Source organism: Cohnella caldifontis, assembly GCF_029360585.1.
GTDB lineage: Bacteria > Bacillota > Bacilli > Paenibacillales > Paenibacillaceae > Cohnella > Cohnella caldifontis.
Genome location: NZ_JAQZSJ010000014.1, coordinates 57,672 through 114,672 on the forward strand (window position 1 = coordinate 57,672; position 57,001 = coordinate 114,672).

55 protein-coding genes and 1 tRNA gene (2 of these 56 only partly in view) are annotated in these 57,001 nt (G+C 59.4%); 12 read left to right on the forward strand and 44 right to left on the reverse strand.

From position 1 onward, the window contains the following. The 6 genes from PTZ19_RS18035 to PTZ19_RS18060 form a co-directional block, all read left to right on the forward strand. Positions 1-193, forward strand: the final stretch of a protein-coding gene (locus PTZ19_RS18035; RefSeq protein WP_276356477.1) for a sugar-binding transcriptional regulator. The gene continues 779 nt to the left of window position 1, outside the view; 193 of the gene's 972 nt are visible here — the last part of the coding sequence; its start codon lies off the left edge, out of view; the stop codon is at positions 191-193. Positions 194-266: 73 nt separating this feature from the next. Continuing rightward, complete coding sequence (locus PTZ19_RS18040) at positions 267-1,193, forward strand: sugar ABC transporter substrate-binding protein (protein ID WP_276356478.1); 927 nt, start codon at positions 267-269, stop codon at positions 1,191-1,193. Positions 1,194-1,293: 100 nt separating this feature from the next. Then, a complete protein-coding gene (locus PTZ19_RS18045) occupies positions 1,294-2,811 on the forward strand; it encodes a sugar ABC transporter ATP-binding protein (protein WP_276356479.1) in 1,518 nt (505 codons plus the stop codon). Continuing rightward, entirely contained in the window at positions 2,804-3,763 is a 960-nt protein-coding gene (locus PTZ19_RS18050; protein WP_276356480.1) for an ABC transporter permease, read from the forward strand. The genes PTZ19_RS18045 and PTZ19_RS18050 overlap by 8 nt, the downstream gene beginning before the upstream one ends. After that, the gene (gene trpA, locus PTZ19_RS18055; protein ID WP_276356481.1) at positions 3,760-4,584 is read left to right on the forward strand and encodes a tryptophan synthase subunit alpha; all 825 of its coding nucleotides are present in this window, start codon (positions 3,760-3,762) and stop codon (positions 4,582-4,584) included. Before PTZ19_RS18050 ends, trpA begins: the two co-directional genes overlap by 4 nt. Then, the gene (locus PTZ19_RS18060; protein WP_276356482.1) at positions 4,581-6,080 is read left to right on the forward strand and encodes a xylulokinase; all 1,500 of its coding nucleotides are present in this window, start codon (positions 4,581-4,583) and stop codon (positions 6,078-6,080) included. Before trpA ends, PTZ19_RS18060 begins: the two co-directional genes overlap by 4 nt. Positions 6,081-6,154: 74 nt before the next feature. Here the strand turns inward: PTZ19_RS18060 and PTZ19_RS18065 are convergent, their stop codons facing one another. From PTZ19_RS18065 to PTZ19_RS18085, 5 genes are all read right to left on the reverse strand, one after another. Beyond that, positions 6,155-7,057 (reverse strand): LysR family transcriptional regulator, encoded by a 903-nt coding sequence (locus tag PTZ19_RS18065; protein WP_276356483.1) that lies wholly within the window; start codon positions 7,055-7,057, stop codon positions 6,155-6,157. Positions 7,058-7,092: 35 nt separating this feature from the next. Beyond that, on the reverse strand, positions 7,093-9,111 hold the full coding sequence (locus tag PTZ19_RS18070) for an ABC transporter ATP-binding protein (RefSeq protein ID WP_276356484.1): 2,019 nt from the start codon (positions 9,109-9,111) through the stop codon (positions 7,093-7,095). Between the two features lie 60 nt (positions 9,112-9,171). Further along, a complete protein-coding gene (locus tag PTZ19_RS18075; protein ID WP_276356485.1) occupies positions 9,172-10,926 on the reverse strand; it encodes an ABC transporter ATP-binding protein in 1,755 nt (584 codons plus the stop codon). Between the two features lie 390 nt (positions 10,927-11,316). Further along, positions 11,317-11,484: a CxxH/CxxC protein gene (locus tag PTZ19_RS18080; protein ID WP_276356486.1), complete on the reverse strand. Its 168-nt coding sequence runs from the start codon at positions 11,482-11,484 to the stop codon at positions 11,317-11,319. A 34-nt stretch (positions 11,485-11,518) separates the two neighbouring features. Beyond that, the gene (locus tag PTZ19_RS18085) at positions 11,519-12,868 is read right to left on the reverse strand and encodes a S1C family serine protease (RefSeq protein ID WP_276356487.1); all 1,350 of its coding nucleotides are present in this window, start codon (positions 12,866-12,868) and stop codon (positions 11,519-11,521) included. A 151-nt stretch (positions 12,869-13,019) separates the two neighbouring features. On the opposite strand from PTZ19_RS18085, the gene PTZ19_RS18090 reads away from it, so the two are divergent. Continuing rightward, positions 13,020-13,220: a hypothetical protein gene (locus tag PTZ19_RS18090; RefSeq protein WP_276356488.1), complete on the forward strand. Its 201-nt coding sequence runs from the start codon at positions 13,020-13,022 to the stop codon at positions 13,218-13,220. On the opposite strand, the gene PTZ19_RS18095 is transcribed toward PTZ19_RS18090, so the two are convergent. The 14 genes from PTZ19_RS18095 to PTZ19_RS18160 all read right to left on the reverse strand — a co-directional run bounded on the left by PTZ19_RS18095 (position 13,198) and on the right by PTZ19_RS18160 (position 31,166). Then, positions 13,198-14,040, reverse strand: coding sequence for an MBL fold metallo-hydrolase (locus PTZ19_RS18095; RefSeq protein WP_276356489.1), 843 nt, complete (start codon positions 14,038-14,040; stop codon positions 13,198-13,200). The two genes, PTZ19_RS18090 and PTZ19_RS18095, sit on opposite strands and share 23 nt — an antisense overlap. 68 nt (positions 14,041-14,108) lie before the next feature. Next, entirely contained in the window at positions 14,109-14,873 is a 765-nt protein-coding gene (gene yycI, locus PTZ19_RS18100) for a two-component system regulatory protein YycI (RefSeq protein WP_276356490.1), read from the reverse strand. 109 nt (positions 14,874-14,982) lie between these two features. Continuing rightward, on the reverse strand, positions 14,983-16,287 hold the full coding sequence (locus tag PTZ19_RS18105) for a YycH family regulatory protein (RefSeq protein WP_276356491.1): 1,305 nt from the start codon (positions 16,285-16,287) through the stop codon (positions 14,983-14,985). Further along, positions 16,284-18,107 (reverse strand): cell wall metabolism sensor histidine kinase WalK, encoded by a 1,824-nt coding sequence (gene walK, locus PTZ19_RS18110; RefSeq protein ID WP_276356492.1) that lies wholly within the window; start codon positions 18,105-18,107, stop codon positions 16,284-16,286. The genes PTZ19_RS18105 and walK overlap by 4 nt, the downstream gene beginning before the upstream one ends. Further along, entirely contained in the window at positions 18,104-18,850 is a 747-nt protein-coding gene (gene yycF, locus PTZ19_RS18115; RefSeq protein ID WP_276356493.1) for a response regulator YycF, read from the reverse strand. Before yycF ends, walK begins: the two co-directional genes overlap by 4 nt. Before the next feature lie 145 nt (positions 18,851-18,995). After that, positions 18,996-20,504, reverse strand: coding sequence for a M23 family metallopeptidase (locus PTZ19_RS18120; protein WP_276356494.1), 1,509 nt, complete (start codon positions 20,502-20,504; stop codon positions 18,996-18,998). A 253-nt stretch (positions 20,505-20,757) separates the two neighbouring features. Further along, the gene (locus PTZ19_RS18125) at positions 20,758-22,317 is read right to left on the reverse strand and encodes a glycine betaine ABC transporter substrate-binding protein (protein WP_276356495.1); all 1,560 of its coding nucleotides are present in this window, start codon (positions 22,315-22,317) and stop codon (positions 20,758-20,760) included. A 12-nt stretch (positions 22,318-22,329) separates the two neighbouring features. Beyond that, positions 22,330-23,439, reverse strand: coding sequence for a betaine/proline/choline family ABC transporter ATP-binding protein (locus PTZ19_RS18130; RefSeq protein WP_276356496.1), 1,110 nt, complete (start codon positions 23,437-23,439; stop codon positions 22,330-22,332). Between the two features lie 193 nt (positions 23,440-23,632). Next, a complete protein-coding gene (locus PTZ19_RS18135; protein WP_276356497.1) occupies positions 23,633-24,346 on the reverse strand; it encodes a hypothetical protein in 714 nt (237 codons plus the stop codon). Positions 24,347-24,883: 537 nt separating this feature from the next. Beyond that, complete coding sequence (locus tag PTZ19_RS18140; protein WP_276356498.1) at positions 24,884-26,167, reverse strand: adenylosuccinate synthase; 1,284 nt, start codon at positions 26,165-26,167, stop codon at positions 24,884-24,886. 256 nt (positions 26,168-26,423) lie between these two features. Further along, complete coding sequence (dnaB, locus tag PTZ19_RS18145; protein ID WP_276356499.1) at positions 26,424-27,779, reverse strand: replicative DNA helicase; 1,356 nt, start codon at positions 27,777-27,779, stop codon at positions 26,424-26,426. Between the two features lie 4 nt (positions 27,780-27,783). Next, on the reverse strand, positions 27,784-28,227 hold the full coding sequence (gene rplI, locus PTZ19_RS18150) for a 50S ribosomal protein L9 (RefSeq protein ID WP_276356500.1): 444 nt from the start codon (positions 28,225-28,227) through the stop codon (positions 27,784-27,786). Beyond that, positions 28,224-30,188: a DHH family phosphoesterase gene (locus tag PTZ19_RS18155; RefSeq protein ID WP_276356501.1), complete on the reverse strand. Its 1,965-nt coding sequence runs from the start codon at positions 30,186-30,188 to the stop codon at positions 28,224-28,226. The genes rplI and PTZ19_RS18155 overlap by 4 nt, the downstream gene beginning before the upstream one ends. Before the next feature lie 69 nt (positions 30,189-30,257). Continuing rightward, positions 30,258-31,166, reverse strand: a complete 909-nt coding sequence (locus PTZ19_RS18160) for a DUF2232 domain-containing protein (protein WP_276356502.1) — start codon at positions 31,164-31,166, stop codon at positions 30,258-30,260. 297 nt (positions 31,167-31,463) lie between these two features. Between PTZ19_RS18160 and PTZ19_RS18165 the strand changes: the two genes are divergently transcribed. Further along, the gene (locus PTZ19_RS18165) at positions 31,464-32,102 is read left to right on the forward strand and encodes an NADPH-dependent F420 reductase (protein ID WP_276356503.1); all 639 of its coding nucleotides are present in this window, start codon (positions 31,464-31,466) and stop codon (positions 32,100-32,102) included. Between the two features lie 10 nt (positions 32,103-32,112). Here PTZ19_RS18165 and PTZ19_RS18170 read toward each other — a convergent pair whose 3' ends face one another. From PTZ19_RS18170 to PTZ19_RS18220, 11 genes are all read right to left on the reverse strand, one after another. Then, complete coding sequence (locus tag PTZ19_RS18170; protein ID WP_276356504.1) at positions 32,113-33,039, reverse strand: LysR family transcriptional regulator; 927 nt, start codon at positions 33,037-33,039, stop codon at positions 32,113-32,115. Between the two features lie 14 nt (positions 33,040-33,053). Beyond that, on the reverse strand, positions 33,054-35,063 hold the full coding sequence (locus PTZ19_RS18175; protein WP_276356505.1) for an amidohydrolase family protein: 2,010 nt from the start codon (positions 35,061-35,063) through the stop codon (positions 33,054-33,056). 48 nt (positions 35,064-35,111) lie between these two features. Next, positions 35,112-35,552 (reverse strand): CBS domain-containing protein, encoded by a 441-nt coding sequence (locus tag PTZ19_RS18180; protein ID WP_276356506.1) that lies wholly within the window; start codon positions 35,550-35,552, stop codon positions 35,112-35,114. Between the two features lie 87 nt (positions 35,553-35,639). Further along, entirely contained in the window at positions 35,640-36,665 is a 1,026-nt protein-coding gene (locus PTZ19_RS18185) for an LCP family protein (protein ID WP_276356507.1), read from the reverse strand. A gap of 166 nt (positions 36,666-36,831) precedes the next feature. Further along, positions 36,832-37,155, reverse strand: a complete 324-nt coding sequence (gene rpsR / locus PTZ19_RS18190; RefSeq protein WP_276356508.1) for a 30S ribosomal protein S18 — start codon at positions 37,153-37,155, stop codon at positions 36,832-36,834. Positions 37,156-37,175: 20 nt separating this feature from the next. Continuing rightward, a complete protein-coding gene (gene ssb / locus PTZ19_RS18195; RefSeq protein WP_276356509.1) occupies positions 37,176-37,664 on the reverse strand; it encodes a single-stranded DNA-binding protein in 489 nt (162 codons plus the stop codon). Between the two features lie 69 nt (positions 37,665-37,733). After that, positions 37,734-38,024 carry a 30S ribosomal protein S6 gene (rpsF, locus tag PTZ19_RS18200; RefSeq protein ID WP_276356510.1) on the reverse strand — a complete coding sequence of 97 codons (291 nt, stop codon included), beginning with the start codon at positions 38,022-38,024 and terminating at the stop codon, positions 37,734-37,736. Between the two features lie 150 nt (positions 38,025-38,174). Further along, on the reverse strand, positions 38,175-39,110 hold the full coding sequence (locus PTZ19_RS18205; protein ID WP_276356511.1) for an aldo/keto reductase: 936 nt from the start codon (positions 39,108-39,110) through the stop codon (positions 38,175-38,177). 25 nt (positions 39,111-39,135) lie between these two features. Further along, positions 39,136-40,080: an ABC transporter permease gene (locus PTZ19_RS18210; RefSeq protein ID WP_422615014.1), complete on the reverse strand. Its 945-nt coding sequence runs from the start codon at positions 40,078-40,080 to the stop codon at positions 39,136-39,138. 70 nt (positions 40,081-40,150) lie between these two features. After that, the gene (locus PTZ19_RS18215) at positions 40,151-41,674 is read right to left on the reverse strand and encodes a sugar ABC transporter ATP-binding protein (protein WP_276356512.1); all 1,524 of its coding nucleotides are present in this window, start codon (positions 41,672-41,674) and stop codon (positions 40,151-40,153) included. Next, entirely contained in the window at positions 41,638-42,807 is a 1,170-nt protein-coding gene (locus PTZ19_RS18220) for a sugar ABC transporter substrate-binding protein (RefSeq protein WP_276356513.1), read from the reverse strand. Before PTZ19_RS18220 ends, PTZ19_RS18215 begins: the two co-directional genes overlap by 37 nt. A gap of 286 nt (positions 42,808-43,093) precedes the next feature. Here PTZ19_RS18220 and PTZ19_RS18225 point away from each other — a divergent pair, with 286 nt between their 5' ends. From PTZ19_RS18225 to PTZ19_RS18235, 3 genes are all read left to right on the forward strand, one after another. Beyond that, the gene (locus tag PTZ19_RS18225; protein ID WP_276356514.1) at positions 43,094-43,483 is read left to right on the forward strand and encodes a VOC family protein; all 390 of its coding nucleotides are present in this window, start codon (positions 43,094-43,096) and stop codon (positions 43,481-43,483) included. 113 nt (positions 43,484-43,596) lie between these two features. Next, positions 43,597-43,779 carry a YjzC family protein gene (locus PTZ19_RS18230; RefSeq protein WP_276356515.1) on the forward strand — a complete coding sequence of 61 codons (183 nt, stop codon included), beginning with the start codon at positions 43,597-43,599 and terminating at the stop codon, positions 43,777-43,779. A 776-nt stretch (positions 43,780-44,555) separates the two neighbouring features. Then, on the forward strand, positions 44,556-44,999 hold the full coding sequence (locus PTZ19_RS18235; RefSeq protein ID WP_276356516.1) for an SRPBCC family protein: 444 nt from the start codon (positions 44,556-44,558) through the stop codon (positions 44,997-44,999). Positions 45,000-45,073: 74 nt separating this feature from the next. Here PTZ19_RS18235 and PTZ19_RS18240 read toward each other — a convergent pair. The 4 genes from PTZ19_RS18240 to PTZ19_RS18255 all read right to left on the reverse strand — a co-directional run bounded on the left by PTZ19_RS18240 (position 45,074) and on the right by PTZ19_RS18255 (position 46,651). Next, a tRNA-Ser gene (locus PTZ19_RS18240) sits at positions 45,074-45,164 on the reverse strand. 65 nt (positions 45,165-45,229) lie between these two features. Next, positions 45,230-45,460: a DUF951 domain-containing protein gene (locus PTZ19_RS18245; RefSeq protein ID WP_276356517.1), complete on the reverse strand. Its 231-nt coding sequence runs from the start codon at positions 45,458-45,460 to the stop codon at positions 45,230-45,232. A gap of 3 nt (positions 45,461-45,463) precedes the next feature. Beyond that, positions 45,464-46,372: a mechanosensitive ion channel family protein gene (locus PTZ19_RS18250; protein ID WP_276356518.1), complete on the reverse strand. Its 909-nt coding sequence runs from the start codon at positions 46,370-46,372 to the stop codon at positions 45,464-45,466. Between the two features lie 30 nt (positions 46,373-46,402). Beyond that, complete coding sequence (locus tag PTZ19_RS18255; RefSeq protein WP_276356519.1) at positions 46,403-46,651, reverse strand: putative Se/S carrier protein; 249 nt, start codon at positions 46,649-46,651, stop codon at positions 46,403-46,405. 106 nt (positions 46,652-46,757) lie between these two features. Here PTZ19_RS18255 and yyaC point away from each other — a divergent pair, with 106 nt between their 5' ends. Next, positions 46,758-47,375: a spore protease YyaC gene (gene yyaC / locus PTZ19_RS18260; protein ID WP_276356520.1), complete on the forward strand. Its 618-nt coding sequence runs from the start codon at positions 46,758-46,760 to the stop codon at positions 47,373-47,375. On the opposite strand, the gene PTZ19_RS18265 is transcribed toward yyaC, so the two are convergent. The 10 genes from PTZ19_RS18265 to PTZ19_RS18310 all read right to left on the reverse strand — a co-directional run. Continuing rightward, positions 47,350-47,841 (reverse strand): DUF4446 family protein, encoded by a 492-nt coding sequence (locus PTZ19_RS18265; protein ID WP_276356521.1) that lies wholly within the window; start codon positions 47,839-47,841, stop codon positions 47,350-47,352. The genes yyaC and PTZ19_RS18265 overlap by 26 nt on opposite strands. A 55-nt stretch (positions 47,842-47,896) precedes the next feature. Then, the gene (locus PTZ19_RS18270) at positions 47,897-49,069 is read right to left on the reverse strand and encodes an aminotransferase class V-fold PLP-dependent enzyme (protein ID WP_276356522.1); all 1,173 of its coding nucleotides are present in this window, start codon (positions 49,067-49,069) and stop codon (positions 47,897-47,899) included. A gap of 104 nt (positions 49,070-49,173) precedes the next feature. Beyond that, positions 49,174-50,022, reverse strand: coding sequence for a ParB/RepB/Spo0J family partition protein (locus PTZ19_RS18275; RefSeq protein WP_276356523.1), 849 nt, complete (start codon positions 50,020-50,022; stop codon positions 49,174-49,176). Further along, positions 50,003-50,776 carry a ParA family protein gene (locus PTZ19_RS18280; protein WP_276356524.1) on the reverse strand — a complete coding sequence of 258 codons (774 nt, stop codon included), beginning with the start codon at positions 50,774-50,776 and terminating at the stop codon, positions 50,003-50,005. Before PTZ19_RS18280 ends, PTZ19_RS18275 begins: the two co-directional genes overlap by 20 nt. A gap of 96 nt (positions 50,777-50,872) precedes the next feature. After that, positions 50,873-51,688, reverse strand: coding sequence for a nucleoid occlusion protein (gene noc, locus PTZ19_RS18285; RefSeq protein ID WP_276356525.1), 816 nt, complete (start codon positions 51,686-51,688; stop codon positions 50,873-50,875). 509 nt (positions 51,689-52,197) lie between these two features. Further along, a complete protein-coding gene (gene rsmG, locus PTZ19_RS18290; protein ID WP_276356526.1) occupies positions 52,198-52,947 on the reverse strand; it encodes a 16S rRNA (guanine(527)-N(7))-methyltransferase RsmG in 750 nt (249 codons plus the stop codon). After that, positions 52,947-54,842 (reverse strand): tRNA uridine-5-carboxymethylaminomethyl(34) synthesis enzyme MnmG, encoded by a 1,896-nt coding sequence (gene mnmG, locus PTZ19_RS18295; protein WP_276356527.1) that lies wholly within the window; start codon positions 54,840-54,842, stop codon positions 52,947-52,949. Before mnmG ends, rsmG begins: the two co-directional genes overlap by 1 nt. A gap of 20 nt (positions 54,843-54,862) precedes the next feature. Then, on the reverse strand, positions 54,863-56,239 hold the full coding sequence (gene mnmE, locus PTZ19_RS18300) for a tRNA uridine-5-carboxymethylaminomethyl(34) synthesis GTPase MnmE (RefSeq protein WP_276356558.1): 1,377 nt from the start codon (positions 56,237-56,239) through the stop codon (positions 54,863-54,865). Positions 56,240-56,330: 91 nt separating this feature from the next. After that, a complete protein-coding gene (gene jag / locus PTZ19_RS18305) occupies positions 56,331-56,948 on the reverse strand; it encodes an RNA-binding cell elongation regulator Jag/EloR (RefSeq protein ID WP_276356528.1) in 618 nt (205 codons plus the stop codon). After that, positions 56,945-57,001, reverse strand: the 3' portion of a protein-coding gene (locus PTZ19_RS18310) for a YidC/Oxa1 family membrane protein insertase (protein WP_422615015.1). The gene runs 837 nt beyond the window's last position; 57 of the gene's 894 nt are visible here — the last part of the coding sequence; the start codon falls outside the window, past its right edge — the gene reads right to left on this strand; the stop codon is at positions 56,945-56,947. The genes jag and PTZ19_RS18310 overlap by 4 nt, the downstream gene beginning before the upstream one ends.

A 57,001-nucleotide genomic window follows, 5' to 3' on the forward strand; every position in this document is an offset into this window, starting at 1 on the left:
GGAGAACCGAATGATCGGACTTGCCATTGACGAGATCAAGGCCATCCCGAACGTCATCGCCGTCGCCGCCGGCGACGATAAAGTCGAAGCGATCGTGTCCGCTTTAAGAGGCAAGTGCATGGACGTGCTCGTCACGGACATGGATACGGCCAAGCATCTGTTGGAATGGCATCGCATTCATCCTGCCCGCTAAGCCGGGCAGGCGTTCCCGCGGCGCGCGGGGGCGCAATCGTTCTCACCATCATCCTAAGGAGGCATTTCCGTTCATGAAAAAAGGATTTTTGGTTTTGACAGCGCTTTTATTGACGATCGCGTTGACCGCATGCGGAGGAAAATCCGGCGGCAAAGACGGTTCCAAGACGATTTCGATCCTGACGCCCTACCTGTCGTCCGTCACGACGAACGAGATGGTCGAGTCGCTCAAGAAGCAAGCGGGGGAGAAGGGGTGGAAAGCGAACGTCGTCGACACGAAAGGCGACGTCGGACAGCTCGCCAGCCGCATGGAAGACGTCATCTCGTCCAAGACCGACGCGATCGTGCTCGTCAGTACGGACCCGAATCAATTGAAAAGCCAAATCCAGCGCGCGAAGGAGAAAAACATCCCCGTATTCGGCGCGGACTCCGGCTACATCGAGGGCATGGTCATGAACGCGACGAGCGACAACAAAGAAATGTCCAAGATGATCTCCGAATATCTCTTCAAGACGATCGGCGACCAAGGCAAGCTCGTCATCCTGACTTACCGTCCGCATCCGGGCGTCCTGGCCCGCACCGTGCAACTGGACGAATTGCTGAAGGACAAGCCGAATATCTCCAAAGTGACGGAGCAGCAAGTCGAAGTGCCGGGCCCGATCGAGAACGCCCGGAAGCAGATGGAGAGCCTGCTGCTGTCCAACAAAGACGAAGGCTCCATCACCGCGGTATGGGCCGGATGGGACGAACCGGCGATCGGGGCGGCGCAAGCGATCGAAGCCGCCGGACGCAAGAACATCGTCGTCACCGGCATCGACGGCAACAGCCAAGCGGTCGACATGATCAAGAAAGGCTCTCCGCTCGTCGCCACCGTGAAGCAGAACTTCGTAGGCATGACCGAGATCGTGGTGAAACAGATGGAACGGGTATTCGCGGGCCAAGCGGCCGAGGCTACCGAGATGTACGCTCCGGCCAGCCTGATTACAAAAGACAACGGGTAATCGGCTTTAAGGCATGGCCCCGGCGGCGGGGCGCCGATACCTGCGCATACCGGCAACAATCGGCGTTCCGCCCAATTCGTAAAGCAAGGAGGGTTACCCATTGACCCTGCTGAAAGTCGAAGGACTGGATAAAGTGTTCGGGCAGCACTACGCGCTTTCCGGCGTCGGCATCGAGATCGAGCCGGGAGAAGTGCACGCGCTCGTCGGAGAGAACGGAGCGGGCAAATCGACGTTTATCAAAATCATGACGGGCGTCTATACGCTGGATGCCGGCACGGTCGAATGGAAAGGCGCGAAGGTCGACATCCCGAGCCCCGCGGCTTCCCGGAAAATCGGCATCAACGTCGTGCATCAGGACCGGCACCTCGTTCCTTCTTTCACCGGGTACGAAAATTTGTTCCTCGGCTTGGATTATCCCGCGAACAAATCGCGGATCGGCGTGAACTGGAAAGCGATGAAGCGGCGCGCGGAACAGCTGAAGAACGATTTCGGCGTCGAGATCGACCTGAACAAAACCGCGGACCGGATGTCCCCGCCCGAGAAAACGATGCTGGAAATATTGCGGGCCATGATGCTCGAATGCCAGCTGCTCATATTGGACGAGCCGACGGCTTCGCTTACCGATCAGGAGGCGGAGCGGCTGTTCGCCCTGATTGGCAGGTTGACCGCCCAAGGCACGGCGATCTTGTACGTGTCCCATCGGATGGATGAAATTTTCCGGCTTTCGGACCGGATTACGGTGTTCCGCAACGGGCAGAAGGTCGCCACTGTCGTGACGGAGACGACGGATAAGGACAGCTTGGTCCGGCTCATGAGCAACGCGGAAGTGAAAAAGTCGCAAAAAAGATCGGGCAAGGCGCAGACGGGGGAACGGGCACTCGAGCTGAACGGCCTGTCGACGAAAGACGGCATGGTCCGGGACGTCAGCCTGAACGTCGGCAAGGGGGAGATCGTCGGCATTTTCGGTTTGGCGGGCGCCGGACGGACGGAGCTGCTTGAGGCGATTTACGGTTTGCGGGAACTCAAGGACGGCAGCATCGCGATTGCGGGGCGCCGGTCGAACGCGCCGACGCCGAACCGCTCGCTCGAGAACGGAGTCGTCCTGATTCCGGAAGAACGCAAGCGCGACGCGCTCATTCTGGGCATGTCGATCCGGGAGAACATGACGCTGCCGGTATTGAAGCGTTTCTCGGGACGGCTGAAGCTTCGTTCCCGTGCCGAACGGGCGGAAGTGGCCGCGTGGATGCAACACATGGATGTAAAAGCGGCGGGATCCGAGCAACCGGTCGGCCAATTGAGCGGGGGCAACCAGCAGAAAGTCGTTTTCGCGAAAGCGCTGCTCTCGAATCCGGTCTTGTTCCTGTGCGACGAACCGACCCAAGCGGTCGACGTCATGACGCGCGAGGAAATCCACCGCCTGCTGAAGACGCAAGCCGATCGGGGCTGCGGGGTGCTGTTCGTATCCTCGGACCTTCAAGAGGTATTGGATATTTCCGATCGCCTGTACGTTCTTCACGACCGCCGTATCGTGGCCGAATTGGACAACGACGGCGTAACCGCCGAGCAGGTGCTCGGCTATTGCTACAGTCACGGAAAAGGAAGTGGACATCATGGTTGAAGCGCGCGCGGGAATACCCTACGTGAAGCTCATCCGCACCTACGGCACGGTCGCCGCGGGGATACTGATCATTTTGGCGTTCTCTCTGCTCAGTCCGGATTCGTTCGCGACGATCGACAACGCGATCAACATCAGCCGCCAAATCTCGTTTCTCGTCATGATCGCGCTCGGCGCCACGCTCGTCATGTCCGTAGGGGAGTTCGACCTGTCGGTCGGCGCCGTCGCCAGCTTCGGCGGCGTCTTCGCCGCCAAAATGGCGGTCGCGGGGTATCCGATCTGGCTGGCTTTTCTCGCTCCGATAGCCGTCGCCTTCGCGATCGGCTTCGTGAACGGCTGGATCGTCACGCGGTTCCGCCTCCTGTCCTTCATCACCACGCTGGCGATGGGCACGATTCTCGGCGGATTGAATTTCCGCCTGACCGGCGGGGCGACCGTGTTCGAGAACATCCCGGACGGCTTCCGTTACTTGGGGCAGACCGAGTGGGCAGGCATTCCGGTCTTGTCTTTCATCATGCTGTTGTTGACGCTGGTTTTCTGGTACGTCATGTCGCACATGGCTTTCGGCCGGAAGCTGTATGCGGTTGGCGGCAACGAGTCCGCATCGCGCGTCGCGGGCGTGAAAGTCGAGAAGAACAAGAACATGGCGTTCGCTTTGTGCGCGGTGCTGGCGGCCTTGACCGGCATCCTGATGGCTTCCCGTCTCGGCTCCGCGCATCCGACGGCCGGGGACGGGCTGTTCCTCTCCGCGTACGCGGCGGCTTTTCTGGGCATGACCTCCTTTAAGGAAGGCGTTCCGAACATCTGGGGGACGTTCGTCGGCGCCGCTATTATCGGCATACTCGCCAACGGACTCACGATCTTGGAAGTGCCGACGTTCATGCAGGACGTCATCACGGGCTGCATCGTGATCGCGGCCGTTATCATGCAGAAGCTCGGGCGAGGGAAAGCATGACGCTGAAAATCTTGCATAACCCCTTTAACGCAGAAACTTATCGCGCAGCCCAAGAGAGAGGGGAAGCATTGCTTATCGGCTATTTGGTCGCGGGAGACCCGACCGCCGAGGAATCCCTTGAAATGATTCAGGCGAGCGTGCAGGCCGGCATCGACATCATCGAGCTCGGCGTTCCGAGCCCCGATCCTTACGTCGACGGCGAAGTCATCAAGCGGGCTCACAAGCGGGCGCTGGACGCGGGCGCCGCCGCTTCGGAGGGGCTGCTCCCGCTCTGGAGGCGAATCCGCCGCGGGGTTTCGAGCCCGATCTGGGCGATGGGCTACAAACGGGAGCTCGTCGAGGAGGCGCTGTACCGGAGCTTGGCGGAAGAGAAGCTGATCGACGCGCTCGTGCTGCCGGACTGCTCCCTGGAAGAACAGATCCGGCTGCAAAACGAGCTTGGACCGGCTGGCATCGACGTCGTCCGATTCATCAACAGCTCGATGGACGAAGAGGCGATCCGCCGGACTTGCGACGGGGCAACGATCATCTACGCCCAGTCCTACTCCGGCACGACGGGCGATCCGCTCGCCCGCGTTCAAGGCTTGGGCAAGTTGTGCGATCGGATCCGCCCCCACTTGCCGGGCGGCTTGATCGTCGCCGGGTTCGGCCTCCGAACGCCGGACCGGGTAGGATCAGCCGTGGACAGCGGCTTCGACGGGGCCGTCGTCGGATCGGTTCTCGTCCGTTGCTGCGAGAACCGGGAGAAGGATTACCTGTACCGGCTGGTTGCCGAAATGAAACTGGAGACGGCGCGATCCGACAAGGAGTTGAACAGATGAAATATATCGCTTCCTTCGATATCGGCACGACGAACGTCAAAGGAATGCTGGTGACTTCGGACGCGGGCATTTTCCTGGAGAAAAACGTCGAGCTGAAGGTTCTGCGCTACGGCGACTTCGTCGAGCAGGAACCCGAGCAATGGTACGACGCGGTGAAGCAGATCGCGGCTTCCTGGTTCAAAGTCGGCATCAAACCAAGCGATATCGGCGTGCTGACGTTCAGCGGCCAAATGCAGGACTGCATTCCCGTCGGGGACGACCTGAGGCCGCTGAGACCCGCGATCCTGTACGCGGACGGGCGGGCGACAGAGCAGTCCGCGCGCCTCATCGCGGAGCTCGGGGAAGACCGGATCCACGAACGGACGGAAAACCATATGGACGGTTCGCTCACGTTCCCCAAAATCCTGTGGCTGAAGGAGCGCGAAGAGGAGACGTTCCGCGCGGCCAAAAGTTTCCTCGTCAGCTCGAAGGACTATGTCGTCGCCCGGCTGACGGGCGCATGCGCGACGGACCCGACATCGGCAGCAACAACCGGCTGCATGGATGCGCGAACCCGCGCATGGGTCAACGCTTGGTTGGACCGCAGCTGCGTGACGGCGGACAAAATGCCGGCGATCGTGCCTTCCGATCAAGTCGTCGGCACGATCCACGCGGAGGGGGCCGCGGAAACGGGCTTCGCGCCGGGCACCCCGGTGCTGTGCGGAATCGGCGACGCCGGAGCCGCCACGCTCGGAGCGGGCGTGTACGAGGACGGCGAGATCTACGCCTACTTGGGCACGACCGGCTGGGTTGCAAGCGCGACGTCCGGTTACATCGACGTGCGCAGCGGAGCGTTCAACTTGGCATACGTTGAAGAAGGCCGGCAGATCGCCATCGCTCCGCTCTCCAACGCGGGCAACGCGCACCAGTGGGCAGTAAGCACGTTCGGAGGCGGCCGGGCGGACTTGTTGTCCTACAAGCAATTCGACCGATCGGTGGAACAGACGGAACGCGGCACCGACGACGTGCTGTTCCTGCCCTATTTGAACGGCGAGCGTTGTCCCGTCCAGGACGCCAACGCCTCGGGATGTTTCATCGGCTTGAAGCCGACGACGACCAAGGAGCGCATGGGAACCGCCGTGCTGGAGGGTGTGGCTTATTCGATGCGCCAACTGCTCGAACTGGTCGCGGGACGACCGTCGGATGCCTCACTCCGCGTCACGCTCATCGGAGGCGGCGCGAAGAGCAAGTCGTGGTGCCGGATATTGGCCGACGCGCTTGGCTGCGAGATCGCCGTTCCGGAAGATTCGCAGTACTTGCCTTCGCTCGGCGCCGCCGCCCTCGGATTCCGGCATGCCGGCTGGAGCGGGGATTTCGCGGCCATTTGCCGGAAGTACAAGGGCCTGGGCACCGTGGAAACGTTCGCGCCGGATGAAGCGTTGCGCGCGTATTACGACCGACAATACGGGAAGTTCAAAAAAATTTATCCGGCGGTCGCTCCTCTGTTCGCGGAATAACTCCGCAAAACGTGAAAAAGCGAAGCCCGCATGGTCGAAACCGCGGGCTTCGCTTTTACTTTGTCGGCTTCCGCCTAATTCCCGATCGCCTGCCGAAGCGCCTCTACGTAGGCGGCCCCCAGCTTGGACAGGGGCACGTGGCGGTGGGAGATCCAGCCGACGCGGATCGACTCCTGGCTTTCCAGCGGCACGGGAATGATCTGGTTGCCGTTCAGATCGGCGCTCAGCACCCCGGTCGAAATCGTATACCCGTTCAGCCCGATCAGCAAATTGAACAGCGTCGCCCGGTCGCTCACCCGGATGCTTTTCGGATGGGACACCGTGCTCAGAATTTCCTCGGAGAAATAAAACGAGTTGTTTTCCCCCTGCTCGAAATACAGATACGGATACTCCTTCAGCTGCTCCAACGTGACCACCGGCAGCTTCGCCAGCGGATTGCGGATGCTGATGAAAATGTGGGGTTTGGCCGTAAACAGGGGGTGAAACTCCAAATGGGCGGCTTTGAGCAGCTTGTTGATCACTTTCTCGTTGAACTCGTTCCGATAGAGGATGCCGATCTCGCTGCGCAAGCTTTTGACGTCCTCGATGATTTCGTGGGTTTTGGTCTCGCGCAGCGTGAGTTCGTATTCGTCCAGCCCGTGCTCCCGCACCAATTGGACGAAGGCGTTCACCGCGAAAGCGTAATGCTGCGTCGAGACCGAAAAATGCTGCGGAGCCGGCTTGGCGTTCAGGTAGCGGTTCTCCAGCAATTCGGCCTGTTCGACCACTTGCCGGGCGTAGCTGAGAAACTCCGAGCCTTCCTTGGTCGGGGCGATCCCTTTGTTGGACCGCTCGAAAATCGTGATGCCCAGCTCCGCCTCGAGCTCCTTGATCGCGTTCGAGAGGCTGGGCTGGGAGATGAACAGGCGTTTGGCCGCCTCGTTCATGGATCCCCGCCCGGCCACTTCGATGGCGTATTTCAACTGCTGCAATGTCAAAGCGAACTCCCCCGCCTCTTCATCCGATCATCCGATTACGCCACGACCTCGGCGCCGCCGAGCTGCATCCGGTACATCGCGTGGTACTTGCCGCCGATCCGCATGAGCTCGTCGTGGTTGCCGCGCTCCACGATCCGGCCGCGATCCAGCACGAGAATTTGGTCCGCCGCGCGGATCGTCGACAGGCGGTGCGCGATGACGAACGTCGTGCGCCCCCGCTTCAAGACGTCCAAAGCTTGCTGGATGATCGCTTCCGTCTCCGTGTCGATGCTGGCCGTCGCTTCGTCCAGAATCAGGATCGCCGGATCGAACGCCAGCGCCCGCGCGAACGAGATCAGCTGCCGCTGGCCGGCGGACAGCGTGCTGCCCTTCTCGATCACCGGCTCGTCGATCCCGCCGGGCAGCTGCATGAACATGTCGTACGCGCCGACGTCCTTCAGCGCCTGTTCGATCTTCTCCCGGGAGATCGACGGATCCCCGAGGCTGACGTTCGAGGCGATCGTACCCGTGAACAGGAACGGATCCTGCAGCACGATGCCCATATGATGGCGAAGCTCTTGCTTCGGGATGTCCCGAATGTCCATTCCGTCCACGAGGATCGTTCCCCGCTCCACGTCGTAGAACCGGAAGAGCAGGTTCAGGATCGAGCTTTTGCCCGAGCCGGTGTGGCCGACGAGCGCCACCGTTTCCCCTTGCCGGGCATGGAACGTGATGTCTTTCAGCACGTCTTCGCCTTCTTTGTAAGCGAAGGTGACTCCCTCGAACCGAACGTCGCCCCGATAGCGCGGCATCGTTTCTTCCGACACGTCGACGCCTTCCTCGTCCAGCAGCTGGAATACCCGCTCCGCCGAGACGCGCGCCGTTTCCAGGTTGGCCAGCTGGTTCACGATCCCGACGACCGGCTGCATCATGCGCCCGATGTAGTCGATGAACGCGTACAGCATTCCGATCGTCATCGCCGCGCCGAACCAATCCTTCGCGAACATCCACAAGGCGATCAGGAAAAAGGCGTTCCGGAACACGTTGACGAGGTTGTGCGACATGATCGAGTTGAGGCGCAGCAGCTTGTTGCGGTAATCCAGGTAATCCTGGTTCAGGTCCTCGAATTCCTTCTCCGTCTGCTTCTCGCGGCGGAACGCCTGGATGATCGTCATGCCTTGGATCGATTCGTTGATGATGGCGTTGATGTCGCTCAGCCGCGAGCGGATCACGTGGTTATACTTGGCCGCGAATTTGCGGTAAATGACGATCCAGTAGTAGAGAAGCGGCACCACCGGCATCGAGATCAGCGCGAGCCGCCAGTCGAGCACGAACAGCGCCCCCAAGATCGCCGCGATGAAAATGACGCCGGAGAAGAAGTTGGCGAGCACGTTCACGTACAGCTCGCGGATCGCTTCCGTATCGTTCGTCACCCGCGAGACGACTTTGCCTGCCGGCAAATTATCGAAATAGCGGACCGGCAGCCGCTGGATGTGCGAGAACACGTCGTTGCGCATCCGGTAGATGATCTTGTTCGCCGACACTTGCAGAATATACCGTTGGCCGAAGGTCAGCGCCGCTCCCGCGAGCAGGAATCCGAAATACGTCACGGCGAGCGACATCAGGCCCCGGAATTCCGGCCGGTAGAACGCGTACACCTCCCCGGCCGTCAGCCGTACGGCCGGATATGCCGCCGCGGCTCCCCGATCCGGCGTCACCGTCAATATCCCATCCCGAACCGCCATTCGGCCTTCTACCGCCACCGGATCATGGATGAAATAATAGCCTCTGCCTACCTGGAGTACGCGCGCCGGAGCTCCCTTGCTCTCCCCGGCCGCGAAATGATCCTCGTTCTTATACCGCTTGCCGTCATACTCGACGCTGAACCGATCCCGGCTCTGCGTCTCGTACCACGTCTTTTGAATCCCCATGATGTGGTCGTCGATCATCCGCTTCGCGTAGATCGGCCCCACCAGCTCCGCGCACACCGCCAGCGCCAGCAGCAAGAGCGCCGCCAGAATCGGCTTTTTGTACAGCAGAGCATATCGAAACAACCGTCTTCCCGTTGTATTCATCGTCTCTCACACCTACATTCCCCATTCGTATTCATCTTTCATCGGACGCCGAAGCCGTTGTTAATTGGCTTCCAGAACTTCCGTCAGCTGCTGGCGGTCGTACTGCTCTTTGTACCAGCCGCCCCGCTCCAGCAGTTGCTCGTGGGTTCCCTCTTCCGAAATTCGTCCTTCATCCATCACGAGAATCCAGTCGGCATGCTGCACCGCCGACAGCCGGTGCGTCGTGATGATCGTCGTTTTGCCGGCTCTCTCCCGCCTCACGCCTTCGAGTATCTCGACTTCGGTCTTGGCGTCCACCGCCGACAGCGCGTCGTCCAGCATCAGGATTTCCGGATCGGCAATGACCGCCCGGGCGATGCTGACCCGCTGCTTCTGGCCGCCCGACAGCGCCACGCCCTTCTCGCCGACCAGCGTCTCCAGCCCGCCCGGCAGGAACGCGACGTCCTTGCGGAACGATGCCAGCTCCAGCGCCCGGTTCAGCCTCTCCTCCGTGAACTCCCGGTCGGCGTTGCCGAACCGGATGTTCTCCCGGATCGTCTTGCTGAACAGCACGGGCTGCTGCGGCACGTAGCCGATCCAGCCGCGGACCTGCTCCAGGGCGAGTTCGCCGAGCGGCTTGCCGCCGATCGTGATCCGACCCTCGCCGAGCGGGTATTCCCGCAGCAGCTGCCGCAGGACCGTCGTCTTGCCGCTGCCGGTCCGGCCCACGATGCCGAGCGTCTGCCCGCGCCGAAGCCGGAACGAGATGTCGACCAAGTTGTCGATCGAAGAGGACGGATACCGGAACGTCACCCGATCGAACGCGATTTCGTCCGGCACCTCCACCTTCTCCGTCCGTTCCGCGTCCGCCACGTCCGGCTTCACGCCGAGCGTCTCGTGGATGCGGTCGAGCGAAGCGTTGCCCCGCTGCAGGATGTTGATTAACTCGCCGATCGCGAACATCGGCCAGATCAGCATCCCGAGATACAGGTTGAAGGAGACCAACTCCCCCAGCGTGATTTCGTTGCGGTACACGAGGACCGCCCCGTACACGAGACCGATCAAGTAACTCAAGCCGACAAGGATTTTGATCGACGGCTCGAACAGCGAATCGATCTTCGCGACCTGCACGTTCTTCTGCAGCACTTCCTCCGTCTTGGCGCGAAAGCGCTCCTTGTCGGCCTTCTCCTGCACGAACGCCCGCACGACGCGCACGCCGGACACGGATTCGAGCACCTGGTCGTTCAGTTCCCCGAAGGAATCCTGGGCCTTCATAAAACGGTTATGAATGATGCCGCCGAAATATTTGAGGACGACCGCGATCACCGGCAGCGGAATCATGGCGGCGAGCGTCAGCTTCCAGCTGATCGTCCCGGCCATCACGATGAGCAGCGTCAGCATGAACATCGTGGAGTCGCACAGCGTCAGGATGCCGAAGCCCGCCGTGACGGAGATGGCGCCGAGGTCGTTCGTCGCCCGCGCCATCAAGTCGCCCGTCCGATTGCGCTCGTAGAACGTCGGCGTCATTTTCAGGAAATGCCGCATCAATTGGGACCGCAGCATCCGCTCCAGCACGAACGATCCCCCGATCAGCTGGTACAGCCAGATCAGCGTGAGCCCGTAGCTCGCCGCCGTGATCAGGAACCAATAGAGCACCACGAGAAGCCATTCGGAGCCGCTGAGCGTCCCCTGCCAGATTCCGTCAATCGTATATTCGATCAACTTTGGAGGGAGGATGTCGACGATGCCGACGATCCCGAGCAGCACGACCGCCACCGTATACCTCTTCCATTCCACCCGGAAAAACCAGCTCAATTTCTTCAAAACGATAAACATGGGAATGACACACCTCGCTTTAAATAAAACCGGAAAATAAAACAAAAGAAGGCCTACCGCTTGCGTGAGCGATACGCCTTCCCGGTTTCGCGGCGCTGACGGCCGCGGAGTTCCCAAGGAACAGAAAAGGCGCATGGCTACGGATACGTAACCACGCGCCTGCACGTCGGCTTCGAACGAATGTTCTTATGCCGCCGTCTTTCCGCGAGGGTTACGTCCTACGATACGGCCGAAGCCGCTGGGCATGATGTGCACGATCATCTCAGTCTGTTGCCGCATTTGGACGCAACCCCCTTTCCGTTCATCAAGTATATGTGTCACTTTACCATCGGGTTTCTTTGGCTGTCAATCATGATTTTGAATTTTTTATGATATTTTTACATGCGAGGCTCAGACGACCAGGATTTCCGCCGCTCCTTCGCACCATTCGCAGCGGGTCGGCGGCGTCCAATCCGTAAACGTCGTCGTCTGCAGGTTGATGAGATCCGGGGCGTCCTCGTATTCGTCCACGAACTTGTCGATCGCCAGTTCCACGTGTTCCCGGCATACGCAGTACATTTCGGCTTTTTCGTCCTTTCCGGCGGCGGCCGGCTTACTCTTCCTGATCCTTCTCCGCCAGCGTGAGCGACAGCTCCGCCTTCTTGCCGTCCCGATAGTAGGTTACCTTAATCGTGTCCCCGATTTTCTTCTTGTTATACAAATATTTGCGCAGATCGAGCGTCCCCTTGATCGGCTGGCCGTCCAGCGCGGTGATGATGTCGTTCAGCTGCAGCCCCGCTTCCTCGGCGGGACCGACGGCTTGCAGCACCAGAGCGCCGTCCTCGACGCCTTTCGGCACGACGGGACCCGCGATCTCTTCGTCCGATCCGCCTTTTTCCGCGTCCTTCGGATCCGTAAAGGCGGCATTGTCCAAATAAACGGACAGGTCGACCGAGTATACGCCCAGGTAAGGCCGAAGCACCTTGCCTTGCTCCATCAGCTGCTTCACGACGGGCATGACCGAATCGATCGGCAGGGCGAAACCGATCCCCTCGACGCCCATGTCCGCGATTTTCATGCTGTTGATGCCGACCACCCGGCCGTTCAGATCGGCCAAGACGCCGCCGCTGTTGCCTTGGTTGATGGCCGCGGTCGTCTGGATGACCTCCTGCTCCCAGTCATAGTTCCCGTCCTGGCTCAAGGAAACCGGCACGATCCGGTGCAGATTGGAGACGATTCCGTTCGAGACGGTGTCGGAGAAACCGAGCGGATTGCCCACGGCGATCACGATTTCGCCGACGCGCAGCTTGCCCGAGTCCCCGATATCCGCGACTTCGTCGATCCCGTCCGCGTCCACCTTGAGCACGGCCAAATCGCTGACCGTGTCTTTCCCGACGATTTCCGCCTCTTTCTTCGTTCCGTCCATCAGAACCGCTTGCACTTCCGCGGCTTCCGCCACGACGTGCGCGTTGGTTATGATGTATGCTTTGCCGCCCTTCTTCTCGAAAATAACCCCCGAGCCGAGGCTGGCGTTCTCCGGAACGCCTTCATCGTATGCGCCTTCGCTGCCTTCGTCGCTGCCGGAAGCTCCGTCATCCCCGCCGCCGTCGCCGTTCCCGCCCTTATCGCCGTTTTGCGGGTCCTGGGCCTGCTTCGTGATATTGATAATGCTGACGACGGTCGGACGGATTTTCGCCGAGGCCGAGATGATCGTTTCGGAAGTTCCCACGAGTGACTGGCTGCTGGCAAGCGCGGGTCTGGCCGTCGTCTCGCCCTCCCGGCCGCCGCCGAAGAGAAGGAACAATCCGCCCACCGCCAAGGCGCTGACGAGCGACGAGACGATGGCGACGCGCAGCGCCGGGGTCAGCATGCCGCCCCGCGAGCCGCTTCTCCCGGACCAGCCGTCCCTGCGGGAGCTCCGCCTGACCTTCGTCGAATAGAAATCGTCGTCGAACAAGCTCATCGTGATTTCACCGTCCCTCTCTTTTCGCCCTTAAATCTCGCAGAAAACCGGAATGTTTTCAAAGGTTGTGACTAAAATACTAATAGATACGCAACCCCGAGGCAAGCCGGAGAACGGATCTCCGACTATGTAAAGAAAGGAAGAAACAAGCATGCAAAACGCTTCGTACGATTGGCATTACCTGGACATGGCTGCGAGAATCGGAGATTTGAAGGACGACCAGTACCGCCAGCTTCTGGCGCTCAGCACGATGATCGAATTGCTGGTGGAGAAGGGCATTCTCACACCGGAGGAAATCCGGGCCAAGTCGCTCCACATGGAAGCGGAGCTCAATCGCCAGCTGTTGCTTTGACCGCCGTCGGCCGGGCCGGGCTGTTCACCAGATCCCATTCCGTCGGCCGGTCCGGATACGTATCGCACAAAGCGAATTCGTGCGGATGATAGAAAAAGCCGTTGTCTTCTAATACGGTATTCACCGTCAGTTTGGCTAAATCCATAAGATTATGATGCTGGCTGAGGTGCGCCAGGTAGACCCTGCGGGTCGAGCCGGACAGCAGGCGGCACAGCGCTTCGCCCGCGGCTTCGTTCGACAGGTGGCCGGTGTCTCCGAGGATGCGCCGCTTGATGTTCCAGGGATACCGTCCCATGCGCAGCATTTCCACGTCGTGGTTCGACTCCAGCACCAGGACGTCTGAACCCATCAGCTTGCCGACGACTTTGTCGCTCATGTAGCCCATGTCGGTCGCGAGGCTCAGCTTGGCGCCGTCCGCCTGGAAGCAGTAGCCGACCGGCTCGGCGGCGTCGTGCGAGATCGCGTACGACTCGATCCGCAAGTCCTTGATCTCCATCGTGCCGTCCGTCTCCAGCACTTTGCGCTGTGCGTCCGGCAGCTCGCCGACGATCTTGGCCATGGCCGCCCACGTTTTCTCGTTGGCGTACACCGGCAGCTCGAATTTCCTCGCGAAAGCGCCCAGCCCCTTGATATGGTCGGAATGCTCGTGCGTGATAAACACCGCGTCGAGCTCTTGCCCCGACAAGCCTCTCTGCTGCATCAATTCTTCTATCTTCTTGCCGCTCAGCCCTACGTCGACCAGCACCCTCGCCGTATCCGTGGATACGACGGTGGCGTTGCCCGTCGAGCCGCTGGCCAGCACCGTAAACCGAAGGCTCATATCGCGGTTTCCTTTCCTTCTCCCAAGTCAAGCGACTTCGTCGCCTTTCTCTATCCCAATCGGTCGCGTCAATTCGACAACGGAGTCAGGGGCGTGTCTCCTTTTCCGGTCGTAACCTCCGCGCTGATGGCATTTACATAGTACACTTCGCCATTTTCCAGCAAAACCCTCCACGAGGGTGCCGAAACTTGCGTTTCCGCGTCCGGAAAGATTTGGCCGTGATACCCCAGGCGAATCTCTTTGATCACCGAACCCGCCGGCAAGTAGTTCTCGATCAGATGGGCCGCCGCCGTCGAGGCCGGCAGCACCTGCTGCTCCTTGGGCACGTCCGAAGAGAGCACTTGCACGACGTCCTGGCGGTACGCCTGGATTTTCTGCTCGCTGTTGTAGAGCTCCAGATGAATGTCGAACATCGGATAGCCGTCCACCATCCGGTTGAGCACGAATACGCCTTCCCGGCTGCCCGGGTCGTCATAAGCGTAGCGGCTCAGCTCGGAAATGATTTTGCCCAGCGCGTCCTCCAGCTCTTTGGGGTTGAACACGATGCGCGCTTCCTGCGGGACGGCCAGCTTGATTCGGTCTTCCGGATCCTTGGAGGGCAGAACCTTCAGCTTGAAGGACAAATCCCGCATGGATGGCGTCTCCGCGGGGATTTTGCCGGCGATCCGTATGCCTTTCTCCTGCATGATCCGGCGCGTCTCGTCGGGCAGGGACGTCCAGTCGACGGCCGTATTCACCTGCGCGCGCCATTCGGTCCACAGCTGGTAGCCGAGCAGCGCGTTGAGCAGCAGAAACGCCAGGATCAATACGCTTTTGGCCCTTCCCCAGTCCATCCCTGTCCCTCCTGTCATCGGGAGATCGACGGAGTCAAGCTCCCGCCATCCGCCGCGGCGTAGGTAAACCTGACTTCCGTTTCTTCCGTTCGTCGCGTTTACCGCCCCTTCAATGCGAAGCGTTGGCCAATATCCGCACGGTTCCGTCCGCCAGCCGCACGGCCCAGACCGGACGCAGCGTGACGGCGTCCTTCCCGAGCTCCGGCCGGTAAGCCGGGAACAGCGATAAGACGGCGGAGCCGTAATCCGTTTGGCTGACCATGGATCGAAGCGCGTCTCCTCCAGGCAACGAGCGGCTGGTCCGGCTCTCCGGCGTATCGCCGAGGATCAGCAGGGAGCGGTCGTAAGACGTCACGGTTCCCTGCTGCAGCCGCAGCTCCATGTAGCCGAACGTCAGGTTTTGCCCCGGTACGATCGGAACCTGCTTGTAATACTGCTGGAACCGGATCGCGCTGTCCGCTTCGCTCGCGGGCGCGCCCGTCTGCGTCAGCCGGAACGGCCCGTTCCAGCCGCCGTGCTGGTTGACGAATTGGACCGCCGCGCTGACGTTGTCGCTGAGGTCCGTCTGCCCCTCCGTCGGGGCCACCGGGTCGGTATACGACATCCAGCCGCCGTTCTCCGCGACTTTCAGCCATCGTTTGCCGTCCGTATAAATCCGGTTGCCGTCCCCCTGCTCCTGGATCGCCCGGGTCACCCCGGGATCGAAGAACAGGTTGCGCTGCATTTGTTCGGTCGTGTACCGGGTGATCGGGACCTTGAGCTCCGTCACCCAGTCGTAAGGCTTCTCCGGCACGTACAGCTGGCCGTTCGCCGTCTGGAAAGGGGTCCAATACTCGCCGAAGCCGACGTTGGTCTGGACGTCGCCGACCGTCAGGTCGGCCCGCTGCGCTTCATAGACGTTCCGTCCGTCCGAGCTGAAGAAGAACGTCCGAACCTCCTGGCTGTCCTTGCGGACGAAAATCCAGATCCGGTCGATCGCGTCGCGGGAAAACAGGAAATCGGCGTCGATCTTGAACACGGACTGCAGCAATTGGAACGGGATCGGGCGGCCGAAGCGCAGCTCCAGCCCTTGGTCCTCCCTCCGGACTTGATCCCAATTAACCGCCTCCGCTGTGCTTTGCTGAATCCCCTTGAAATCCCGTCCCTGCAGCTTTTTCAGAATGAGATCGTAGTAAGGCGCGTTGTCCGGGAAGAACACGGTGTGCCGGTCTTGCCCCAGATGGAGCACGATCTGCTCCGGGAACAGCAGGTCCTGCACCTCGAGCGCGGGGCCGAGCGGCTCCGCCGGCACGTAATCTTGTCCGGATTTCACCCTCGCTTCCAAGCTCGGCATGCTGTAAGCCAGGAAATAGCTCTGCACCAGACTGAGCGCGACGAGCAGCCCGAGCACGGCCGACTTGACGTTCTCCATCATGCCGGCTCACTTCCTTCCTTGACGATCGGCAGCGTGACCTTCACGGCCGTCCCGACGCCGACCTCGGATTCGAGCGTGATCGCGCCGCCGTGGGCGCGCACGATTTCCCGGGCAATCGACAAGCCGAGGCCCGTGCCGCCCATGTTGCGGGAACGGGCCTTGTCCACGCGGTAGAACCGGTCGAATATGCGCTCCAGGTCCTTCTTGGGGATGCCGATGCCCGTATCTTTCACCGTGATGATCAAATGCCCCGTGGCGTCGGGGTCCGCGGATAGGTCGATCGACCCTCCGTCGAGCGTATACTTGATCGCGTTGGACACGAGGTTGTCCAGCACTTGGTCGATGCCGTCCCGGTCCAGCCAAGCCGGCGCCAACCGGGTCGACACCCGGACCGTCGCCGTGATCGCCTTCTGCCGCAGCTGGAACGAGAACCGGTCGACGACCTCCTCCAGCATTTCGGCCATGTCGATCTTCTCCCGGCGAAGCTGGTTGCGCCGCGAATCGAAGCGCGACAAATGCAGCAGGTCGCTGACCAGCCGGATCATCCGCTCGGTCTCGCTGCGGATGACGCCGACGAACCGGCCGGCCAGCTCCGGCTCTTCCATCGCGCCGTCGTCCAGCGCTTCGGCGTAGCTCTTGATCGTCGTCAGCGGCGTGCGCAGCTCGTGCGAGACGTTCGCGACGAACTCCCGCCGCGACTGCTCCAGCTTCTCCGCCTCCGTCACGTCGTGCAGCACCGCGATCGCGCCGGCGACCCGGTCCCGGCTTCGGATCGGCGTCAAGGTGACGCGGACGATCACTTCCTCTTCTTCCTCGGCCTCTCGGCGGAGCAGCAGCCAGGACTCCTTGCCCTCCAGCGTCCGGGCGATCGGTTCCTTCTCCACTCCAAGCGCCTCCGACAGCGTCCGGCCTTCCCAGTTGGCCGAGCCGAGCAGCTCGAGCGCCCTGCGATTGGTGATGATGATGCAGCCGAGCTCGTCCGTCGCGAGGACGCCGTCGTTCATGTTCGTCAAGACGGAGGAGAGTTTCTCTTTCTCCTCTTCGTTCAAGGCCAGCGCTTCGCTGAGCCGGTCGGTCATGTCGTTGAACGCCGCGCTAAGCTGGCTGATCTCGTCGGTGCCTTTGACCGGCACGCGCTGGTCGAAGTGTCCGTCCGCCACGAGGGCGGCCTGGCGGGTGAGCGCCTTGATCGGCGCCGTGATCGTCCCGGCCAGCAGCACGCCGAGAAAGGCCGTCAGCACGAGCGCGATCAGGATGGCCGACACGAAAATGCGGTTGATCCGTTCCATCGTTTGGTACAGATCTTCCATCGAAGCGGTGATGTAGACGACGCCGACCACCTTGTTCCCGCTGATGACCGGTTTGGCGATGACCTTCTTCCGCACGTTGTCGTCGTCGATGATCTCCTCTTCGTTGTCCGGAATCCGCTGCAGCGCCCGGCTGACCAACAAAGAGGTGTTCTTCCGCCCGATGATCGAGGTGTTGGACGGCTGGGAAGTCGTCAGTACCCGGCCTCCGGCGTCCAGCACCTGGATTTCGGCTCCGCTGATGCTCGACAGGCTGCTGGCCAGCGCGTTCAACTCGTCGCCCGCTTCCTGCCGAACGCCCCCGCTCTTGTCGAACTGGGCCAGTGTAGGGGCCGACAATCCCGTCAATACGTTGACCGTATTGTTCAAGTTGCCGGTGAAGGAGGAGATCAGGGAGCTTTTCATCGTGCTGATGAAGTAAACCCCGATCACCTGGACCGCGATCAGAATCAGCATCAAGACCATCAAGATGAGCTTGACTTGGATGCTCCGGAACACCCGAACGAAATTCATCCCGAAAGACCGCCTAGGGAACGCGGATTGCGCATCAGGTACCCTAAACCGCGGCGGGTCATGATGATTTCCGGACGGCTCGGGTCATCTTCGATCTTCTCCCGCAGGCGGCGGACCGTTACGTCGACCGTCCGGACGTCCCCGAAATACTCGAACCCCCACACCGCCTGCAGCAGGTGCTCGCGCGTCATGACCTTGCCGTTGTTGCGGGCCAGGTAAAGCAGCAGCTCGAATTCCCGATGCGTCAGGTCGAGCGGCTGCCCGTTCTTGTACACCACGTACATATCCGTATCGATGAACAAGTTGAACATGCGCAGCCCTTGCGGCTCCGCGTCCTGGCTCCCCGCGCCGTCCTCGGCCTCCTTGGATGCGTCCAGGTTGCGCTGGCGGCGCAGCTGCGCTTTCACCCGCGCCAAGAGCTCGCGCGTGCCGAACGGCTTGGTGACGTAATCGTCCGCCCCCAGCTCCAGGCCCAGCACTTTGTCGAGCTCCGTGTCCTTGGCCGTCAGCATGATGATCGGCGTGGAACGCTTCGACCGCACCTCGCGGCAGACGTCCATCCCGTCCTTGCCCGGCAGCATCAAGTCCAGCAAAATCAAATCGGGATCCGCCTCGAACGCCAGCCGAACCGCCTCGTTGCCGTCGAAGGCGCAGACCACTTCGTAGCCTTCCTTTTCCAAATTGAATTTCAGAATATCGGCGATCGGCCGCTCGTCGTCCACGACCAGGATTTTACCCGGCATCGCATCCTGCCTCCCTTCCGGAAGCTATTCTCTATGCGTCTATCTTACCATATCGGACCGGCCGGGAGAATCGCGGGAACCTTTCCCTCCGGACGGCGAGGGGCTTCCCTCCGGCGGAGGAAAGCCCCTCGATTCATAACGGATTTTATAAATAGCTGATCGGATTTTTAAGCTTGCCGTTCAAGTAGACTTCGAAATGCAGGTGCGTGCCGGTAGAGTGTCCCGTGCTGCCCATGACGCCGAGCGGGTCGCCCTTCTCGACGATCTGGCCTTTCTTGACGTTCAGCTTTTTCATGTGGCCGTACACGGTTTTGAAGCCGTTCTTATGGTTGATGATGACCGCGTTGCCCAAGCCGCCGGAGTTGTACCCCGCGAACTCGACGACGCCGCTGTCCGCCGCCATGATCGTGCTCTTCCCGATCATGTCGATCCCCTTGTGCGTACGGCCCCACCGTTCGCCGAGGTAGCTGGTGATCCGGTGGGCGGCCACCGGCCACATGAACTTGCCCGTGCCCTCGCCTTTGATCACCTTGGTGCCTTTCAGGATAATCGTCGGGACGGCTTGCTCCAAGATTTGCTCGGACACGATTTCTTCCTCGTCCAGCGAGCCGTTCGTGAGGACTTGGCGGTAGGTGACCCGCTTCTTGCCGTCTTTCCCCTGCCGGAGCACCTTGGTCTGTCCGGCCCGCATCTCGTCGCTCTTCTGGTATTGCACCGGGGATTCGATCGCTTCGACCTGCGTCACTTCCTGGGTGGAGCGGACGTTCAGCACGGGCTGCTGAACCGTCAAGTCCAGCACGTCGCCGATGCGGATCATGTCGTCCTCGATCCAAGGATTGTTCTGGTAAATGAGGTCGGTCGGAACGTTCATCTTGTCGGCGATGCAGCCTAAGCAGTCGCCTTTCTTGACGGTGTAGCGGACCGGCGCCGGATTGCCCGTGACGAGCTTCTTATACAGCTGATCGGGATCCGAGAGCGCGCCACCCGATTCCGCAAGCCCCACTTCCTCCAGATCGACATTCTCTTCGAAACCGATCGACACGATCTGGGTCTGCGGTTGTAACGGATCCGTCTCCGGAACCGATGCCGAAGCCGGTTCATCCGCCGGCGCCGCGTTGGACGCGGAGTAAGCCAGCGACTGCAGCTTCGGCGCCGCCGATTTGACCATGGCGACCTGCTTCAGCTTGGCGCCTTCCGGCACATAGCGGTTCTTGATCCGGTCCAAAAGTTCATCCGCGGCGGCACGGTCGCGGACGACGCCCACGACTTGGCCGTCCACTTTGACCTGCATGCCTACGGGATGCGTCGTCAAGCGTTGTTCCAGGTCCGCCAGCACGGCCTCGTCATCCGTCGCGGGTTTGTAAGCCTTTTCACGCTCGTAGGTGACCTGACCGTCGTCCAACACTCGTCGTATAGGGGTTTCCGCCTGGTCCAGCTCGGCGGCTTTGGCTGCCAGCCATTGCTCGATCTTCTCGCCGGAGCTGGCGTTTCCGATCGGCTGACCCTTCCAGTAGACTTGGACGTAGTCCTGCGTATGGGCTTTGACGTATTGCTGTCCGAATGCCGCGAACGCGGCAACGCCGACGACTGCGGCAACGGTAATCCAAACGGGCTTGCGATGATTCCGAAAGAAATGGGCGGCTGGGACTTGCAACTTTTGTCGTTTTTTATCAACAATCGTTATTCCTTTCAAGCAGTAAGACCGAACGTGCCGGAGACTGCGCCCCGCGGCGGCAGCTGCGCTCCGGATTCGGTCCGTTCCCCTGAAAACGGCCATGATCTTCTCCTCTGCGCTAAAAATTAGGTATTTTTTCTCTCCGTCCTAAGCCTCAGCTTGAACCTTACTTTAACACAACCTTCGCAAACCGAACAACCAAACAAACGTTTCATGAAGGAATTTTAACTTTTTATGGAACGAGCCCGTGCTGCTTCAGCCACTCTTCGGCGACCTCGCGGGCTTGCCTGCCTTCCAGGTCCACTTTGCCGTTCAGCGCCGACATTTCCTTGTCGTCGATTTGGCCGGCCAGCAGGTTCAGGACGTCGGCCAGCTCGGGGTGCGCCTGCAGCGTATCCATCCGAATGACGGGCGCGGCGAAATAAGGAGGGAAGAACGCCTTATCGTCCTTCAGCGTTGTCAAATGGAACGCCTGGATCCGCCCGTCGGTGGAGAATGCGTCGTTGACGTCCGTCGATCCGTCTCGCACGGCGCCATAGGTTAGGCCGGGATCCAGCCCTTTGACGCTTTTGAAATTCATGCCGTACGTCTTTTGCAGCCCGACGAACCCGTCCGGCCGCTCCAGGAACTCCTGGGTCGCCCCCAGCACCAGCCCCGGGGCCTTGCGGGCCAGATCGGAGAACGTCCGGATGCCTTCCTGCTCGGCGCGGTCCGCTCTCATCGACAACGTGTAGGTATTGTTGAAGCCGATGGGTTTGAGCCAAGTCACCTTGAAGTTCTGTTCGTAGGCCGCCTTCACCTGGCGATACGTTTCATCCGGATCCCCGCCCAGGGGCTTGCGGCTCAGCACGGACGTCCATCCCGTTCCCGTATATTCCGGGTAGAGGTCGATTTCCCCTTTGATCAGGGCGTTATGGGTCACCTGGGATCCGCCCAGGTACGGCTTGCGGACCACCTTCAAATCGGTGCGCGCCTCGATCAGCGACGCCATGAGATGGACGAGGATGTCTTGCTCGGTGAAGTTTTTGCCGCCGATGACGACGGAATCGCCGCGGGGTTGGGCCAGTTTGGCGACCAAGCCCCCCAACAGCGCGGCAACGACGACGACGGCGACGGCAAGCTCAAGCCGACGGACGAATTTGGAACGGGGCTTGCGTCCGGTTCGGGTCCCCTTCGGAGCGGTCGCCTTCTCCACTCTCCCGAGCGCGAAATCGAACAGGATCGCCAGCAGCGCCGACGGAATCGTGCCCGCGAGGATCAGCTCGGTGCTGACGGTGGAGATCCCGCGGAAAATCAAATCGCCGAGCCCCCCCGCCCCGACCAGCGAAGCCAGCGTGGCCACGCCGATGAGCATGACGGTCGCCGTCCGGATGCCCGCCATGATGACGCTCAGCGCGAGAGGCAGCTCCACTTTCGCCATCACTTGCCAGCTCGTCATGCCCATGCCGATTCCGGCTTCCCGCATCGCTTTCGGCACGTTCATGATTCCGGTATACGTATTTCTCATGATCGGCAGCAAGGAATAGACGGTCAAAGCCACGACGGCCGGCGTCGTGCCGATCCCGAGAAGCGGAATCATGAAACCGAGCAGGGCGAGGCTGGGGATCGTCTGGAACAGCGACGCCAGGCCGATCACCGGGGCGGCAAGACGCGGAAAACGCGTCAGGAGAAGACCCGTGGGGATCGAGATGACGATGGCGATGACCAGGGCGATCAAGGACAGCTGAATATGCTGCACGACGGCGAGCAGAATGTCGTCTTTGCGGCTTACGAATACATCCCATAGGTTCATGGCGTTCTCCCGTCAAATCTGCTTGAGCAAGGCATCGATCAAGCTGGAATTGGTGACGATTCCCGCCAGCCGTCCATCGGGATGGACGACGGGGAGGTAAGGCATGCGTTCCCGCTTCATGACGTCCACGGCTTCCTCCACTCCGGTTCCGACCGGAACGGCCGGGACGTCGGTCTTCATGATTTCCCGGACGGTCAAATCCTCTTCGCGATAACGCTCCTCTAGTGATTCTTTGGACACGACGCCCAGGAATTTGTAGCTACGGTCCGCGATCAGCAGGCCGTTCACGCGATGCTGCCTCATCACCTTGGCCGCGAAAGCAAGCCCCCGGGTCGGAGCGATCGTGACCGGGTTCGCGATCATGACGTCCTCGACCGTCAGCGGCGCCTTTTCATGCAGCCGGTTCTCGCCGATGAAGGTCCGGACGAAATCGTTCTTGGGACGGCGGAGGATCCGGTCGGGCGTATCGGCCTGCACGATTTCCCCCGCCTTCATCAGGACGATGCGGTCGGCGATTTTGAGCGCTTCGTCCATGTCGTGCGAGACGAACACGATCGTCTTCTTCACTTCTTCCTGCAGCCGGATCAGTTCGTCCTGCAGCTGTTCCCGGCTGATCGGATCCAGCGCGCTGAACGGCTCGTCCATCAGGATGATCGACGGCTCGGCCGCCAGCGCGCGGATGACGCCGACCCTCTGCTGCTGCCCGCCGCTCAGCTCGGCCGGATAGCGGTCCCGGTACTGGTCGGGATCCAGGCCCACCATGTCCAGCAGCTCGTCTACCCGCTTCTCGTAAGCGGCTTTGTCCATTTTTTTCAGCTTCGGAACGAGCGCGACGTTCTCCTTGATGGTCATATGGGGGAACAAGCCGATCTGTTGGATCACGTACCCGATATTCCGCCGCAGCTCCACCGGGTCGAGGCCCGAGATGTCCTTGCCGTCGATCAGGATGCGTCCGGACGTCGGCTCCGCCAGCCGGTTGATCATTTTCATCGTCGTCGTTTTTCCGCATCCGCTAGGCCCGATCAGCGTCACGAGCTCGCCGGCCTTGATTTCCAAATCGATCCCTTTCAGCGCCATGAAACCGTCGTTGTATTTCTTCGTGACCCCGATAAACTGGATCAAGCTCCGGCACCTCGTCTCGCCCTTTTCGAGGTAGCTTTTCCTGATTTTCCTTTAAGCACTCCTGCTTTCCGAATAAACCTCCGGCCTTGAAAATAACAAGGCAGCCCCTGCATCAGCGGAGGCTGCCTCTCTTCATTCGATTCGGTTTCTTTTTTCGATGCGGCGGCGGCCTTAAGTATCGAACTGCGCGTCGTTAAGGCTCGCTCCCTGTCAGCGGGTCGGGCGAGACGGCGGCGGGCGAATCGGGCTGCGTCACCCTCGGCGCGAAAATCTCCATGACCTGCCGGTATTCCTCGTCGGTTAAAGAAGGTTTCAACAGGTCCGTAGCTTCCGCCAACTCTTCCTCGGTCAATCCTCCCTCCAAATAACCCGAAAGCTTCTCCAGCTGTTCGCCGCTCAGCTTGGACATGACCGCTTGCAAAGTCTCGCGCTGCCTGTCGGTCAAATCGAGGACTCCCGCGCCGCTGCCCATGACCGGGACGGCGTTCGGATCGATCGATTCGTCCGGTTGGGACGTATCGCCTGAGCTTGGGCGGTCCGAAGCTTCCGCAGCACCTGGCTGAGCGTTGCCCGCGGCCGAGCTTCCGCCTGCTGACGCTTCACGCCCCGGATCGGCCGTATCCGGCTGAGAAGTCGAAGGAGACGGTAACGCCTCATGGGACGGCTGCGCGGACGGTGCAGGCGACTCGGAAGCCTTCGCCGTCTCTTGAGGGACCGGCGCGGCCCCCCACAGCTTGCCCCATACGCCGGAGAGCGCGAACGGCTGCGTCTGAAGCGGCAAGTCGAGCTGCCGGAGCAGCGTCTCCATGTAACTATTGACGATGTAACCCGTCGTCCAAATGCTCAGAAAGCTGACCAACAGCGCCGTGGCGATCGCCCGTGCCGTCCAGCCTACCCATTTCCACATCCGGCCGCCACCCGTTTTCCAATTGATTTTCATAGATTTCAGTATGGGCAAATCTCGCGGCGTTTATGCCTTTTTTACAGGTTTAGAGAGATCTGACGGGGGATGATTGCAGCGGAGATGCAGTAACGAGGCGGATGAGCGGATGTGGTACGTTATTCTGTCAGGTTGGCATGTCGCGGGCCGAATTAGCGTATGTGGTACGTTATTCTGCCAGGTTGGTGTGCCGAGGACCGGATTAGCGGATGTGGTACGTTATTCTGCCAGGTTGGCGTGTCGGGGACCGGATTAGCGTATGTGGCACGTTATTCTGCCAGGTTAGCGTGTCGGGGACCGGATTAGCGTATGTGGTACGTTATTCTGCCAAGTTGGCGTGTCGGGCACCCGATTAGCGTATGTGGTACGTTATTCTGCCAAGTTGGCGTGTCGCGGACCGAATTAGCGTATGTGGTACGTTATTTCGCCAGGTTTTGTTGCTGAAAAAAAACCGCCCGGCGTCTTGGATGACGTCGCGGCGGTCTCTGCTGCTATTAATTCCAATCAATAAATCGTCGCCACTTGGTTCGTCTGCTCGCGGTTGCGGCCGACGGAGAAGATGGCGATCGGAATGCCCGTCAGCTCGGAAATGCGCTGCACGAACCGACGGGTCGTCTCCGGCAGGTCCTCCAGCGTTTTCGCGCCGGAAATGTCTTCGCTCCAGCCCGGAAACTCCTCGTACACCGCTTCGCATTCCGCGAGTATTTTGAGATTCGCCGGATAGTGCTCGATCAGCTCGCCGCGGTAACGGTACGCGGTGCAGATTTTAACCGTTTCGAGTCCCGTCAGCACGTCCAGCGAGTTGAGCGACAGCCCCGTAATCCCGCTGACGCGGCGGGCGTGGCGGACAACGACCGTGTCGAACCAGCCGACGCGGCGCGGACGTCCCGTAACGGTGCCGTACTCGTGGCCTTTGTCGCGGATCCACTGCCCCAGCTCGTCGTGCAGCTCCGTCGGGAACGGACCGTCGCCTACGCGGGTCGTGTAGGCTTTGGCCACGCCGATGACCTGCCGGATTTTCGAAGGACCGACGCCCGAACCGATGCAGACGCCGCCGGCCGAAGGATTCGAGCTGGTGACGAACGGATACGTGCCTTGGTCGATGTCCAGCATGACGCCTTGCGCGCCTTCGAACAGCACCTTCTTGCCCGCGTCGATCGCGTCGTTCAGCACGACGGACGTGTCCGTGACGTACGGGCGAAGCTGCTCGGCATAGTTCAGGTAATCCCGGATGATGGCTTCCGCGTCGAGCGGCTCGCCGCCGTACATCTGGGTGATGATCTGGTTCTTCTCCGCCACGAGCCGGCGGGCTTTCTCCGTGAATTCCTCCGCGACCATCAGGTCGGCGATGCGGATGCCGTTGCGCGCGGCTTTATCCATATAAGCGGGACCGATGCCCTTGCGCGTCGTGCCGATTTTATTGTCCGCCTTGCGGTCTTCCTCGAGGCCGTCGAGCACGAGGTGGTACGGCATGATGACGTGGGCGCGGTCGCTGATTTTCAGGTTGTCGACGGAAAAGCCGTTATCGCGGATATATTGGATTTCTTCGACCAGCGCGGCCGGGTTGATGACCATGCCGTTGCCGATGACGCACAGCTTGTTTTCGTTGAAAATGCCCGAGGGAATCATCGTTAGCTTGTACTTCTTGTTCTGGATCAGTATGGTGTGGCCGGCATTGTTGCCGCCTTGGTAACGGGCGACGACGTCCGCCTTCTCGGCCAGAAAATCGGTGATTTTCCCTTTCCCTTCGTCTCCCCACTGCGTCCCTACGACGACGACTGTAGACAAGGCAATCCCTCCGTCCGGCTCTCTCCATAAGCGCCGGCATAGTAGTGCCCCATGCCGGCTTGCCGGATGCAGGGCATGCGAAGCCCTGCTGCCGACGGCTCAGCCGGAGCATGAATAGTGTATCAATTGCGTCCCCCGAAGTCAACGTAGGAGACGAACATTTCGTCAACTGCACATTTAAATGTTCGGAAATTGCCCAATTGCGCGCCAATAAAAGAAGCCGGACATGTCCGGCCCCTTGATAGCCGCCCGCCCGTTAACCGGCATGCTGCCGGTCCAAGCTGACGAATTTGTTGAACTGCTTCAGGAACACGAGCTCGACGGTGCCGACCGGACCGTTCCGCTGCTTGGCGATGATGATCTCGATGATGTTCTTCTTCTCGGTTTCCTTGTCGTAGTAATCGTCCCGGTACAGGAACGAGACGATGTCGGCGTCCTGCTCGATCGAGCCCGATTCCCGCAGGTCGGACATCATCGGGCGCTTGTCCTGCCGCTGCTCGACGCCGCGGGACAGCTGCGACAGCGCGATAACGGGCACTTCCAGCTCCCGCGCGATCTGCTTGAGCGTACGTGATATTTCGGAAACTTCCTGCTGGCGGTTCTCCCCGGCTTTCCCGCGACCCTGGATAAGCTGCAGGTAGTCGATCAGGATCATGCCGAGGCCCCGCTCCTTCTTCAGCCGGCGGCACTTCGCGCGAATGTCGGCGACCGTGATGCCCGGGGTATCGTCGATGTAGACCTGCGCCTCGGACAACGAGCCGATCGCCATGGACAGCTTCTCCCAGTCGTCCCCCTCCAGGTGGCCCGTCCGCATCCGTCCGGCGTCCACGTTCGCTTCCGCGCAGATCATCCGCTGCACGAGCTGCGCGGCCGACATTTCCAAGCTGAATATGGCCACGGTCTCGCCCGCCCGCACCGCCACGTTCTGCGCGATGTTCAGGGCGAACGCCGTTTTGCCCACGGAAGGACGCGCGGCCACGATGATGAGGTCGCTTCGCTGGAAGCCGGACGTCATCCGGTCGAGATCCGGAAAGCCGGAAGGAATGCCCGTAACGCCGCCTTTATGGTTGTACAGGTGCTCGACGCGCTCGAACACGTCCATCAGAACGTCGCGAATGCTGATGAAGCCGTGCGACGCCCGCCGGTTGGAGAGCTCGAGGATGCGCTGCTCCGCGTCGTTCAGCAGGGCGCCGACGTCCTCGCTCTCGGCGTAGCCGCTGGACACGATCTGCGTGGCGGTGCGGATGAGGCGCCGGAGCATCGCTTTCTCTTCGACGAGCTGCGCGTAATATTCCACGTTGGCGGCCGTCGGTACCGCGCCGATCAGCTTGGCCAAGTAGACCGCGCCCCCGACCTCTTCGAGCTCGCCTTGGTCCCGCAAGCGGGACGTCAGCGTGATAAGGTCGAGCGGCTGGTTGTCCTCGTTCAAGGAAATGATCGTTTCGAAAATCCGCTGGTGCGCCACGCTGTAGAAGTCTTCCGGGCGCAGCCGCTCCATCGCCGTGATGAGCGCCTCCGCCTCGAGCATGACGGCGCCCAGCACGGCCTGCTCGGCTTCGAGGTTCTGCGGCGGCACGCGGCCTTCCAGCCAGGTTTCCGCGGCTTGGTTCATCGGATCATTCCTCCACGACTTGCACGCTGAGCGTTCCTTTGACTTCCGGATACAGTTTGAGCGGCACCTTCGTCACGCCGAGCGTGCGGATCGGTTCGTCCAGCTCGATTTTGCGCTTGTCGACGACGATTTTCTGCTTCTCCAGCGCTTCGGCGATCTGTTTGCTCGTGATCGCGCCGAACAACCGGCCGCCTTCGCCGGCTTTGGCTTTGATGATGACCGTCATCTCGGACAGCTTGGCGGCCAGCGCGATCGCATCCTGCTTCTCGCGCTCTTTCTTCTTGTCCGCGGCGGCGTGGATCTGCTCCATCGTCTTCGCCGCGCCCGGCGTAGCCAGCTGCACCAGCCCTTTGGGAATCAGGAAATTGCGCGCGTAGCCTTCCGATACTTCCTTGATCTCGCCTTTCTTCCCCTGGCCCTTCACGTCTTGCAGGAAAATGACCTTCATTCCGGAATCCCCTCTTCCCCTTCGATTTCCTTTAAAATCTTCTTCAGCTTTTTGGCGACTTCCGTTACGGTGCCTTGCATTTGCGCGGCCGCGTTCGTCAGGTGCCCGCCGCCGCCCAATCTTTCCATGATGACTTGCACGTTGATCTGCCCGGTCGAACGGGCGCTGATGCCGACGAGACCGTCCGGCCGCAAGCCGACCACGAACGAGGCTTTGATCCCCGTCATGTTGAGCAGCGTATCCGCGGCTTGAGCGATGAGCAGCTGCGGGATCTGCTTGCCGGAATCGGCGACGGCGATCGCCACGCCTTCGCGGTATATCTCGGCATGGCGGATGATTTCCGCCTTGCGGATGTACTCCTCGAGATCCTCCTTGAGCATCCGCTGGATGAGCGCCGGGTCGGCGCCGTTGCGGCGGAGGAAGGAGGCTGCTTCGAACGTTCTCGAGCCCGTGCGCAACGAGAAGTTTTTCGTGTCCACGGTAATGCCGGCCAGGAGCGCCGTCGCCTCCCGGACGTCCAGCGCGATCCGCTCCTGGATATATTGCAGCAGCTCCGTCACCAGTTCGCAAGTAGAAGAAGCGTACGGCTCCATGTAAATGAGGACGGCGTCGTCGATGAATTCCTCGCTTCGGCGATGATGGTCGATGATGACGATCCGGTCCGTCTGCTGAAGCAGGCGCGGCTCCGCCACCATCGTGGCGCGGTGCGTATCGACCACGACCGCCAGCGTCCGCTTGCCGACGAGTCCGAGCGCGTGATCCGGCGAAACGAACCGTTTGGCCAGCTTCTCGTCCTCTTTGAACATCTCCAGCATCCTCTGGATGGAAGGGTTGGACCCTTCCAGCACGATGTACGCGTCCTTGCCCTGCAGCTGCGTCGCCTTCAGCACCCCGACGGCCGCGCCCAACGCGTCCATGTCGGGCGTCTTATGCCCCATGATCACGATGTTGTCGCTTTCCTTGATCAAATCCCTGAGCGCGTGGGCGATGACGCGGGCCCGCACGCGGGTCCGCTTCTCCACCGCGCTGCTCTTGCCGCCGTAGAAGCTCTGCCGCTGGCCGACCTTGACGACGGCTTGGTCTCCGCCGCGGCCGAGGGCGATATCGAGACTGCTCTGGACGAGATGGCCGAGCTCGATCACGTTGTCGGTGCCCGAAGCGAATCCGATGCTTAGCGTCATCGGGAGCTTCTGGTCCATCGTGATTTCCCGAACTTCGTCCAGCAGCTCAAATCGGGATTGTTCCAGCTGCTTCAGGGCGCCGTGGTTCGCGATGACCAGGTAACGGTCCGAAGACAGCCGCCGCAAGAGCAGACCGTATTTAAGCGCCCATTCGTTGATTTCCCCCGTCACCTTGGAAAGCATCAGCGCGCGCTGCTGTTCGTCCATGCCCTGGGCGACTTCTTCCAGATTGTCCATCATGACGATGCCGAGCGCCAGCTTCTCTTCCTCGTAGCGCTTCTTCAGCGTCCACATTTCCGTCCGGTCGTGCACGTACAGCAATCGTTCCTTGGGACGGAAGACGAGCTCGTATACCCGTCCGCCGATCGAGGTTTCAATGGGCGTTTCCTTGTCCTTCGGCGGCTGCTGCAATACGGGGAACAGTTGGCTCAGCGGCTCGCCGACCACCGACGGCCGCCCCAATGCAGAGGAGACGTACGCGTTATTCCATTCGATTTCCTTGTCTTCGTTAAACAGAATGACGCCGAACGGCAATTGGCCGATGACGTCGTTGCCCGCTCCCTTGATCCGATACGTCAGGGTCAGCACGTAATCGTTCAGATCCCTGCGAAACGCCCGCTCCGCCATGACGCCGTACACGCCGACCGCTCCGCCGAGCAAGAGACCGAGCAGGCCGAGCACCCACTGGTACCAAGTCAACGCGATCGTCAGCAGGAAAATCAACACCAGCGCCCAAACGATATGCATGCCGTGCCATCGATTTACGAGAAACTTGGGCATGTCCCTCTTCGCTCCCGTCTCCCGGATCCGGTCCCCCGCTTCTTGCCGCGGGGATTCCGGCCGATCCTCTTATTTCGCAAAGTAACGACGCAGCGGAAAAGCCGCGTCCAGCAAGCCGATGAGATAGAGCGGCGACGAAAACAGAATCAGCGGAATCGAGACGAGAACGGGAACGGCTTTCGGCCACCGCTTCGCGTCCGCCAGGAAGAAGAAAAACCCGATGGCTTGAACCACGAACGCGAACCGCAGAATCGGAATCAAATTCGAGCTGACCACCGTCCAGAATCCGTTGCCGTCCTGGGGCACGATATAACTCAGCAGCAGCGCGGCGAGATAATACCAGACAAGGCTTCTCGGCAGCCGCCAGGTTTTCGCCTGCGGCAATCCGGGCAGCGGCGCGCCGCTCCGGGCCATCGCGGCCCGCGACAAGGCGTGCGTAACGACGGCCAGCAGGAAGGAAGACAAGAGCAGCAGCATCGGCAGCATCGTCACGATGGCATTGCCCAGCGAATCCGCCGTGTCCGCGGCCCAACCTTCCGGCAACGTTCCCGGAGTCTCCAGTTGGGAGAGCGATGCTCGAATCACGGAAGCCAGTTCGGCCGATAAGTCGATGCGGAACTGCAGCGAAAACAAGATCAATTCGAGCAGCAACTGCGCGAGGATGACGAGGAAGCCGGCCAGCAGGACGGATCTCGCCCGGCTGCGCTTCCGGTACATGACGCCCATCACGATCGACGGTACGAGAAAGAAAATCATCAGGGTCAGGGACAGAGGCCCGTAAGCCCCGCCCAGCAAGAAAGCCGCCGCCCCGATGACGGCCGCATGGACCGCGAACGCCGCAGGCTTCAGCGTCAGGAAAAGGACGACGAGCGGCGTCATGATCAAAAACAAGGTAAAGGCGCTGAGCGGCGTGGATACCGACAGGAGCAGCACCAGCGCCGCCGCGCTCCAGGCCAGCGGCTTTAAGCCGATATTCAATGGGGTCACCTCTAGCCGATAAGTAAGCTTGTCCTGGGCCTAAGAACCGGCTTCCGGTCCGGCCGGATCGTAAAGCTGCAAATTTCATTATAACACAAATCCGAGCCGCTCCCGCAAAAATCGCATCCGCATGAACGCCCGGTTTCTCCCCCCTAACGAACCGTTTCTTCCCGAACCCCGATTCGCGGAGCTATACTGAGTCCACGTCTTCGGGACGTAAGAGATTGGCGGAACCAAACTCCCTGCAATCAAAGAGGATTGGACTTCGTCAAACTTCCTATTAGAGGAGGAATCGGCATGAAAATCGGACTGTTGGGAACGGGCCGAATGGGCAAAGGACTGGCGGGACTTCTGAACGCCGGCGCGGAGGAGGCGGTCTGGGGATCCCGCACGCCGGACAAAGCGCGCGAAATCGCCCGCTCTCAAGGCTGGGAACGGATCCGGGCCGTCACATACGAAGAAGCGCTGCAGGCGGATCTCATCATCCATACGCTCTGGTTTCGCGACGTCGTTCCGTGGGCCTTAGCGAATTCGGATTTTCTCAAGGGCAAAATCCTGGTCGACGTCTGCAACCCGTTCACCGAGGATTTCCGCGACTTCACCCTCCCCTGGGGCCAATCCGCCGCGGAAGCGCTGCAGGAAGCGCTGCCGGAAACGCGGATCGCGGGGGCCTTCAAAAACACGTTTTTCCGGGTGTTGGAGCAGCCGGTCCACGAAGGCTTGCTCAGCGACGTCTACGTTACCGCCAATGACGAATCCGTGCGAAAAACGGTGCTCCAGGCGCTTCGGCGGCTGCCCTTTCGCCTGCTCGATGCCGGCGAGCTGTCGAATAACCGGACAATCGAACGAATGACGCTCTTTTCCCGGGAAATGGCGATCCGATACGGCCATTATCCGTACGTTTCCTATCGTATGTTCGGCTTGCCGAATGCATGACCTGCGTCGCCTAGGTCGCTTGGAACGCGGCCGTAAAATGACGCAAGAAGCGTTTCCCCTCTTGGGCGGAACGCGCGGCCAGCATGACGATCCGCTGCTCCGGGAAATCCGCCAGCGGAATCGCCTGAAGGCGGGGATCGGCCAGCTGCCCGGCGGAACGAAGAGGCAGCACGGCCATCCCGGCGCCCGCGGCGACATAGTCTGGGATCGATTCCCCGAAGCCGATCTCCTTGCTGACGGCGATTTCGAGCCCGTCCCGGGCCAGCGTTCTCTCCACCGCTTTGCGGATCGTGCAGCCTTCGGGATAGACGACCAGCGGCTGCTTCATCCAATCCCGCGGCGCCGGACCTTTCCCCCGCGCGCCTTCTTGCCCGGCAGGCGCCAGCAGATGGTACGTTTCCCGAACCAGCTCCCGGGACCATAACGAGGGAGAGACGGCGGAACGTTCCACCAGGGCGGCATCGATTTTTTTCCCGAGCAGCAATTCGGCGACCTCCGCCGAAGTGTGCCGCACTTCCACGTCCACCCGGTAACCGGCATCCTGTAAACGCAGGTAAAGCTTCGGAACATAACGTTGGGATAGGCTCGGGATCGTCCCGATCGTCAGCGCGTTCCGGTTCCCCTGAAGCGATTCGAGCGCTTGGCGCATCTCTTCGTGGGCGTTTACGATCGGCTCCAACCTGCCGGCCAGCAAGCTGCCTTCGGGAGTCAGCTCGACTCCCGCGGTCGTCCGGTTGAACAACGTTGCGCCGTAATACGCCTCCAGCGCCCGGATCTGTTTGCCGAGCGCAGGCGGCGTCAGCCCCAGCTTCGCGCTGGCTTTGGCCATGCTCCCCGAACGCGCCGTCTCCAGGAATCCCCGCCAATAATCCAAATTCACGTCCATCCCCCGTTTTGCCGCGATGTAAAAAAACCGCATGACGGTCATCGCCGCCATACGGCCTTCCCCCTTTACTTCGGATCCAGCGTGTACCCGCCGGCGGTCTTCGTCAGCTTCCATCCCAGCTGCGCCAGGGTATCGAGCGAAACATAGGCGCGGTCCCCGACCGACAGCAGTTCGGACTGTCCGCCGTCCCATTTCAGCAAATAACCCCGCTCCAGCATCAACTCTCCGACCTTCGGCGCGGGAACGTTCGCCTTCTCCGCGGTTGCGCCGGTCTGAAGCGCATACGCATGCGCGACCTTGTCCCACTGATAGGAATAGCCGTGCGCTTTCAGCGCTTCCAGATCCACGTACAGCGCGTCGCGATAGGCCAGAAGCGGCATAGACGTCCCTTCCCAGGTCAAGTTGGACTGGCTTTTCGCCACGCGGAGGAATTCGCTCTTGATCGGCTGTCCGACCCGCACGTTCTTGTGCAGTCCTTGCCCGTCCAGCGCCGTCTGACCGCCGACGAGCACGTACTTGATCCCCGCGGACAGCAGGTTCGGCTTCTCCACGGTCGACATGTCCTTGATCGTGTCGTAGTCGAACACGACGATGTCGGCGTCCATGCCTTTGGCGATCCGCCCTTTCTTCTTCAGCGCCGGCGTTTGCTTCTCCAGCCGCTGGGCGGGCATGAGCGACATTTTGTCGATCGCGTCCATCAGCGAAATCACTTGCTGGTCGCGAACGTACATGCCGATCGTCCGGGCGAACGTGCCGGAAGCCCGCGGGTGGTTGTTGAATCCGGGCTCCAGGATGGCGTCGCTGCCGATCATGACGTACGGGGCTTTCAGCGAATCGACGACGTCTTGCTTCGGAATGGCGTAAGCGACCGCCAGTTTGCCTTGCTTCTGGTATTGCTTGAATGTCTCGGCCGTCAGGCGCTCGTTCGTTCCCGCGATTTGCAGATCTTTATAGGTAATCCGAAAACGCTGCTGCCAACCGGTATCGAAACGGGCCGAATTGAGATACGTTCCCCAATAGTCGTACGGATAGATGCAAGAGGTGACATCCAACCCTTCGGCGCGCGCGTCGTCGATCATGCCGAGCGATTGCACCATGGAGAACGTTCCGCCCGTGCTGTTGATATGGTCGATATGTACGGCCGCGCCGGAAGCACGGGCGTAGCCGACGATTTCATTGATCGTGTCGAAGTTGGTGCCCGGCTCTTCCATATCCGAATACCTGCCGTGGAAATAGACCGGCACGTTGTATTTCTGGGCCAGCTCCATGAGCGGCAAAATTTCCTTGTCGCCTATACCCGGCACGTACTCCAAGCTGAACGAGATGCCAAGCGCCCCATTATTCAGCGCCTTCTCGGCCTGGGTCACGAGCTTGGCCGTCTGATCCGGCGAGGCGGTGGCATAGCGGCTGAGCTTGAACTGATTGCGGGCCTGCGTGTAGAAGAACGAGGCGCCGAAGTTTACCGGCGGCCGGTTCTTCACGTAATAAGGGTACCACTTCTCCGGCGTGGAAGTGCCGCCGTGCATCGCGATGTTGGTCGTGACGCCGTCCGCGATCTTGTTCCACACCCCGAGCGGATTCGGGTCGTACGACAGATTGTCGATGAAGCCCGGAGAGACGACCAATCCCGTCGCGTCGATGACCTTCTTGCCCTTCACCGGCTTGTCCGTGACGAGGGCGATCGTGCCGCCCTGGATGGCCACGTTCAGGCCCGTGCGGTCCAGCTTCGTCTCCGGATTGATGACGCGGCCGCCCTGGATCACCACGTCGTACGTGGCGGCAAGTTCCGCCGCGGTCGGCTGGTCGATCCCGGTTGCCTGGTCCGCGTCCGGGGAAGGGGAAGGCGGCAAGGATGCCCCTTCTCCTTCCATGGTTGGAGAAGGCTTGTCCGATTGGCCCGGAGCGGACGAACCGGCCGCCGTGCCCGTCGAGGAAGCGGACGGCGGACTCGCTTCCTTGCCGTCGCCGAACAACGTTGTCCCCGCCCATACGCCGACGGCAGCCAGCATCAGCACGAACAGAATGATAAACGGGTAAAGCTTCGTTTTTCTCGCGCGGTTTCGGTAGGTCGTCATCCGTTCCTCCAGTTGTGAACGATCTCGGGTTTCCGCGCCGGGCGCGGTTTAAGCTTCGCGGATCCGTCTGGCCGCTTCTTTGCCGAGCGGCACCAGCAGCTTCTCGCAATATTCGATGATGTCGCTCCGGCGGACGATGCCGATAAAATGGTTCATGTCGTCCACGACGGGAACGAAGTTCTGGGTTTTGGCCAAAGCGATCAAATCGACCATGTCCGCGTCGATGCGGACGGCTCGGTTATTCATCCTGAGCGGCACTTCGGACAAGGAGACGCGATGCAGTTGGTCGAACGACAGGTCCTGACGGTTTTTCAGGAACCACAGCAAGTCGCCTTCGGTCACGGTGGCGAGGTATTCCCCGGATTCGCTGAGCACGGGGACGGCGGTGTACCGATGGTGCTCCATCCGCTCCAGGGTCTGCCGAAAGGTCGCGTTGTCCGTCACGCAGACGACTTCCTGCTTCGGCAGAAGAAAAAATGCGATATTCATGATTTCCTCTCCTTACGTTACGGGCAGCGCCGTGTTTTCCATGTCGGCAGCTTTCACCATTATAGCATGACGCCTCCCGCCTCACCATCAATCGGCCGTCGGCGTCTTTTCGTCTAACCCCGGAACCGTAAGCCGATCGGACGCGGCATCCGGATCGAGCCAGACGGCGATCGTCTGCCGCACGGCATTCAAATCCTCTTCATCCGCCACATAGTACCAGAGATTGTCCGGCCCCATCCGTTTGCCTTCGCCATGCAGCGTGTAACTCTGGATGCTGTGATCCGTCTGCAGGAACTTTTTCGCCAAGTCCGACAAGGCCGATGGCGGGATATCGGTGCGGAAATTTTCCCCGACCACCGTCAGCAGTTCCGGGATCTTGCTCCATTGCTGCAGCGACGAAGCTTTATGGATAAGCGACTCCAGAAATTGACGGTTCCGCTCCGTCCTCGCCATGTCGCCCCCCGCGTCCTCCCGGTACCGGACGAAGTTCAGCGCGTCCTGTCCGGAGTAGACGCTCTGGTTCGCTTTGATCGTGAATTTCTCATGGTCGGCTTCCTTGTTGACGATGTCCTTCGTAATCGGCAGCGGGATGCCGCCAAGCAAATCGACCGCCTTCACGAATCCCTGAAAATTGATGGACGCATAGTGGTCGATCCTCGCATCGAGCAGCTTCTGGACCGATTCCACCGCCATCTGGGGACCGCCGTAAACGTAAGCGTGGGTGATTTTATCCTGGGCGCCCCGGCCGACGAGTTCGGCATACGTATCCCGGGGGATCGACACCATGAGCACATGACCGTCCACAGGCCTGATCACCGTATAAATGAGCGTATCGGAGCGTCCTCTCTCGCTGCCTCTCGCGTCCACGCCCATCAGCAGCACGCTGAACGGATCTTCCCGCTCCGCGGCAGTCGGTTGGCTGGTCTCCGGCGGACGATTGGGCAGCGGCTCGTAGGATTTCTCCAGCTTCTTCTCGACTTGCTTCGATAGAAACGTATCGTATCCCCAAGCCGCCAGCACGCCGCGGTTTGCGTATCCGATTAGTGCGGCGGCGATCAGTAGCGCCGCGGCAGCACCAATGATGGACAACGTCCGTTTGCGCGGTCGGTTCATGGCAGGCTTCACTCGCTTTCGTATATACTTCCGTCCTGACCGTTCGGGGACGGACGTGAAATATACGATGCGGAAACCCGGATAGTTGCTTCTCGCGAACGAATGCAAAAAAGCCTCTAATTGATTCGCTCAATTAGAGGCTTTTCTCTGGATCGGTCTGTTCCGATTACTCGGTCGTGTACGGCAGCAGCGCCATTTGGCGCGAGCGCTTGATGGCGACCGTCAGCATGCGCTGATACTTCGCTTTCGTGCCCGTCACGCGGCGAGGCAGGATTTTGCCGCGCTCGCTGATGAACTTGCGAAGCAGTTCGGTGTCTTTGTAATCGATATGCTGGATTTTATTCACGGTGAAATAGCACACTTTGCGGCGCTTGTTGCGTCCGCGGCGGAATTTGCGGGGCTCGCGTTGCTGCCCGTCTCCACCGCCCTCGCGAGGTCCGCGAGGTCCGCGTTCTTCACGCGCGGCCGGTGCTGCTTGTTGTTCGCTCATGGATTTTCAATCCTTTCCGTTCAGAATGGCAAATCATCGTCCGATATGTCAATCGGCTTGCCGTCATCGGCAAAGGGGTCCGGATTGCCGCTTCCGCTGCTTCTCGGGCCGGCATTGCGACTTCCGCTTCCGCCATACCCGCCTCCGCCTGCTCCGTATTCCCCGCCGCCGCTTCCGCCTTCGCGGTTCGGCGATTCCAGGAAACGCACGTTATCGGCGATGACCTCCGTCACATAGACGCGCCGGCCTTCGTTGTTCTCGTAGTTGCGCACTTGAATGCGCCCTTCTACGGCAGCCAGACGGCCTTTACGAAGGTAGTTGGCGCACGTCTCGGCCAGCTGGCGCCACGTCACGACCGGAATGAAATCGGCTTCCCGCTCTCCGCCTTGTTCGCGCGAGAACGGCCGGTCCACCGCGAGCGTGAATTGGGCAACAGCAACGCCTGCAGGCGTGTATCGCAGTTCGGGATCTCGGGTTAAGCGCCCGATGAGTATGACCCGGTTCAACATGGAAACGTCCCCTCCCCGTTCATGACGACGGTTAAACGGCGGCTGTCCGCCTGGGTCTGTGCGGCTGGTTTACGCGCTGACGACGTCTTTGGTTACCATGTGCCGGATAACCTCGTCCGAGATCTTCAGCACGCGCTCAAGCTCTTCCACGACGTTCGCGGGAGCTTTGAATTGAACCAACACATACGTTCCTTCGCGGTGCTTGTTGATTTCGTAAGCGAGACGTTTCTTGCCCCATACGTCTTGCTTCACGATCTCTCCGCCGTTCGCGATGATGCCTTGGAATTTCTCCGTAACGGCTTGAACGGTCTCGGCTTCCACGTCGGGACGGATGATGTACAGCAATTCATAATTGCGCATCTTCCGTTCACCTCCTTCTGGTCTATGGCCCCCCGCTTGACATACCGCAGGACGGCGTCCGGCGGCCGAGGAGCAAGGATTTGCATGCAGATCGCATACCTAAATACTTTAGCATGTTTGGGGGATTAGGTCAATGGAATGGACCTTCCCTTACCCAAACCACGTATTCAACAGGTTGACATCTTCGTCATCCAGTCGCCAGCCGACGCCCCCGAGATTTTCCCGCACCTGGGCGCTGGTCTTGGCCCCTGCGATGATGGTCGTGATCCCCGGCTTGGCAGCCAGCCAGTTCAGAGCCGTCTGCGCCGGGGTCTTGCCGTACTTGTTCGCGACTTCTTTCAGTTTCTCGACTTTCAACAATGCCTGGGCGTATGAGTCAGGAGCAAACAACGGATTCAGCTGCTTACGTACGTCGTCCGCCGGAATCGCCGAATCTCTCGTGAATTTGCCGGTCAAGAGCCCTTGCGCGAGCGGGCTGTAAGGAATAAATCCGATACCGTTCGCGTGCGTGTAGGGCAATTCCGCGTCTTCCACCTTGCGCTGCAGCAGATTATAAGGGGATTGCAGCGATACGACCGGAGCGGTAGCCTGGGCTTGGGCCAGCTGGCTTACGGAGAAGTTGGATACGCCGATATATCGGATTTTGCCCGCCTTGACGAGATCGTTCAAAGCCCCGATCGTCTCGGCGATTGGCGTGCGATCCTCTGGATCCGGCCAATGCACTTGGTACAAATCGATATATTCCGTATCGAGCCGCCGCAGGCTTTCTTCGATTTCCCGGAAAATATTGGCTCTCGCTACGTTATTCCGGATTCCCGTTTCATCCCAGACCAAGCCGAATTTCGTAGCGAGGAACACCTGGTCGCGCACGGGCTTCAGCACGCGGCCGAGCACCCGTTCGGATTCTCCGAAGCCATAAACCGGCGCCGTATCGAAGAAGTTTACGCCATTATCGTAGGCTTCCCAAATAGCCCGCTCCAGCTCCCGCTCGTCGGGATCGCCCCAGCCGGCCTTGCCGGCCGCCCATGCACCGAAGCCGATGACTGACGCATGCAGCTGGCTGCCGCCTAATTTTCTCGTTTCCATCGGTTTTCCTCCATTCCGTTGATCTTCATGATTTCATTCGAGCGGAATCTTTGCGCAGAAACGAAAACGTCAGCGCCAAAATCAGAATGCCGCCCTTTACGATGTCCTGCGCAAAATACGGCACGTTCATCATCGTCAATCCGTTCAGCAACACGCCGATCAGAATCGACCCCAACAGCGTGCCGAGCACGCTCGGCCTCTTCTCCCCGAAAAGCGCATAGCCGATATAAGCTGCAGCTACGGAATCCATCAGCAGCGGCGCGCCGGCCGACACTTGTCCCGTGCCGATTCGGCTGGCCAGCACGATGCCGCCTACAGAGGCAAGCAGCCCGCTCACGACATAGGCGAAGACTCGGTAGCGCTCGACGGGAATGCCAAACAGGTTCGCCGCCTCCGGGTTGCCCCCGACCATATACATCCGTCGGCCGTACGTCGTATATTCCAGAAAGAGATGCGAAAGCGCCACGAACAACACCATCAGCAACACCGGCATCGGGATGCCGAACCATTCTCCTTGCCCAATCCATTTAAAGGAAGGGATGAACTTGCCAGTCTGATGGCCGACGGTTGCCGGCATCCCTTCATAGATGGAATAGCCCTTGGAGTATGTCTGTTGAATGCCGTTGACCACATACATGACCGCCAGCGTGGCCAGCAAATCCGGCAGCCGCAGCTTCACTGCAAGAAACGCGTTCAGCAAGCCGACCGCCGCTCCGCACGACAATGGCACTAACACGGCAACGAACAGTTCCTGACGATGGATGACGAGCGCGGACGCTGCGGCGATCACCGCCAGACTCGTCGTGGAACCGACCGATACGTCGAATCCATCCACCACCAGGCTGAACGTGACGCCAAGCGCCAGGAAAGTGACGATGGAAATCGACTTCAGAATGTCGCTTAAGTTCGCATACGTGAAGAAGTGGTCGTTCGCGATCGAGAAGAAAGCGATCACCACGAGTATCGTGATAACCGCGCCGTAACGATATAACGCTTGTCCTGCTCCCCGTACTCGGAAGCCCTGTTTGTTCTGCTGCAGTTCAATCGTTTCCAACGAGACGTGCCTCCTCTTCCGCCGCTTCGAACAGCCGGGCGGGCGTCGCCTCGGCTGCTGTGAATTCCGCCGTGAAACGATTGCGCGACAGCACTAGAATTCGGTCCGCGATCCGCAGCGCGTCATCCGGCTCGGCCGTCATATAAAGCACGGAGACGCCGCTTGCAGCCCATTCTTCGATTTTCCGGAAAATGGTCTCCTTCGCCGCGGCATCGATCCCTTTCATCGGTTCGTCGAAGATCGCCACTTTCGGCGTTCCCGTAGCCCATTTGGCAATGGCGACTTTCTGCTGATTACCGCCGCTGAGCGCACCGACCTTATAGCCCGGCGATGCGGGCCTGATGTCGAACGCCTTGATGATCCGTTCGCTGTACGCCGTTTCCCTGCGTTTTAAAATGAACCCCCGAAACCCGAGTGACAGGTGGTCGCGTATATCTTCCCGCTTCCAAATCCCTTGCTTCCCTCGCTCTTCCGGTACGAGAACGATCCCCCGCCGTGCCGCTTGCCGCGTACTGGCAATCGTGTACTCGACGCCGTCGATACGGGCGCGGTAGGATGGCTTCGCCGCCCCGAACAGCGAGCGGGCGAGCCACGTTTTACCGCTGCCGAGGTGACCGAATACAACCACGATTTCGCTTTTGCGGACGCTCAGCGAAAGCTCCGGGAACTGGCGGCTTCTCCGAAGTCCATGTACGGAGAAATTAACGGGGTTGTCGCCTGCTGACGATCCCGCCCTCCGGCCAATGCCTCTCTCTTCGCCCGACATCGCCGCAACGAGTTGGGGGATGTCCGTCTCCTTGGCGATGCTATGCAGCACCGTTCGCCCGTCGCGCAGCACGCTCACGAGATCGGCCATTCGCTGCACTTCGTGCAGACGGTGGGAGATCAGCACAATGCCGATTCCCTGCGCCTTCAACCGCTCGACCATTGCCGCGAACTTTTCCGCTTCTTTACGGTCGAACGAGGCAGTCGGCTCATCCAGAAGCAAATATTTCGCGTGACCTGCCGCCGCGCGGATGATAGACAGCATCTGCTTCTCGTACAACGACAGCGTGCCGGCCGGCCGGTTCTCCTCTACTTCCAGACCGTACTCCCGAAGCAATTCCCGCGCCCGCTCGCGGTTTCCCCGTTTTTCGAACCAAATGCGCCCTTCCCGCCGAAGCAACGCGGCGGTCAAGTTCTCGTGCACCGGAAGCTGGGGGACGAGCCCTTTATCGACCTCCTGCGCCATAAACACGATTCCCCTGGCAGCTGCCTCGCCGGGGGAACGGAATATGCATGGCTGGCCGTCGATCAGGACGGTCCCGCGCAGGGGAACGTACACGCCCGCCGCCAGATGAAGCAAGGTGCTCTTCCCTGCTCCATTCATGCCGAGCAATGCGTGCACTTCCCCCCTGCGAACCGTGAAGTCTACTCCGTGCAACACGGGATGGTTGCCGAAGCCGTGATGAATGCCTGCCAGAGCCAGCGTCATCAGCCCTTCGACCCTTTCGCCAGCGCGTCCATCCATAGCGATTTCGCTGCATCCGAACTGCCCCACCCCGGAACGTATTTGCCGAGATCGGAGAACGAGATCGGCTCTTTAGGCAAGTACGATTTCAGAATTAGACGCGGCTCGATCGATACGCCGGACGGTACCGTTTCGCCCGCGACCTTCTGATAGGCCAACCGTGCCTGCACTTGCCCGATATCGGTCGGGTTCGTCGCCGAAGCGGCTACCCACGGGCTGTCCTCCGCTTGGAACAACGGAAGATCTTCTTCCGTCAAGTCAATGCCGTAAATCGGAATATCTTTGCGGCCTGCCTGTTTAAGCGCTTGATAAGCCCCTCGGGTAAACTCATTCCAGGTCGTATAGATCGCGTCCAAGTCTCCCTTTTCCGGGAACTTTTTCAGCCAAGCTTCTACCTGTGCCTGCGTATCAAGCGCGGTATTGGAAGTTACCGTCCCCGCCCTTGCGACTTCCTGGATATTCGGATAACGCTTTTGGAACGCCTCGATGATCACCTGGCGCCGCTCCATCGGCAAATATCCGGCGACCCACAGCACTCCGATCTTGCCTTCGCCGTTCAAATCGGTCGCCAGCTGTTTAAGCGACTGCCAGCCGAGCAAATAATCGTCCTGGTCGATCGAAGTGACGCCCGGCAAACTGAGGTCGCTGTCGTAGGACACGACCGGAATACCGGCGTCGAGCGCCTTCTTGACGGCGGGGTCGAGCGCTTGCGCCGTTCCGTTGTTGACGAGGACGGCATCTACCTTCTCGTTGACGGCTGCTTCGATGTTGGATGCCATTTTGGACAGGTCATTGTTCGAATCGTAAATCTTCACTTCGCCGCCGAATGCTTCAACCTGGTCCTTGACCCCCTGACTGTATTGGGCAAAAAAAGAGCCTGTCGTGATCCGGGTAACGAGCGCGACACGCAGCGGCCTCTTCAGCTTCTCAGGTATGGCAGCCTGCTCCGCACTCGTCTCCGCGGATGGCGCGGATGCGGAAGGAGACGCTGCCACGCTGGACGCCGGCGCAGCGCTCTCAGACGCCGACGGAGAAGCCGACGGACTTGGGGACGAGGAGGTCCCTTGCTCGTTCGTGCACGCCGACAAAATGAACAGTAAAACCGCGATTGAAAAACTGAACAGCTTTTTCATTTTCTCTCCAACTCCCTGTTCGTGAAAATGGCGGGCCGTCTGACCAAATAAAAAGCTCCACAGTCGCAAGCCTGTTGGGCTTGACGAACGTGGAGCCGCTGGTTGACCAGTAAGCCGACGTTTATCCGACTACATAACTCGGAATAAAACTAATGCTATCTTACTCACCGTGTCAAAGCTTGTCAACCTATTAATCCGATAATTCTCACTTGACTACTCAGAATTAAATCATTACGATGGGAGGCGAAGAGGTCTTATCATCCATATTTTGGGGAGGAAACTCAGAATGGCAGGCCACCGCATCGATCACGTCGGCGTCGTCGTGAAGGATTTGGAGACGACCATCCGGTTTTACACGGACATTGTCGGGTTTACGGTAAAAAGTCAGTTCACGCATACCAACGGCGTACTGCAGCTCGCTTTTCTAGGCTTTGGAAACGGCGATGAATCGGAGATTGAACTGATTCAGGGCTACAACGACAACTTGCCTACGGAAGGCAAAGTGCATCATTTCGCCGTGACGGTGGACGACGTCGAAGCGGAGTACGAGCGCGTCAAACGGCTAAACGCAACGTTCGTTCCCGGATTCGATACCATTACCACATTGCCGAACGGTCACCGCTATTTCTTTATTTACGGCCCGGAAAACGAGTGGATCGAGTTTTTCCAGCGTTGACGGCGCTTCCACCCCTTCCCTTCCCACTTCGTGCATAATGCGCGTATCCTGTCGCTACACTACACGGGAGATCGGCTGTCCGCCGGAAAATGCGGCAGCTTGGAGGTGAACCCATGGGGGAACAAACTGAATTCAAACCGGGCGACCAAGCGCCCAATGACGGCATCTACATCGAAGTGGGAGAAAATGATTTCCACATGCACATCAACAATCCGAAACGCGTCAAAATGAAAGCAGGCGGCCGTTTTCCTGAGACGACCAACCACAATCGGATTTGGAAAAGGTTCCGCGGGTGAAAGGCTTCGGACGTTTGCATAATCAATGTTCTTCCGGGCAAATTAATATCGGCGACGGCATGAGAGGTGTGATTCCCTTGAACGAGTTGTCCGAGGAGAAGCATCCGAAAGAGACGTTCCAATCGGAGTAGGTCACTGGGAGGCGTTGTGCCAAAGACACTTGTCTGTAACACACGGTTTACTGGAACTCCGGCACCGAAGCGCTGAATTGCTTCAGCAACGATGGATTTAGTTCTCGAGAAACCGTCGCCCGAAGAGCCCCTTTATGGGGCTCTTTGTTATGTCATTCAAACCTATCGCCTACCCCTAACTTTTTCTGCCCACCTCCTAAAGCTTTCGCCCACCTCCTAAGTCCCCCTCCCCCGGGAGGGGGATTCCGAGGCGCTCCGCCCTCTGGACACCCGGATTGAAAAGCGCTCGTGCTCAGCGTGACGTTTGAGGAGAGACGGAGGGATTGTCGTTGGTGCTGCTTCCTTTTTGGTCAGCATTCGTGCTTCTCGCAAGCTCGAAACTCTCTGCTGTCTCTATGAGACCGTTAGCCAGCCATTAACCCTTCTCGTTTGCTCAAAGCGTTTCTGCTGGCCCGTTTTCTACTCGCGCTTCGCGTTGCTCGCCTGCTTGCCATCGATCCGGTTTCTTGCTCGCTCGAAACCTTCCGAGATCCTTAACCTGCGGTCAACATCTCCGATTGCGAAACTCGAACATTTGTTCTATGATTAGATCACGTCACTTTGAAAATCCATTTTGAACCACGCTGCATAAAGCGATAAGAATCTATGGAGGGAAATCGGATGGCTGTGAATACTTCGCGTATTCGGATTGAGGCGCCTGCGTGGAAGGTTTGGGAGGCTCTAACGCTTCCCGAGTTGGTGAAGGAATGGCAGTATGGAAGCCAACTCCTGACGGACTGGCAAGTCGGCGGGGAGATCCGTTTCCGCATCGAGTGGGAAGGCAATGTCTTTGAGCAATGGGGGAAGGTGTTGGAAGTGTCTCCGCATGATACGATCCGGTACACCCTCTTCGCGCCGCGACCCGGCTTGGAGGATAGACCCGAAAATGATTTCGTGATGAGTTACCTGCTGAAAGAAGAAAGCAACGGAACGCTGCTGACGATCGAGCAGGAAGATAACCGTGCCGGAGCCGTCTCGCAGGAATCGGATGAGGACGATGGACAAACGGTTTTATCGATGCTGAAAAACCTGGTGGAAACATCCGCTTGACCGCCAATCGTAAAGTTCCGATAGCAAATCAAAAAGCGGTCCGAATCGGACCGCTTTGTTCGCTGTCTATTGGGTGGCGGAGAGGGTGGGATTCGAACCCACGCACGCCTCGCGACGCCTAGTTGATTTCGAGTCAACCCCCTTGGGCCTCTTGGGTACCTCTCCACAGCAAAAAGAATCATAACATATTTCCCGGGGACGCGCAACTGGAGATTGTCTCCAGCCGCGCGTCAGTCCGGGTTTTCCTCCGCGGTCATTCCATCCTGGTTTTGTGACGGACGCAGCACTTTCTTCAAGCTTTTCTCGAACTTAACCCGCGGCAGCAGAATGCTGTGCTTGCAATGGACGCACTTGATGCGGATATCCATGCCCATACGGATGATTTCCATCTCGTTGGCGCCGCATGGATGCGGCTTCTTCATTTGCACGATATCTCCGAGTCCGAACTGTTTCCGTTCCAACGCTCATCCCCCCGCCAACTGTTCATCCTTCCGATAAAACCTCGGGTTCCTCTCCGCTTCGAAAGCCTTTTTCAAAGCCGCGTTCAAATGCCGGGTCACCGAAGCCTGCGTATTCGCCCGGCATTCCGCGATGATCCGGAACTTCACGTCGCCGGGGCCGATCTCCTGGACGCCTAGCAAGTCCGGCTGTCCGATCAGATTGGCGTCTTCGAATTTGCTCAGCACGCCGCGGATCATTTCCGTAATCTCTTCTACGCGATCCGTCGCCGCGACGGGAATGTCGATCACCGCAAGGGAATTGTTGAGCGAGAAATTCGTGACGTCGTTGATGGTCCCGTTCGGCAGGATGAACACCTCGCCCGTCCAACTGCGAATCCGCGTCGCGCGCAAGCCGATCATTTCCACGGTGCCCTTGTAATTTCCCGTCTTGATGACGTCCCCGACGGAGAAATGATCCTCCAGGATAATGAAGAATCCCGTGATAATATCTTTGACCAAGCTTTGCGCGCCGAAGCCGATGGCCAATCCTAGCACGCCGGCGCCGGCGATCAGCGGCGCGAGATTGATATTGAACTCGCCTAGGATGAGCAGGATGACGATGAAGTTGGTGACGTATCCCGCCGCGTTTTTCAGCAGCCTGCCGAGCGTCTGCACGCGGCGGGACCGCAGTTTGAGCCGGTTATGCTCGCGTTCGGCGGTTACCCGGTCAATAATCCGATTGACGATATATAGCACGATCCGGCTGATGAGGAGAATGAGCACGATCCGTCCCAGCACGAGGGCGGCCGTTTCCCACATCTCCACGTTCTGCAGGGTGTTCCGGAGCGTACTCACGAACTGCTCCCATAGGTTCCCTTCGGATGTTGCGGTCTGGCCGACCGTTTCGGCAGCCCATCCAAATCCGTAGCGCATCGTCTGGATCCTCCTTGGTCTCCCGAGTGCTCAGACTTCCATTTCCTCATAACCGGCATCCGTTCGGCGGAACAATCCCCGGATCTCCACCTTCTCGTTTCGAATGACGCTTCTCGCGTTCTCCAAATCTTCGGCGGCGAATTCGATGGACAGCGCGCATCCGGCCGTGATCTCTTTCGGCGTGGGCCGGATGTCGATCTCGATGTCCGCGTATTCCAGCAACATTTCCGCGCGAAGCGCCTGTTGGGTGGAGTCGAACGCGATCAATAGAGGCTCCATAGGCCCCGTCACCTCCCGCTTGAAAATCGGCGGCCTTGCGTCGAGTATAAATGCGCCATCCCGTCCATATACTAGTAACAGTGTTGGGAGGAGGCGGAACGGACGAATGAACGGTTTTTGGGACAAACGGCAAAGCCCCGCGGCGGAAGCGCCTGCGCTCTCTTTGAAAATTCCTTTTAATGAACCCGCCGTATTGCAGCGACTATCTCAGAAGTTGGAATCCTTCTTGGAACCTCTTCCCCAAGACCGGCGAATCGTCGTGGTGTGCGTCGGCACGGACCGTTCCACGGGGGATTCTCTCGGTCCCCTGGTCGGCACTTCCCTGTCCCGCGAGGCAGGGCTGCACTTTGATCTGTACGGCACGTTGGACGACCCTGTCCATGCCATGAATCTGAACGAGACGCTGCTGAAAATCAACCGTTCCAGCCGTTCTCCGTTCGTCATCGCGGTTGACGCTTGTCTCGGACAAGTCTCCAGCGTCGGATGCATCCAACTCGGCACCGGTCCCGTCCGCCCGGGCGCCGGCGTCAACAAGGAGCTCCCGCCCGTCGGGGACATTCATATGACCGGCATCGTGAACGTCGGCGGCTTCATGGAATATTTCGTGCTTCAAAACACGCGCCTCAATCTCGTGATGAAAATGTCCGACATCATCGCCCAAAGCTTGAGACGAGCCATACTCAAAGTCCGGGGCGGCGTTATCCCTTTTGCAATGCCAGACTGATGGCCGTTTTCTCTTCCGGCGACAGCAAATAGGCGGATTGCCCTTTGTCGATCGGCTTGGCGTAAAGGAACGTCTGCTCCCGGCCGTGGATCCCCGTGATCACGACGCCATCCTGCTCTTCGTTGATAAAAGCGACGGAAAAACTGAGATCGCTGCCGGAGTCCGAAAACGCGTTAAACCGGTGAACGCCTACTTTGCCCTTCATGGCGGTAAGGCGTTTGTCTTGTTGTTTCTGGATGCCGTCCAATTCCCGTTGTTCTTGCTCCAGCCTGCCCAGATGCTCATGCACGGCTTGAAGAACGTCCTCCAGCTTCGGTACGCCGGTCTCCCCTACCAGCTTGGCATGCGCCTTTCTCAGCTTGCCCAGTCTGGCCGTCACCCAGGCCACCCAGATCAGCAGGATCAGCACCAGAAGCCCCAAGATCGCGACGGCCCCCGCCGCGATCTGATCGTTCCATCCGTTCATGTTTCTTGTTCTCCCCCGTGTGGTTTGCGACTTATTCGTATTGGCATAATAGCGTTTAAGGATGAAATGCCCGCCTGATTTCCCTGACCGCGTCGATGAAGGATACGATTTCCGATTCCGCGTTGAAATATCCGGGACTGGCCCTTACCGCGCCCGTCTCCGTCGTCCCCGCCGTCTCATGGCCAAGCGGCGTGCAGTGGAATCCGGAACGCACGGCGATTTGGAATTGCTGGTCCAAAATAAACGCCGTCTCCGACGGATCGACGCCTTCGACGGTGAAGGATACGACCGCCGTCCGTTCCTCTCCCGGTGCCGGTCCCAGTACCGAAACGCCCGGAATTTCCGATAGTCCCGACACGAGAAGGTCGGTCAACTTTCGTTCCTTGCGCGCGATGGCCTCCACCGTTTCTTTCCGCACGAAATCGACGCCCGCGGTCAATCCGGCAATTCCCGGCGTATTCGGCGTTCCCGCCTCGTAGCGGTCGGGTCTGGCGGTCGGTTGATCCGGCGATTCGGACCGGCTTCCCGTTCCGCCGTACATGAGCGGCTCTAGATCGATCCCGGGATGGATATACAGGCCGCCCGTTCCTTGCGGACCCATCAAACCTTTATGGCCCGGAAACGCGAGCAGGTCGATGCCCATGGCTTCAACATCGATCGGCAGCGCTCCGGCCGTCTGGGCGGCATCCACCAGGAACTTCACGCCGCGGCGGCGCGCCAGAGCGCCCAGGTCCGAAATCGGCGCAATGGAGCCCAGCAAGTTCGAACCGTGCGAAACGGCAAGCAGCTTCGTCTTCGGCGTAATGGCCGCTTCCACGCGATCCGGGTCGAGCTTCCCCGCGGCATCCGTCGCGACATAGGTCACCTCGATGCCTCTCGTCCTCTTCAACGCCTCAAGCGGCCTGCGGATCGAGTTGTGCTCCAGCGTCGTGCTGACCACGTGATCTCCCGGTTGCAACAAGCCCTGGATCGCCATATTGAGCGCATGCGTGGCATTCATCGTGAAGGCGATATCGTTCGGATTGGCGATATGGAAGAGCTTGGCCAACGATTTGCGCCCCTCGAAGAGCACCCGGCTGGCCCGAATCGCCATGGCGTGGCTCCCCCTGCCGGGATTGGCGGAAGCCTCTTTCAAGCAAGCCTCCATCGCGGCCCACACTTCCGGCGGCTTCGGCCAGGAAGTCGCCGCATTATCCAGGTAAATCAAGGTTGGGTTCGGTTCTTTCATTTCCTTCGTCACCGTCCAGACGCAAGGATAGCATACCTTAGTTTAATCCTTCACCGGAAAGATTACAACTTGGGTATGCTATCCCTCAGCGAGCTATGCACCGCTTACGCCAAAGCTTTGAGCAACTCCAGCAGCCTCTCCAAATCTCCTCTATTGAAATAGGAAAGTTCGATGCGGCCTTTGTCTTTGTTCGGTTTGATTTTTACCGTTGTCTGGAACTTCTCGCGCAGCGAACGCTCGATTTCCTCGAGGAATGGATCGCGTTTTTTGGTTTTGCCTTTCGCTTTCGGTTTTCCCTTCGGCTCCAGATTCTGTATCGCCTGCTCCAGCTCCCGGACGCTCCACTCGTTCGCCAGCGTCTGCTTCGCCAGCTCCTTCCGCTTCGCGTCCTCTTTGATGCCGGCCAGCGCCCGGGCATGTCCCATCGACAATGTTCCACGTGAAACATGATCTTTGATTTCGTCCGGAAGCGCCAGCAGCCGAAGGAAATTCGCGATGTGCGAACGCGACTTGCCGACCTTCAAGGACAGCTCTTCCTGCGTCAACGTGAATTGGGTCATGATCGCTTGATAAGCGATTGCTACCTCGATGGCGTTCAAGTCTTCCCGCTGTACGTTCTCGATCAGCGCGATCTCCATCACTTGCTGATCGGTATAGGCCCGAACGACCGCCGGGATCGTCGCGTTGCCGAGCAGCTGCGATGCGCGGAACCTGCGCTCGCCCGCGATGATCTCATATCCTTTCAGCGCTTGCCGGACGACGATCGGCTGAATGACCCCATGCTCGCGGATCGATTCCGCCAACTCTTTGATCGCTTCTTCATCGAACGTTTTGCGCGGTTGATAGGGATTCGCGCGCAGCTGCGACAAAGGGATTTCGACGATTTTATCGTCTTCCTTGATCGACAGCGAAGTAATCAGGGCGTCCAGCCCTTTACCTAGCCGCTTGCTCATACGTGATCACTTCCTTCGCCAGTTCGAGATAGACTTCGGCGCCTTTGGACTTCGGATCGTACGTGACAATGGACTGGCCGTGCGAAGGAGCTTCGCTTAGGCGGACGTTCCGCGGGATGATCGTTTGGTATACCTTCTGCTGAAAATATTTCTTCACTTCTTCGATGACCTGGATGCCGAGATTGGTTCGGGCGTCGAACATCGTGAGCAGCACGCCCTCGATCTGCAGCGACGTATTCAAATGCTTCTGCACCAGGCGGATCGAATTGAGCAGTTGGCTCAATCCTTCAAGCGCGTAATATTCGCATTGAATCGGGATCAGCACCGAATTGGCCGCCGTGAGCGAGTTGATCGTCAAAATGCCGAGCGACGGAGGGCAGTCGATCAGCACGTAGTCATAGTCGTTTTTGACCAACGCCAGCGCTTTTTTGAGCCGAACCTCGCGCGACATCGTCGGCACGAGTTCGATTTCCGCGCCCGCCAATTGAATGGTGGCCGGAATGATGTGCAAATCGGCGATCTTGGTTTCCGCAATCGCTTGCTTCGGATGGACCTCGTTGATGAGCACGTCATAGATGCAATAATTGACGTCCGCTTTGTTAATGCCGATGCCGCTCGTCGTGTTCCCTTGCGGGTCGATGTCGACGATCAGCACCCGCCGGCCCAGGGTGGCCAGACACGCGCCCAGATTCACGGCCGTCGTCGTCTTGCCCACGCCGCCCTTCTGATTGGCTATCGCAATGATTTTGGACAACCTGTTCACCTCAATGTATTACGATTGCCTGGCGGCAACCGGTGGTAGAAGCCGCGGCATGCGGCATCCGTACTTGTTTCGGGGGCTTGCTGCAAGTTATCTTTTCGGGATATGAATCACGATCTCGTAGTGATCCTCGTAATCTTTCTCGCTCGCTTTGATCGGAATGCCGGAGCCGGTGACCATATCGACCGATTGGCGGATCGTGTTGAGCGCAAGGCGGACGTCTTTGGAGAACGAGATCCGGCTCTTCTTCGCGGGTTTGGATACTTCCAAATAGAAGGCGACCCGGGTTTCCGTCTGCTTGACGTTCAATTCTTTCTCGATGATTTCGGCCAACAGTTTGTTCTGCAGTTCTTCGTTCGGCAAGGAAAGCAGCGCCCGCGCATGCCGCTCCGTGATTTTGCGCTCCAGCAGCGCGTTTTTCACTTCGTCGCCCAGCTGCAACAGCCGGATTTTGTTCGCGATGGTCGACTGGCTTTTACCCAAACGTTGAGCCAGGCTCTCCTGCGTCAAATCGTGGAGGTCGATCAGTTTCTGGTAAGCGATCGCTTCCTCCAAAGCGGTGAGCCCTTCCCGTTGCAGGTTTTCGATCAGCGCCATCGAAGCGGCTTGGGAATCGTTGATTTCCCGGACGATGGCGGGAATCGTCTCCATGCCGAGCTTCGTCACGGCGCGCCAGCGTCTCTCCCCCGCGATGATCTCGTATTTGCCGCCGCGCACGCGGACCACGATCGGCTGAATGACGCCGTGGGTCTTGATCGTCTGGCAAAGCTCGTCGATCCGTTCGTCATCGAACACCGTGCGGGGTTGATAGGGACTCGGCAGAACGTCCTTGACCGGTATTTGCTTGACCTCTTCCTGACCGCTTCGATCAGACAAGCCTAACAAACGAGAGAACGATTCTTTCATCTGTCTTGGATCACCACATTCAATGATATAGATGCAAGCAAGCAACAACGACTTCGTCGATCATTGGAAACGGAGAATGTCGTTTTAACGGAGGCGATTCAGAAATGAGTAGGCGTGAAACTTATGGATTCTGAATCACGGATAACGACCGGACCGTTCGCGGCAAGCCGGATTTCCGGCGACAAAAAGCGCCGCCCTTGCACGCCACCCGGCGTCTGTGCGGCACAACGACTCTTCACTCCGACACGAACACAGTCTTTGAAAACCGGTGTCCGTATACGCTTATGTAGCAATCTGCGAGCAAACGGGACTTTCTATTCGGAAGACCCTATGAACCGAGCTCGCAGGGCAGCTATGCCGCAATCTGCGAACCTTCCAAACCGGCTTCTCCTATTATACCTCAGAGACGGAGGATACGCTACGAATAAAAATGTTCCACGTGGAACACGATTCGGGCCGGGCCGAAAAATGTTTCACGTGGAACATAGCGCGTTAAGAGGTTTATAGGTTTAAGATTTTCCCGCGCCGCCTGCCAATAAAGGCTGCTTGATCGGCAAACCCGATTTGCGGGGATACGCTTTGGGCGTCGGCCCCTTCTTTCCGATGACGACCAGATGGCGTGCGGAACCTTCATTCGGTAATGTAAGCGACAGCGTATCGCGCAATTCGCCGTTCAGCAGCTTCAGGCTGTGAAAGCTTTCGTCCAGTTCTTCGCGAACGTCCGATCCTTTCATGGCGATGAACAGGCCGTTCGGTTTCACGAAAGGCAGGCACAATTCGTTAAGCGCCGCGAGGCGGGCAACCGCACGCGCGGTAGCCGCGTCATAGCGGTCACGGTGCGCCGGCAGCCGCCCCAGTTCCTCCGCTCGCCCATGAAGGCAGGTGACGTCGACGAGCCCAAGCTCGGAGACGACCTCTTCGAGAAAACGGATGCGCTTCGCGAGCGCGTCAACGATCGTGATCTTCAAATGCGGATACACGATCTTTAATGGAAGAGACGGGAATCCGGCGCCCGATCCGATGTCCGCGATGGAGGAAATCCGACTGAAATCGGCCGCCTTCGCGAGCGTCAACGAATCGTAAAAATGCTTCTCGTATACCGCCGGCCGATCGGTAATGCCCGTTAAATTCATTTTCTCGTTCCATTCCACGAGCAGCCGGTAATAGGCTTCGAATTGGCCGGTCATTCTCTCCGGGTCGTTCATCGTGACGCCGATGGCGGATAATCGTTCCGCGAACAGCAACTGAATGTCGTCCATTACGCCTGCGCCGCCGTAACCCGGTTATAATGCTCCAGATGCACCAACAAAATGGACAAATCCGACGGCGTGACACCGGAAATCCGCGAGGCCTGGCCGAGCGACAACGGACGCACCTTGGACAGCTTCTGCTTGGCTTCGGTCGCCAAACCGTGGATCTTGTCGTAATCGATGTTCTCGGGGATCCTTTTTCTTTCCATTTTTCCGAGCCGTTCGACCTGCTGCAGCTGCTTCTCGATATAACCGGCGTATTTGATCTGGATTTCGACCTGTTCTTTCATCTCTTCCGTCAGTTCGACGGAAGAAGGGGACAGCGACTCCAGCATTTCATAGGTCACTTCCGGTCGGCGCAACAGATTGAGGCCGTCCACCGCGTTTTGCAGCGGAGCCGATCCGCAAGCCGCCAACATCGCTTGGACCTGTTCATCCGGCCGGAACTTCGTTTCCTTGAGCCGCTCGATCTCCGCTTCCACCCGCTGCTTCTTGTCCAGGAACTTGCGGTACCTCTCCTCGGCAATCAAACCGATTTCGTATCCGAGCGGCGTCAGCCGCAGATCCGCGTTGTCATGGCGGAGCAGCAGTCGGTATTCGGCGCGGGAGGTGAGCAGGCGGTACGGCTCGTTGGTTCCCTTCGTCACCAGGTCGTCGATCATGACTCCGATATAGCCTTGGGAGCGGTCGATGATCACCGGGCTTTCGCCCTTCACTTTGCGCGCGGCGTTAATGCCGGCCATGATGCCCTGACCCGCTGCCTCTTCATACCCGGACGTACCGTTGATTTGTCCCGCGGTGAACAGGTTTTGCACCAATTTCGTCTCCAAGGAAGGCCAGAGCTGCGTCGGTACGACCGCGTCGTATTCGATCGCGTAGCCGGTGCGCATCATCTCCACCTTCTCGAGCCCGGGGATCGACCGCAAAATGCGCAGCTGGACGTCTTCCGGCATGCTCGTGGAGAGCCCTTGCACGTAATATTCCTTCGTATAACGTCCTTCCGGCTCGAGGAAAATCTGATGTTTCGGCTTGTCGGTGAAACGGACGATTTTGTCCTCGATCGAAGGACAATAACGAGGGCCGGTTCCTTCGATGGCGCCGGAAAACATGGGAGCACGATGCAAGTTGTCGTTAATGATTTTGTGCGTTTCCTCGGACGTATAAGTCAGCCAGCAGGGCAATTGGTTTTCCGCATGCTCCATATACTCGGTTTCGTAAGAGAAGTATTTCGGTTTCTCGTCCCCGGGCTGGATTTCCGTCTTGTCGAAATCAATGGAATCCTTGTGCACGCGCGGCGGCGTTCCGGTCTTGAAACGGGCCAGCTGGAATCCGAGCTGACGCAGGTTTTCGGAGAGCTTCACCGACGGCTGCTGGTTATTCGGTCCGCTCTCGTACATCAGCTCGCCCATGATGACTTTCCCGCGCAAATACGTGCCCGTCGTCAGCACGACGGCTTTGGCTCCGTACTCCGCTCCCGTTTTCGTTACGACGCCGCGGACGACGCCGTCTTCCACCAACAGTTCCTCCGCCATCCCCTGGCGCAGCGTCAGCCGCTCCTGCTTCTCGATCGTTTCCTTCATCGTATGCTGATACAGGAATTTGTCGGCCTGCGCGCGCAGCGCGTGAACGGCCGGCCCCTTGCCCGTGTTCAGCATCCTCATTTGAATGAACGTTTTGTCGATGTTGCGTCCCATTTCCCCGCCGAGCGCGTCGATCTCCCGAACGACGTGTCCTTTGGCAGGCCCGCCGACGGATGGATTGCAGGGCATAAACGCCACCATGTCCAGGTTGATCGTCAGCAGCAGCGTCTCGCAGCCCATCCGGGCCGACGCCAATGCGGCTTCCACGCCGGCATGGCCGGCCCCGATGACGATGACGTCGTAATCTCCGGCTTTGTATCCCATGGGTACCCCTCCTCGTGAATTTATTTGCCCAAACAGAACTTCGAAAAAATCTCGTCCAGCAAAGACTCGCTGGCCGTATCTCCCATAATTTCGCCGAGCGCTTCCCAGGAGGCGCTGATGTCGATCTGGATCAGATCGATCGGTACGCCTTCTTCCGATGCCCGTATCGCATCCTCTAAAGAAGACTTCGCCCGGTATAAAGCGGCCGCGTGCCGCGCGTTGCTGACGTACGTCAAATCCGCCGCCTCGATCGAACCGCGGAAGAACAGCCGGGACACCGCTTCCTCCAACCGGTCGAGACCAATGCCTTCTTTCACGGACATCCGCACGATCCGGTCGCTTCCGTAGTCCTTTTCGATCTCCTCGATCTGGAGGCGTCCCGGCAAATCCATTTTATTGACGAGCACGAGCGACGCCCGATCCTTCAGCTCCGAAAGCAGCTTCCGTTCGTCTTCGTGCAGCTCCTCGTTCCAATTGACGACGAGCAGGATCAAATCCGCTTCGTTCAGCGCGCTTCTCGACCGCTCCACGCCGATTCGCTCGACGACGTCGCTCGTTTCGCGGATTCCCGCGGTATCGAGCAGCCGCAGCGGAATCCCGCCGAGCGACACCGTCTCTTCCACGATATCGCGCGTCGTGCCCGGAATATCCGTGACGATGGCCTTATTCTCATGCGCCAGCGCGTTGAGCAGCGAAGACTTGCCGGCATTCGGCCGGCCGACGATCGCCGTCACGATGCCTTCACGCAGTATTTTCCCTTCGTCTGCCGTTTTTAGCAAGGCGTTCACATCGTTCAGGACGGCACCGCACGTTTCGCGGATTTCGGCGGCCGACATCTCCGGCGCGTCATGCTCGGGATAATCGATATTGACTTCGACGTGCGCAAGCAATTCGAGCAGCCGGGATCGCAACGGAACGATCTTTCGGGACAACGCCCCTTCGGACTGCTTTCTCGCGACTTGGAACGCCCGCTCCGATTTCGAGCGGATCAAGTCGATCACGGCTTCGGCCTGCGACAAGTCGATCCGTCCGTTCAGGAACGCCCGCTTCGTGAATTCGCCCGGTTCGGCCAACCGCGCGCCTTTCCTCAAAATCAGCTCCAGCACCGATTGGACGGCGATCATGCCGCCATGCGTGCTGACTTCCACTACGTCTTCCGCCGTAAATGAACGCGGCCCTTTCATCACGGTCACCAGCACTTCATCCAGCACCCGGTCCTTCTCCGGGTCGCGGATCCAGCCGTAATGTACCGTGTGCGACGCCGCCTCGCGCAAATCCGTCTTCGAACGGAAAATGTCGGCTACCGTATCGACCGCTGCGGGACCGCTGACGCGCACGACCGCGATGCTTCCCTCTCCCAGGGCGGTCGCGACCGCCGCGATCGTATCTTCAGAAATGCCCATAACGTCAGCTGCCCTCCCAAGCAAAAACTCCCCATCATCTTAGAGAATGATGGGGATTCCGTGATATGAAATGCCGTACGAATGCTTACTTCGCCGCGATGACGATCCGGCGGTTCGGTTCGTCTCCTTGGCTGAAGGTCTTCACGTTCGGATTCCCTTGCAGCCTCGAATGGATAATCTTTCTTTCCTGCGAAGTCATCGGTTCCAGGACGATCTCTTTCCCGGATCTGACGACTTTCGATGCCATGCGGTCGGCGAGCGCCTCCAGCGTCTGGCGGCGCCGCTCCCGAAACTGCTCGGCGTCAAGCACGATGCGAAGATGGCGGTCCGAATGGCGGTTGGCTACGATGTTGACGAGATATTGCAGGGAATCGAGGGTTTGCCCTCTGCGTCCGATGAGCAACCCGAGATCCGCGCCTTGCACGTTCAGCCGGATGCCGTCGACATCCTCTTCGCGCTCGACCGTTACGGATAAACCCATCGCCGCCGCCACTTCTTGAAGGAAAGCGGATGCTTCCTCCACGCCGTCCGGCAGCAACTCCAGCTCCACTCTCGCGTCCTTGGCTCCGATCAGACCGAACAATCCTTTGCTCGGCTGCTCCAACACCGCAATCTTCACCCGGTCTTCGGCCACGCCCAGCTGGACGAGACCGTTACGTACCGCTTCCTCCACCGTTTTGCCTGACGACTGCAGCTTTTTCATTTGGCATGGGCCCCCTTCTTGCCTTTCCCCTTGGCCTTGCCTCCCGCTTTTTT

Bases quoted from the DNA above. Each gene is read 5' to 3' on its own strand.
- jag (WP_276356528.1), bottom strand. From the start codon at position 56,948: ATGAAAAAGCTGCAGTCGTCAGGCAAAACGGTGGAGGAAGCGGTACGT.
- PTZ19_RS18040 (WP_276356478.1), top strand. From the start codon at position 267: ATGAAAAAAGGATTTTTGGTTTTGACAGCGCTTTTATTGACGATCGCG.
- PTZ19_RS18205 (WP_276356511.1), bottom strand. From the start codon at position 39,110: ATGGAAACGAGAAAATTAGGCGGCAGCCAGCTGCATGCGTCAGTCATC.
- ssb (WP_276356509.1), bottom strand. From the start codon at position 37,664: ATGTTGAACCGGGTCATACTCATCGGGCGCTTAACCCGAGATCCCGAA.
- trpA (WP_276356481.1), top strand. From the start codon at position 3,760: ATGACGCTGAAAATCTTGCATAACCCCTTTAACGCAGAAACTTATCGC.
- PTZ19_RS18060 (WP_276356482.1), top strand. From the start codon at position 4,581: ATGAAATATATCGCTTCCTTCGATATCGGCACGACGAACGTCAAAGGA.
- PTZ19_RS18180 (WP_276356506.1), bottom strand. From the start codon at position 35,552: ATGAATATCGCATTTTTTCTTCTGCCGAAGCAGGAAGTCGTCTGCGTG.
- PTZ19_RS18165 (WP_276356503.1), top strand. From the start codon at position 31,464: ATGAAAATCGGACTGTTGGGAACGGGCCGAATGGGCAAAGGACTGGCG.
- PTZ19_RS18185 (WP_276356507.1), bottom strand. From the start codon at position 36,665: ATGAACCGACCGCGCAAACGGACGTTGTCCATCATTGGTGCTGCCGCG.
- PTZ19_RS18095 (WP_276356489.1), bottom strand. From the start codon at position 14,040: ATGAGCCTTCGGTTTACGGTGCTGGCCAGCGGCTCGACGGGCAACGCC.
- PTZ19_RS18105 (WP_276356491.1), bottom strand. From the start codon at position 16,287: ATGATGGAGAACGTCAAGTCGGCCGTGCTCGGGCTGCTCGTCGCGCTC.
- PTZ19_RS18250 (WP_276356518.1), bottom strand. From the start codon at position 46,372: ATGCGCTACGGATTTGGATGGGCTGCCGAAACGGTCGGCCAGACCGCA.
- PTZ19_RS18050 (WP_276356480.1), top strand. From the start codon at position 2,804: ATGGTTGAAGCGCGCGCGGGAATACCCTACGTGAAGCTCATCCGCACC.
- PTZ19_RS18080 (WP_276356486.1), bottom strand. From the start codon at position 11,484: ATGTACTGCGTATGCCGGGAACACGTGGAACTGGCGATCGACAAGTTC.
- PTZ19_RS18125 (WP_276356495.1), bottom strand. From the start codon at position 22,317: ATGAACCTATGGGATGTATTCGTAAGCCGCAAAGACGACATTCTGCTC.
- PTZ19_RS18215 (WP_276356512.1), bottom strand. From the start codon at position 41,674: ATGGATGGACGCGCTGGCGAAAGGGTCGAAGGGCTGATGACGCTGGCT.
- PTZ19_RS18220 (WP_276356513.1), bottom strand. From the start codon at position 42,807: ATGAAAAAGCTGTTCAGTTTTTCAATCGCGGTTTTACTGTTCATTTTG.
- PTZ19_RS18075 (WP_276356485.1), bottom strand. From the start codon at position 10,926: ATGTTTATCGTTTTGAAGAAATTGAGCTGGTTTTTCCGGGTGGAATGG.
- rpsR (WP_276356508.1), bottom strand. From the start codon at position 37,155: ATGAGCGAACAACAAGCAGCACCGGCCGCGCGTGAAGAACGCGGACCT.
- yycI (WP_276356490.1), bottom strand. From the start codon at position 14,873: ATGGACTGGGGAAGGGCCAAAAGCGTATTGATCCTGGCGTTTCTGCTG.
- PTZ19_RS18275 (WP_276356523.1), bottom strand. From the start codon at position 50,022: ATGAGCAAGCGGCTAGGTAAAGGGCTGGACGCCCTGATTACTTCGCTG.
- PTZ19_RS18170 (WP_276356504.1), bottom strand. From the start codon at position 33,039: ATGGCGGCGATGACCGTCATGCGGTTTTTTTACATCGCGGCAAAACGG.
- PTZ19_RS18070 (WP_276356484.1), bottom strand. From the start codon at position 9,111: ATGAATACAACGGGAAGACGGTTGTTTCGATATGCTCTGCTGTACAAA.
- rplI (WP_276356500.1), bottom strand. From the start codon at position 28,227: ATGAAGGTCATTTTCCTGCAAGACGTGAAGGGCCAGGGGAAGAAAGGC.
- yycF (WP_276356493.1), bottom strand. From the start codon at position 18,850: ATGCCGGGTAAAATCCTGGTCGTGGACGACGAGCGGCCGATCGCCGAT.
- PTZ19_RS18255 (WP_276356519.1), bottom strand. From the start codon at position 46,651: ATGGAGCCTCTATTGATCGCGTTCGACTCCACCCAACAGGCGCTTCGC.
- PTZ19_RS18235 (WP_276356516.1), top strand. From the start codon at position 44,556: ATGGAGGGAAATCGGATGGCTGTGAATACTTCGCGTATTCGGATTGAG.
- PTZ19_RS18155 (WP_276356501.1), bottom strand. From the start codon at position 30,188: ATGCCCAAGTTTCTCGTAAATCGATGGCACGGCATGCATATCGTTTGG.
- PTZ19_RS18230 (WP_276356515.1), top strand. From the start codon at position 43,597: ATGGGGGAACAAACTGAATTCAAACCGGGCGACCAAGCGCCCAATGAC.
- mnmG (WP_276356527.1), bottom strand. From the start codon at position 54,842: ATGGGATACAAAGCCGGAGATTACGACGTCATCGTCATCGGGGCCGGC.
- dnaB (WP_276356499.1), bottom strand. From the start codon at position 27,779: ATGAACCAAGCCGCGGAAACCTGGCTGGAAGGCCGCGTGCCGCCGCAG.
- PTZ19_RS18225 (WP_276356514.1), top strand. From the start codon at position 43,094: ATGGCAGGCCACCGCATCGATCACGTCGGCGTCGTCGTGAAGGATTTG.
- noc (WP_276356525.1), bottom strand. From the start codon at position 51,688: ATGAAAGAATCGTTCTCTCGTTTGTTAGGCTTGTCTGATCGAAGCGGT.
- rsmG (WP_276356526.1), bottom strand. From the start codon at position 52,947: ATGGACGACATTCAGTTGCTGTTCGCGGAACGATTATCCGCCATCGGC.
- PTZ19_RS18265 (WP_276356521.1), bottom strand. From the start codon at position 47,841: ATGAACGGATGGAACGATCAGATCGCGGCGGGGGCCGTCGCGATCTTG.
- PTZ19_RS18175 (WP_276356505.1), bottom strand. From the start codon at position 35,063: ATGACGACCTACCGAAACCGCGCGAGAAAAACGAAGCTTTACCCGTTT.
- rpsF (WP_276356510.1), bottom strand. From the start codon at position 38,024: ATGCGCAATTATGAATTGCTGTACATCATCCGTCCCGACGTGGAAGCC.
- yyaC (WP_276356520.1), top strand. From the start codon at position 46,758: ATGAACGGTTTTTGGGACAAACGGCAAAGCCCCGCGGCGGAAGCGCCT.
- PTZ19_RS18135 (WP_276356497.1), bottom strand. From the start codon at position 24,346: ATGTGGAAATGGGTAGGCTGGACGGCACGGGCGATCGCCACGGCGCTG.
- walK (WP_276356492.1), bottom strand. From the start codon at position 18,107: ATGAATTTCGTTCGGGTGTTCCGGAGCATCCAAGTCAAGCTCATCTTG.
- PTZ19_RS18085 (WP_276356487.1), bottom strand. From the start codon at position 12,868: ATGAGCTTGTTCGACGACGATTTCTATTCGACGAAGGTCAGGCGGAGC.
- PTZ19_RS18270 (WP_276356522.1), bottom strand. From the start codon at position 49,069: ATGAAAGAACCGAACCCAACCTTGATTTACCTGGATAATGCGGCGACT.
- PTZ19_RS18090 (WP_276356488.1), top strand. From the start codon at position 13,020: ATGCAAAACGCTTCGTACGATTGGCATTACCTGGACATGGCTGCGAGA.